The following is a 54266-nucleotide window of genomic DNA, read 5'->3' as shown; positions in this document are numbered from 1 at the left end:
AGCGGGCGGCCGGCCCGGAGACCGCCGGACCCGGCCGAGGGCCCGGCGATCTTGCGAGACCGGCGGGCTGCCGGGAGATCGCTGAGACCGGCGAAGGCTCAGAGGTTGCTGAGACCGGCGACGCTCAGAGGTTGCTGAGATCGGCGGGTATGCGGGCCTCGTGACCCTCGCGCAGGATGGTCGCCTCGATGAGGCCGTAGGGCCGGTCGGCCGCGAAGAACACCTCGTTGTCGTTCTTGAGACCGAAGGGTGCGAGGTCCACGAGGAAGTGGTGCTTGTTGGGAAGGGAGAAACGCACCTCGTCGATCTCCGGCCGGTGCTCGATGATCCGTGAGCCCATCTGGAACATGGTCTGCTGGAGGGAGAGCGAGTAGGTACTGGCGAAGGCGTCGAGCAAGTGCCGGCGCACCTCGCTCCACGAGGTGTCCCAGTCGGGTGCTTCGGCCCCGTCCTCGTGCCAGCCGAAGCGCCAGCGTCCGGACACGTCGGTGGCGAGGATGCGGTCGTGGGTCTCGGGCAGCGTCGTGTACTCGTCCTTGACGAAGCCCCAGAACTCGGAGTCGGTGGAGTTGAGGACGGTGAGGCCCTTGATCCCCGAGACGACCTCCCAGCGGCCGTCCTCGTGCGTGACCTGGGCCAGCCGGGTCCCGCCGCCCTTGCGGACGAAGGAGTGGGCGGGCCCCTCCCCCTCGCCGCCGATGCGGTCCCAGGCGTACTCCTCGACGCGGACCCGGGCCCGGTGGACGGACTCCTGGCTGCCGACGAAGTGCCGGGCCAGCAGGATGGCGAACTCCTCGGGTGAGGCGATGCCGTGTTCCTTGGCGAAGGCGTACACCGTGTTCTTGGTGGTGTCGGTGGGCAGGCAGTTGGCGTTCGAGCCCGAGTAGTGCACGTCGTCCATGGCGCCGGAGAGGGCGATGGACACGTTCAGGTCCTTGATGTGGTGGGTGTCGCCGGAGCGGACGACGCGCACCACGCGCACTTCGGCCTTCCCGTACTGGTTGGGGCCGAGCACGGCCGGTCCCGCGGGGCGGGCGGCGGCCGGGGCGGTGGAGTCGGTGGCCGGGGCGGTGGAGTCGGTGGCCGGGGCGGTGGAGTCGGTCATGTCGCTAGCTCCCTCGGTATACGGAGTAGCCGAACGGGCTGAGCAGCAGGGGCACGTGGTAGTGCTCGCCCGGGGCGACGGCGAAGACGAGGCTCACCTCGGGGAAGAACACAGCGGTCTCGCCCCCGCCCCCGGTGCTGTCCTGCCGCGTGCCGTCCGGCGCGGGGACGCCGCCGTCGGCGCCTGTCGTGGTGGCGCGCAGATAGGCGGCGGTGTCGAAGACGAGCCGCACCCGCGCGGTGTCCTCTGGCAGTTCGGGCAGGTCCTTGCAACGGCCGTCGGCGTCGGTGCGGGAGGCGCCGATCTCCGTCCACGCCCCGGACTGCCCGGAGCGGGCGTGGACGGTGACGGGGACGGCGGCGGCCGGGCGCCCGAGGCTCGTGTCGAGGACGTGGGTCGACACGGAAGGAGGCGTACGGCGGCCGGGGTGGTGACCGCTGGTCATGACGGGGTCCCTTCGTGGGGGCGGATCGGCCGGCGGGCCGGGCCGGACGGCCCTGCCACGGCCCCGGTCCCCGGCTGGCGTTCGGTGCTCGCTCCCGGCTCCGGAGCCGGTCCCGGTCCTGGTTCCGGAGCCGGTCCTGGTTCCGGAGCCGGTTCCCGTTCCAGTTCCGTCAGCAGTCGGTCGAGCCTGATGCGGTGGATCTTGGTGAGTTCGGCGCGGGCGATCTCCCGCTCCCGCCCGGGGGCGTTGCCGAGACGTCTCTCCAGTGCGGCGAGCATGTCCTCGGCGCTCGCCCCGGTGGCGCAGATCAGGAAGACGTGCCCGAACTTCTCCTGGTAGGCGAGGTTCAGTGTGAGCATCCGTTCCCGCAGCCGCTCCGGCGCGCCCGCCATGCCGCGCTGTTCGCGCGCGGAGGCCGGATCGCCCGGGGTGGGGCGGCCGATCGGCGGGTGACCGGCGAGGGCCTCGTCGAGGTCGGCGCCGTCGAGCACCGAGGTGGCGGTGTCGCCGGCCGCGAACAGTTCCCCGGCGTTCCGGTAGGGCCGTCCCGCGAGCAGCGCGGCCCCCCAGGACCGGCTCGCGCACACCTCACGCAGTACGGCGCTCGCGCGGGACGTGGAGAGGGAGTTGAACCGGTCGATCGGCACGGGGACCTCCGGGGCCTGGTGCGGTACGGCTGCGCATAGCTAAGACCCTCGATCCGGCCGCGTCAACACTTTGTTGAAGCCGCGCGGCGGCGGGAAACGAGGCCGATACCGGGCGGTAACGAGCGCGTCGCGGCCCGGCCGGGAGCACGTCGTAGCCGCCCGGCCGGGTGTCGGCGGCGCGTCCGCCCTGATCAGGACGTCGGCTCGGCAGCACCTTCACCGCGGGGCGCAGAGCGCTCCCGCTCGTATACGACTGCCGGTCAGGAGCGGTGGTGCGGGCGGGCCGTGTGACCTTTCCCGGCGTTCACACCGCTGTAGCCCCACTGTCAGTGCCCGCCCCTAGGCTGCACTCATGCCTCATACGCACAGGCCCGCCACTCCGCCCCGTTCCGCAGCAGTCGTCAACGCCGAGATCCGCGCCCTGTGGACGAGCGGCGGCCGGTTGTCGCAGGAGCGGCGCGAGGAGTACGAGGCCCTGCTCGCCGAGTGGTCGGCGGCGATACGCGCGGAGGTCGTCACGGCCGCCTGAGCGAACGTCGAGTGGGACGGACGGCTGAGCAAGCCGCGCGCGGGACGGACGGCTGAGCGAACCGCGCGCGGGGCAGACACCTGAGTCGCCGGTCAGATCACCCGGGGGCGCGTCGTCCGGCCTCCGTTGGCCGCCCCACGGCCGGTCATGGTTACCGTGCCGCGCCCCGGCCGCCCTCCGTACCCCGCGCACCCCGCGCGTCCGGCGCGCCCGGGCCCTCCCGGTCTTCCGCTCCCTGCGGGCCTCGCTCGCCCTTCGCGCGTTGTTCGTTGGCGTAGTTGATGTAGTTGTAGACGGTGAAGCGGCTGACGCCGAGCGCGCTCGCGACCGTTTCGACGCCGTGCCGGACGGTGAAGGCGCCGCGCCCCTCCAGCTGCCTCACGACGTCCTGTTTGGTTCTGCGGTCGAGCGCGGCGAGCGGCCCGTGGACCCGTTCGAGTCCGGCGAGTATCCGGTCCAGGGACTCGGCGAGCCGGGGCAGGCGTACGGCGAAGGCCTCCTCGCCCTCCCAGCTCAGCATCACGTCGTCCGGGCCGGCCGCCCGGGGCGCCAGGACCTGCGCGCCCAGCGCGTCGACGAGCGGCTTCACGGCGTCGAGCAGCGGGTGCCCGGGAAGTTCCGGGTGCTCCGGGTACTCCGTCGAGCCGCCGGGGCGCTCCGGGGGCGCGCTCACCGCCCGGTCTCCTCGTCGAGGACGCTGACCTGGAGGGACACCCGGGTCGCCCCGGCGTCCAGGGTCTCCTTGAGCAGACGGGCGACGGAGTCGAGTACCACGTCGGCCCGGCCGTCGGCGGTGTTGCCGAAGGGGCCGACGTCGACGGCGTCGAGGTCGGCGCCCCCGATCACCTGCCGGGCCACGAGCGCGTGTTGCGGCGTCTCGTCGAGGTCGAAGGGCTCGGTGGTGAACTCGACCCGCAATCGCACTGTGCCTCCCCGGCCGCGACCGTCGTCCGGCACCGGGGTCCGGCGCCGCACCCGACCCTAACCGAACAGGAATCGCTCACCCCCGGTCCGGGGTGATCTCCTCCACCGGCCTGGGGGCCGCGCGGGGCACGCCCCAGCGCTCGGCGGCGAGAGCGGCGGCGGCCCGCGCCCGGTCGCACGTTCCCCCGCCGGGACCGAGGAGCGCGGCCGCCTGCGCGGGCGGGGCGAGCAGGTGGGCGGGGCCGCCGGACGGGGCGACGAGGCCGGGAGCGAGCCGGGCCACCGCGCCGGCCCGGCCGGGCAGCGCCAGCGGGATGTCCCGGTACAGGCCGGCGTGGTGGGCGCTCGGCAGTGCGCAGTGCCTGCCCTCGGGGTCCACGAGGAGCAGGACGCGGCCCTGCGGGTCGAAGGCCCACACCCCGGTGGCACCACCTGCGGCCGGGGCGGTCCCCGGGACGACGCCGTGCCGTTCGAGCACCCCGGGAGCCGTGGCCGTGCCGTCCTCCAGCACCGCGGGGCCGCTCGCGTCGAGGCGGGCGCGGTAGGCGGCGAGCATCCGGGCGCCGTCCAGCGGCCCCATCCGTGCGGCGGCCTCGGCGGCGGACAACAGGTGGTAGGCGCCGAGTTCGGCCGGGGGCAGCACGATGCGGGCCAGCGCGCCCGGGCCCAGCACCCCGCCGTCCCACACGTACAGGGCCTCGCCGGGGAAGCAGCCGAACTCGGCGTACTCCTCGTGGTCCTCGCTGACCCATTCCACGACCAGCAGCCGGGAGGGCCGGACGACGAGCGCCAGTTCCTCCGCCACCTCGCGGGCGGCGCTCCGGGAGGGCCGCTCCCCTGCGTCCATCCCGCCACCGGGCAGCAACAGGTGCTCGCGGTAGCGGGGTTCGACGACCAGTACGCGTCCGTCCACATCGGTGAACAGGACGGCGGAACCGCCCCAGAAGGCGGCGCGGGAGCGGGCGTACTCCTCGGGGGCGAGGCGTACCGGCTCGGCGCGCAGGTCGTCGTCGCGCGTGGCGAACGTCATGAACAGCCTTTCTGAGAGGCGGCGGAGGACGGACCGGTGGAAAGCCTGCCCAACGGGACGCACGGGAATTCCGGGGCGAGGGTGGCGGATGTGGCGCAAGGTGGCGCGCCACGGGCGCGACGACTTGTCCGCGCGCGGGTCAGGGAGCAGGTGTGTCGTGGAACGCGCGGCGCCCACGAGGGCCAAGCAGTGCCCTGCCGCCCGGGGCCGGCGACCGGGCCGGATCGGGCCGGATCGGGCCGGATCGGGCCGGATCGGGCCGGATCGGGCCGGATCGGGCCGGATCGAGGTACCGGAGACCGATGCGCCGCTGCCGCCCGGCTCCCGGCCCCGACCACGACCACGACCACGACCACGAGCGTGGCCACGGCCACGGCCAGCGCCACCACCACAGCCATCGACCACAGTCACCGACCACACCGTTGGTATACCTCAAGACGTCAGTGCCACCCCAGGAGCAACGAAACCCCTGCCGCATTTCGGAATAAGTTCGGCTTATCACCCGAGAGCATGTCCGCCTGGTATGCCAAGTGCTAGTGTCACCTGCGTCCTTGGCAGCGTGTCGGCCGGTCGGCCGGAGCGGATTCGGCCGGGACGTCGTCTTCAGGAGGCTCCATGCGCACCCGATCCCCCGTGGCCTTCGGCAGGGCCGGTCGGTGAGCACTCCGGCGCCGGACACGGGCGGCTCGCACGTCGTGCACGCCGAACGCGTGATCCGGGACGGCGTGCTCTCCGGCGCGTACCCGCCAGGCGCCCGGCTGCGTGAGCGTGAACTGTCGCAGGCCCTCGGCTACTCCCGTATCCCGGTCCGCGAGGCGCTGACCCGGCTGGCCGCCGACGGGCTCGTGGAGCTCTCTCCCCGGCGCGGCGCCTCGGTACGTCGGCTGTCGTTGCGCGACGTGAACGAACTCTTCGATCTCCGCCTGAGCCTGGAGGTCTTCGCCGCGCGCCGGGCGGCTGAGGCGGACGCCTCCGGTCCGGCCGCGCGGCGGCTGCGGGAGCTGATGGAGTCCGCCGAGGACGCCACGCGTCGTGGGGCGGTCGAGGAGATCCCCGGCGCGAACACCGCTCTGCACGCCGGAATCGTCGCGATGACGGGTAACCACCTGCTGGAGACGGCGCTGCACCCCTCGCTGGGGCTCATGCAGTGGGTCTTCACCCTCACCGGGAACCTCGACCCCGCCGTGCAGTGCGCCGAGCACCGGGACCTGTGCGCCGCGATCCACTCCGGGAACGCCGAGCTGGCCGGCGCCGTCGCCTACGCCCATATCGAACGGGGTCGCGGCCCCTCGCTCGCGACCCTGGCCAGAATCCTCCCGGCGGAGTGACGGGGCACCCTCTCGGCTCCCCGTCCGCACCGCAGTCGTGCCGGATTCGCTCCGGACCCGGTGCCCGCCCCCGAACCCAGCCCAGCTCATAAGGAACGGAACAAGTCCGCATGCTCATCACCAACGTCCGCCCCTGGGGCGGCCCGTCGCAGGACATCGAGATCCGGGACGGTGCGATAGCCGCGCTGCACCCGCACGAGCCCGGCCGCGCGACAGCGGGCGCCTCCGTGGACGGCCGGGGCCGGCTCGCTCTGCCCTCCTTCTCCGACGTCCACTGCCACCTGGACTCCACCCGGATCGGGCTGCCCTTCCGCCCGCACACGGGGGCGCCCGGGGTCTGGGGCCTGACGATGAACGACCGGGCGCACTGGCGCGAGGACGAGTGGAGCGTCGCCGAACGGGCCACGTACACGCTGGGCCGGATGATCGAGCGCGGCACGACCCGGGTGCGCAGCTACGCGCAGATCGACGCCGACTGCGGCCTGGAGCGCTTCGAAGGCGTACTGGCCGCGAAGGAGGCGCACGCCGACCGCTGCGAGGTCGAGATCATGGCGTTCCCGCAGGCGGGGCTGTTGCGGGAGAAGGGGGTGCCGGAGCTGATGGACGAGGCGCTGTCCTCCGGCGCTGCGGTCGTCGGCGGGATCGATCCCTGCACCCTGGACCGTGACCCGGTGCGCCACCTCGACATCCTCTTCGACCTGGCCGAGCGTCACCAGGCGCCCATCGACGTCCACCTCCACGAGCCCGGCCACCTCGGCGTGTTCAGTGTCGACCTCATCCTGGAGCGGGTCCGTGCGCTCGGCATGGCCGGAAAGGTCACGCTGTCCCACGCCTACGAACTGGGCGCCGTGGACGAGGCCACGACGCGCCGGCTGATCGAGGAGTTCGCCGAGCTGGACATCGCGATGGCGACGATCGCTCCCGCGCAGCAGCTGCACGCCCTGCCGATGGCGGAGCTGACGCGGGCGGGCGTGCGGGTCGGTCTGGGCGAGGACGGGCAGCGCGACTTCTGGTCGCCCTACGGCAACGCGGACATGCTGGACCGCACCTGGCAGCTCGCCTTCACCAACCGGTACCGCAAGGACGAGCTGATCGAGCACTGCGTGGCCGTCGCCTCGCGTGGTGGTGCCTCGATCCTGGACCCGGAGCTGCCGAGGCTGAGTTCGGTGGCCGACCGCCCCGCCCTGGCCGTGGGGGACCGCGCCGATCTGTTGCTGGTGGAGGGCGAGACGGTCGCGTCCGCCGTGATGGACCGCAGCGACGACCGGACGGTGCTGCACGCCGGCCGCGTGGTCGCGGACGGGCTGCGGCTCGTCGGCTGAGAGCCGGCCGGTACGAAGCGGCCCCGTCCACCTCTCACGGGAGGCGGACGGGGCCGCTTCGTACCGGCGGAACCGCTTCGTGTGCCGGCGGAGGCTGCTTCATAGCTGCGGGCCGGTGGACCGTCTCAGGCGGCGGTGGCCGCCGCCTGCGCGGCGTCCGGCACGGTGCCGTCGTCCGCCACGAGGTGGCAGGCGACCTGTCGCCCGGCGGCGGGGCCGGTCCGCGATGCGGCCACCGTGCGCAGGACGGGCGCCTCGGCGCGGCAGCGGTCGGTGGCCAGGGGGCAGCGGGTGTGGAAGTGGCAGCCGGGCGGCGGATCCAGGGGGCTCGGCAGGTCCCCGCCGAGCACGATGCGGCTGCGACCGCGCTGTTCGGCCGGGTCCGGGACCGGCGCGGCCGACAACAGCGCCTGCGTGTACGGGTGCTTGGGCGCCGCGAACAGGTCGGCGGCAGGCGCCTGTTCGACGATGCGGCCGAGGTACATGACGGCGATGCGGTCGGCGAGGTACTCGACGGCGGCGAGGTCGTGCGTGATGAAGAGGCAGCCGAAGCCGCGCTCCTTCTGGAGGTCCGCCAGCAGGTTGAGGACGGATGCCTGGACCGAGACGTCGAGCGCGGAGGTCGGCTCGTCGGCCACGAGCAGGCTCGGGTTGACGGAGAGCGCGCGGGCGATGGAGACGCGCTGGCGCTGACCGCCGGAGAGTTCGTGGGGGCTGCGGTCGGCGAGTTCGGGGCGCAGGCCGACCTGCGCGAGGAGCGCGTCGACCCGGTCCGCCGCCTCCTGCCGGCTCGCCATCCCGTGCAGGCGCAGCGGTTCGGCGACGATCCGCCGGATCGTCATGCGCGGGTTGAGGGAGGAGGAGGGGTCCTGGAAGACGAGGTGGAAGTCCTTACGCAGGGGCCGCAGGGCGCGCGGGGACAGCGTCGTCACGTCGGTCCCGTTGATCCGTACGCTGCCGCCGGTCGGCTGGTCGAGGCGGACCACGCAGCGTCCGACCGTGGACTTGCCGCTGCCCGACTCACCGACGAGGCCTAGCACTTCACCGGGTTCGATGGTCAGGGTCACGCCGTCCACGGCGCGTACGGTGCCGCCGCCGGCCGCGGTGAAGTGGCGGGTGAGGTCCCGTACCGCGAGCACGGGTGCTTCGGTGAGGTGGGGACTGCCGGTCATCGCGCGGCTCCCTCGGAGGTGTCGGGGTGGTGGGGCCGGCGGGGGTTCGCGGGCCCTTCGGCCGCGGCCGTGACCGGGTGGTGGCACGCGACACGGTGGGTGGTGGACAGCTCTCGGGATGCGGGGCGGACGGTGAGGCAGTCGGCGCTCGCACGGGCGCAGCGAGGGGCGAATCCGCAGCCCTGCGGCTGCTCGCTCAGGTCGGGCACGAGGCCGGGGATTTCGTTGAGCCGGGCCCGGCCGCCCGCGGTGCGGCTGCCGGGGCGCAGGACGGCGCCGAGCAGCCCGCCCGTGTACGGGTGCCGGGGCGCGCCGAACAGCTCGTCCACCGGGGCCTGTTCGACGGGGCGTCCGGCGTACATGACGAGGACCCGGTCGGCGGTGTCCGCGACGACGCCGAGATCGTGGGTGATGAGCACGATTGCGGTGCCAAGGCGGTCGCGCAGGGAGCGGAGCACGTCGAGAATGCCGGCCTGGACGGTGACGTCGAGGGCGGTGGTGGGTTCGTCGGCGATCAGGACGGCCGGGTCGCAGGCGACCGCGATGGCGATCATGACGCGCTGGCGCATCCCGCCGGAGAGCTGGTGCGGGTACTCGTCGACGCGGGTGCGGGGGGCGGGGATGCCCACGAGGTCGAGGAGTTCGACGGCGCGCTCCCGGGCTTCCCGTCGCCTGAGCCCCTGGTGGCGGCTGAGCACCTCGGTGATCTGCCGGCCGATGGTGAGCACCGGGTTGAGCGAGGTCATCGGCTCCTGGAAGATCATCGAGAGGCGGCGGCCGCGCAGCGAGCGCAGTTCCCGCTCGGGCGCGCCGACCAGTTCACGTCCGTCGAGGCGAATCGATCCTCCGACGTGTGCGGTGGGCGGCAACAGGCCCATGACGGCCATCGAGGTGACGGACTTCCCGCAGCCCGACTCCCCCACGACGGCGAGCACTTCGCCGGGGGCCAAGTCGTAGGAGACGCCGTCGACGGCGTGCACGGTGCGGTCCGGTCCGCGGAAGGAGACCGTGAGGTCCCGGACGCTGAGGACGGCCTCGGCTCCGTTGGGGGCGGACCGGGAGGCGGTGGCCGTGTCGGTTCGGTTCACCGGGTACCTCCGCGGGGGTCGAGGATGTCGCGTACGCCGTCGCCGAGCAGGTTGAAGGCGAGGGTGGCAAGGACGATGACGAGGCCGGGGAAGACGGCCATCCAGGGCGCGTCGGCGATGAAGGGCTGGGCGCTGGAGAGCATCACGCCGAGGGAGGGCGAGGGCGGCTGGACGCCAAGGCCGAGGAAGCTGAGGACGGCCTCGCCGATGATGGCCGAGGGGATGCCCACGGTGGCCTGGACGATGAGCGCCGAGGTGGCGTTCGGCAGGATGTGCCGGAAGAGGATCACCCGGTCGTTGCCGCCGTTGGCGACGGCGGCGCCGACGTAGTCGAGGTGCTTGAGGCGCAGGGTCTCCGCGCGGGTGATGCGGATGATCGCCGGGATCTGCGAGATGCCGATGGCGATGGTGGCGTTCTCCAGCGAGGGGCCGAGGATCGCGGCGAGGCCGACGGCCAGCACGAGGAACGGGAAGGCGAGCAGGGTGTCGGTGAGCCGGGAGACCGCCGAGTCCGCGAAACGGCCGTAGTAGCCGGCGACCAGTCCGAGGGGGACGGCGACGACGAAGGCGAGAGCGACGGCGAGGACGCCGACCTGCATGGAGGCGGTGACTCCGACCAGGACGCGCGAGAGCTGGTCGCGTCCGAGGTCGTCGGTGCCCAGCCAGTGCGACCAGGACGGTTCGGCGAGTGCGGCGCCGAAATCTGGCCGGGCGGGATCGTAGGGGGCGAGCAAGGGCGCCAGGAGGGCCACGCACACGAACAGCGTGGCGAGGACGGCGCCGACGAGGGCGAGACGGTTGCGGCGCAGCCGGCGCAGTCCGGAGCACCAACGGCCACGCTCGGGGCCCGGCTTCGGCGCGAGCGCGGTGACGGCGGGGGCGGCCGGCGCCGGGGAGGGGGCGACGGTCATCGGGAACCTCCGAGCCGGATACGCGGGTCGACGACGGAGTAGAGGAAGTCGACCAGCAGGTTGATCAGGATGTAGGCGGCCGAGATGAAGAGCACCACGCCCTGGACCATCGCGTAGTCACGGGTGAAGACCGCGTCGATGGTGAGCTTGCCGAAGCCGGGCAGGACGAAGACCTGTTCGGTGACGACGGCGCCCGAGATGAGCTGGCCGAGTTGCAGGCCGAGCACGGTGACGACGGTGACGAGCGAGTTGCGCAGGGCGTGCCGGCCGATGACGGTGCGCGGGGCGAGTCCCTTGGCGCGGGCGGTGCGCGTGTAGTCGGAGGACAAGGAGTCGATCATCGCGGCTCTGGTCTGCCGCATGACGACGGCGGCGAGTCCGGAGCCCAGCACGATCGCGGGGAGGGTCAGGCGCCGCAGGTTCTCCAGCGGGTCGGTGCCGAAGGGCACGAAGCCGGAGGCGGCGAAGACGGGCACGGCGATGGCGAAGGCGAGGAGGAGGACGATACCGAGCCAGAAGGAGGGGATGGACATGCCGAGCAGGGCGATCCCGTTAGCCAGCCACTCCTCGGGCTTTCCGCGCCGCACGGCGGCCAGGACACCGGCGCCGATCCCGACGACGACGGCCAGGATCAGGGAGAGGGCCGCGAGTTCGAGGGTGATGGGCAGGGCCTGGGTGATCGAGTCGAGCACCGGCAGCCCGGTGCGGGCGGAGGTGCCGAAGTCGCCGGTGACGGCGTTGCTGACGTAACGCCAGTACTGCACGGCGATGTTGTCGTTCAGCCCGTACTCCTGGCGGATCGCGGCGAGCACCTCGGGTGAGGTCTGTTCGCCGGCGAGGGCCTGCGCGGTGTCGCCCGGCATGGCCCGCACGCCGAGGAACACGGCGATGCTGACAAGTCCCATGGTGATCAGCGACATGCCGATCCTGCGGCTGACGTAGGAGGTCAGCAGCTTGCGGAGATGGTTCACCGGCTCCCCTTCACGTATCCGGCTTCCTTGGCCTTGATCAGGCCGTCCCCGGAGAGCTTGATGCCGCTGACGTCCGTGGACGCGGAGACGTAGTTGACGGGGCGGTACAGGTAGATGACGCCGTGCAGCCGGTTGATCGCCTGGGTGAGCCGGCGGTAGATCTCGCGCCGTTTCGTGATGTCCGTCGTGCTGCGGCCTTCTACGATCAGCCGGTCGACGGTCGGGTCGGAGAGCTTTCCCTGGTTGTTGCTGCCGGCGGTGCCGACGAGACTGTCGATGTTGCCGGCCGGGTCGGGCTGCCCGCCCCAGCCGCCTGTCCTGGCCTGGAAATCCCCGGCCAGGGTGCGGGTCAGCCCGGTGGCGAACTCGGTGGGCCGCAGCCGTACATCGAAGCCGGCCTCGGCGGCCATGGCCTGGACGACCTGGCCGAGGCGGCTGTCGTCCGGAGTCGTGTTGATCATCAGTTCGAGTGGCACGGGCGTCCTCACCCCGGCCGCCTTGAGCAGCCGCTTGGCCTTGGGCAGGTCGCGCTCGGGGCAGGTGACCGACGAGCTGAGCGGGGTGCCCGGGGGCACCGGCCCGCAGGCGGGGGCGTACATGCCCTGGAAGACGAGCTTGTTGATCAGCTCGCGGTCCAGGGAGAGGTCGAAGGCCTCCCGGACCCGGACGTCGCGACCGAAGGGCGAGTCGACTCGGCCGGGCTTCTTGTCGATGCCGTGCACGTTGCCGACGTTCAGGGTGAGCGCCATGTAGCCGAGCGAAGGCGTGTTCAGGAGGTTGATCCCCTTCTCACCGAGGGAGCCGCGCACCTCCACCGGGCCCATCTGGTCACCGATCTGCACGTCCCCGGACCTGATGTTGGCCATTCGGATATTGCCGTCGGTGATCGTCTTGTAGGTCACGCCGTCGAGGTGGACCTTGTCCGCGTCGTAGTAGAGCGCGTCCTTGGTGAGTTCGATGCGGTCGCCGATGACGCGCTTGACGTACTTGAAGGGGCCCACGCACGAGGGGTGGCCGGCGAACTTCCTGCCGTAGGTCCCGATCGCCTTGGGCGACATGATCAGCCCAGCGGTGTTGGCGAGCCGCCCGAGGAGTGGGACGTCGGGGTGCTTGAGGTCGAGCCGCACCGTGTACTTGCCCGGGGTGGTGACCTTCTTCACCGAGTCGATCTCAGAGGCGCGCCCGGAGCCGCGCAGGTGCAGGTGGCGGTCGAGGGAGGTCTTGACGGCGCGCGCGTCCAGCGGGGTGCCGTCGCTGAAGGTGGCGTCCTTGCGGACGGCGAAGGTGAAGGTCTTCCCGCCGTTGGTGATCCGCGGCATCGAGGCGGCCAGTTGCGGGACGAACTTGTTGTCCTGGTCGACGTCGTAGAGCTGCTCGCACATGGACGCGAAGACGGTCCGGGCGACGAGGGTCGAGGTCAGGCTCGGGTCCAGCATGTCCGGATCGGACTTGAGGGCGATCGTGAGTGTGCCGCCGTCCCCGACGGGACGGGTGTCGGCGAGGCGCGGCTGGGCGACGGTCCCCTCGCCGGGCGGGGAGAGGGTGCTGCACGCGGTGGTGATCGCCAACAGGGCGACCGCCACGACAGTGGCCGGTATACGACGCACGGCGAAGGGTCCTCCTTCGGGACGGCAGGGGGAGGCGGCGGACCGGCGGCCGGTACGCGTTGAGGCGACACGGTATACCAAGCCACAGAAGCCCGCGCGGGACGTCCAGGTCATATTGCCCCAATTATTGGCTTACTTGGCAGCTCAAGGCGGGCATTGAGGCACAACTCCCCCGCGGCAACCTCCCACCCGAGACCGACTTGGTATACCGGACTGTTCACGAGGAGCCCGCCCCTCGCTGTCGACCACACGGAGAGCGGCCCGGGGAGATCGCGGAGCCCGGGCCCGGGGAGGCGCACATTGGCCGAGAGGTGACGGTCCGGCCCTGCCAGTGCCCCGTGCGGGGCGGTGGCGCGTCCACGTACCGGAACCGCGCGAGACCGCGGGAGGGCCGGGACTTCGGCCCCCGGGCATGGCCAACGACGTCCGCGCGCGGGGCGGGTGCGGGATGATGGAGGGGTCTGTCCCCGAGGTCTTGGAGTGCGTCATGGCCGCCGGAGTGTCCGTCCGCTGCCCGGTCTGCCGCAGCGTGGGCCGCTATGTGCCGCCCGCCCTGCCCTGCGCCTGCGGGCAGCCGGTGACCCCGGCGCTCGTGGACGGGGCGGAGGGCATCGTGCTGGAACACCGGACCTGGGCGGAGGACTGGATAGCGGTGCGCTGCCGCGCCTGTGACCGCACCGACCACTGGCCGTACCCCGAACTGGCCTGTTCCTGCGGCGTGTTGCTGCGCGTCGCGGTCGGGGCGGGCGAGCGGGGCGGTGGCCCGGTGCCTTCGCGTACGCCGTTCCGGCCGGTGCCCATCGCGGACGCCAGGGGCGCGGTGACGGCTGCCGCGCTGTATCTGGGCTGGCTCGGGTACGGCGAGATCCGTCGCGCCGAGGAGCCTCCCCCGCACGGTGTGGCGCTCGCTGCGAAGGGGCTGCTCGCCCACATCGAGCCGACGCCCCGGCAGGTGCGGGGCCGCGACGTGGAGTGCCTGTGGCTCGCGAGCCTGGCCGCCTCGGTCGCCCCGGTGGGCTTCACCCTGGGCGGGCCGAGCCCTGAAGCGGCGCAGAGCGCCGAGGAGTTGGGGGTGCCCCTGTTTCACCTGCAACGCTCCGGAGAGGCGCGCCCGTGCAATCCGCCCGCCGACCGGCTCGCGGCCTCGGGCGGGAAGTGACCGCCCCAGGGTGCCAGGGAGCAGCCTCGGCAAGTGACCTCCCCCAGCGATCCGCTGCGGCTCCGGCCACACCCGGACGGCGGGAACGAGGTGCTGTTCGTAGACTCCGCCCCATGCGCGTCCGCCCCGCCGAATCCGCCGACCTGCCCGTGCTCCAGGACCTCGAAGTCGAGGCGGGCCGGATGTTCCGCACGCTCGGCATGGACGCGGTCGCGGAGGACGAACCGGCGGACCTCGCCACGCTGGAGCGGTACCGGACGGCCGGCGGGGCGTGGGTGCTCGGCACGGAGCCCGGTGTGCGGGTGGCCGCGTATCTGCTGTCCGAGGTGGTGGACGGCGCCCTGCACGTCGAGCAGGTCTCCACCCACCCGAAGGCGGCGCGGCAAGGGGCCGGGGCCCGGCTCATCGAGCACGCCGCCGCACGGGCGCGGGAGGCGGGGCTCCCGGCGCTCACTCTGACGACGTTCCGGGAGGTCCCGTGGAACGCCCCGTACTACGCGCGGCTCGGCTTCCGCCCCGTCGCGGAGGACCGCCTCACGCCGGGGCTGCGGGCGATCCGCGCCCACGAGGCCGCGCTCGGGCTCGACCGGTGGCCGCGCCTGGTCATGCGCCGCCCCGTACCGGCCGGGGCGGACACCGCACCGCCGGGGCCCTGACCGCCGCCGACTCGTCTGCCGGTCAGGGCCCCGGGGCGGACGGGACCGGCTCAGCCGACCTCACCGACCGCCGGTCCCGCCCTCCGCGCGTCCCGCCGGCGTACCGGCGAACGCGCGGGTCCTTGAGGGGTGGTCACCACCCACCCCGCTGGTGAAGCCGCTCAGCGGGCAGCGTTCCGAGGCCGCCCCGGAACCCGCCTCACAGCACTTCGGAGCCCGTTTCGGAGCCCGTTTCAGGGCCTGCTTCAGGGCCTGCTTCAGAGCCAGGTGAAGCGCAGGCCCACGCCGTCGAGTGGTGCCTCGTGGCGACAGGTGTGCGCCGGATCGGTCAGTACGCAGTGCACGACACGCGGGACGTGGGTGTGGCACAGCCTCGCCACCGCGCTCCACACCACCTCGCTGACCTGCCCGCGCGCACCGCACACGGCGGGCGCGAGCGCCTCACCGCCCGGTTCAGCAGGCACCGGACGTCGGGGGCGTGTGGTGGGGGTGCCGTCCGATCTGCACGGTGCAGTCGGAGGCGGCGGACGGATCGGTGCGGCGGCCCGCGCCGGGCCCGTACCCCCAGGCCAGACGGAAGCGCCGCATCTCCTCGGCGCAGCGCTCGCACCCCGGGGCGGGGACCGGGACGCGGGGCACCTCACCGGACAGGTCGATGGGCCGCTCGCTGCCCCTCGCGCCCCTCATGCCGCATCCGGCGGGCGCACCCGGCCCGGACTCGCGGTCCACTCCCGGCCACCGCCGGGGGCCCGCAGGTAGAGCCGGCCGTGCAGGAAGTCCCGTACCACGCAGGGGACTTCACGCACCTCGTCGTAGACCAGCGAACCGATGCGCGGAACGGCCGGCGTCTGATCCTGCTGCCACTTCTCCCGAGCCTGCATTACCACCACCTCTTCCGAAGTTGATCACCACCGGTGATGCGACAACCACCGTCAGTGCGACCACCATGACACAGTTCGTGAATCGATTTCCAGGAAAAGTGCAGACTTGCAGAATGACCACTCCTACGAGTGAAGGACATGGAAAGCTATGGCCGACTGGCCAACAGCGCGTCAGACTGAGCAGCGTTGATGTGTCTCGAAGGGGGAAGAACTCATGGCCGCACCCACCGTGCGCACGCGGCAGCTCGCCGCCGAACTGCGCCAGATCCGTGACGGCCTGGGCCTCCGTATCGAGGACGTCGTGGCCCGTACCGGAGCCGCGCTCAACGGCTCCAAGATCAGCCGGATCGAGACCGGACGGGTCGGCGTCAAGATCGCCGATCTCGAAACCCTGCTCAAGGTGTATGAGATCCCGGAGGACTCCCCCGTCCACCAGCGGCTCATGCGCCTGGCCCGCAGCCGCAAGCAGCGCGGCTGGTGGCAGCCGTACAGCGACCAGATCTCCACGGCCTACGTCGACCTGATCACGCAGGAGGCGGAGGCGACGAGTCAGCGGACCTATCAGGACCGGCTGATTCCCGGCCTGTGCCAGACGGCCGCCTATGCGCGGGCGACCATCAAGGCGATCAACATGACCGATCCGGCGGAGAAGGTCGACACGCTCGTGGAGGTACGGATGGCGCGGCAGTCCGCGCTCACCCGGCCGGAGCCACTGGAGCTGTGGGCCATCATCCACGAGGCGGCACTCCGCCTGCGCATGGCGGACCCCACAATCATGCGTGACCAGTTGCAGCGTCTGCTGGATCTCACCGAACTTCCGCAGGTCTCGATACAGGTACTCCCCCTGGACGCCACCCCGCACCCCGGTCTGTCCGGAGCCTTCACCATGCTCGGCTTCGAACAGACCAAGGATCTGGATGTCGTGCTCGTAGAGAACTTGAAGACCGCTCTCTACGTGGAGAACCCTGCGGAAGTGTCCGTCTACGGCACTGCTTTCGAGCGTCTGCGCGCGGCAGCACGGCCGGTGGACGAATCAGCCGACCTCATCGCGTCACTTAAGGAACAACTCAGATGAACGCCATTCCGAACTCGGCCGTCAGCGGCCTGGTCTGGACGAAGTCCTCGTACAGCGGCGGCAACAACGACTGCGTCGAAACGGCCGCCGGGCAACTCGTCGGCCGCACGCCCGTCCGCGACAGCAAGAACCCGACCGGCCCCGCCCTCTGCTTCCCCGAACTCAGCTGGGACGTGTTCGTCGCGGCCGTGAAGGCCGACTCGCTCGCCTGACCGGGGCCCCGAACGGGAACCCGGCAGTACCCCGGCGGCGTCCCCGGCCCACAACCGGGGGCGCCGCCCTCGACGTTGACGACAAAGTTGATGACAAAGGAGAGCCATGGGAACCGCAACCAGCCTCACCTGGACGAAATCCTCGTACAGCGGCACCAACAGCGACTGCGTCGAGACAGCCGCCGGGCAACTCGCCAACCGCACACCCGTCCGCGACAGCAAGAACCCCACCGGCCCCGCCCTTTACTTCCCCGAACCCAGCTGGTCCGTGTTCCTCGCGGCCGTGAAGGCGGACTCGCTCACCTGACCGGGGCCCCCGAACGGGAACCCGGCAGCACCCCGGCGGCGTCCCCGGCCAACAACCGGGGGCGCCGCCCTCGACGTTGACGACAAAGTTGATGACAAAGGAGAGCCATGGGAACCGCAACCAGCCTCACCTGGACGAAATCCTCGTACAGCGGGGGCAACAGCAACTGCGTCGAGACAGCCGCCGGGCAACTCGTCGGCCGCACCCCCGTCCGCGACAGCAAGAACCCCACCGGCCCCGCCCTCTGCTTCCCCGAACCCAGCTGGGGCGCGTTCCTCGGAGCGGTGAAGGCGGGCACGGTCGGCTGACCAAGGCCCCGCCTTGCCCGGAAACTCCGCGACCTCGGCGTGGACGACGAGCATCCGCGTGGAGACGGCGGAAGCCGCGGATGACGGAAGGTCGCGGTGTCGGGACGGAGACTCCCTTGCCCCGGGTACCCCGGGCCGGTCGGGCCGGGACTCCGATCGCGGTGAAGGCACCCAGGCAACCAAACGGGTGCCTTCACAGCTCGGAGGTCAGGCGCGGTCCGCGCTGAAGCGCTCGTCCACGGATCGAGGCACATGCTCGCCGGGACACGGTCGCCGAGGCGGCCCTCCCACACTGAGTGCCTGACGTGCGCGGAGCAGCCCCGCGCGGTGCGGCCCCGACCGAGAGCCGATGTGGACACGCCGGTAGTGAGTAACGTCCCGCCCGCCGGGACGCGGCCGGCCAAGCGGCGTCTCCTGATCATCGAGGCGGCCACCAGGCTGTTCTCCGAAGTCGGCTACGCGGGCGTGTCGATGGCGGACATCGCCCGTGCGGTCAACGTCCAGCCCTCTTCGCTGTACCGCCACTTCCGCGGCTAGGACGAGCTGTTCGCGGCAGCCGCCAGGCAGAGCCTCGCACCGGCCCGCGCGGCGCTCGAAACACCGGGCGACTTCTATGCGCTGATGCGGGAACTCGCCGCGGCGGCCCTGGACAACCGGGCCGCCGGAGTGCTGTGGCTGCGCGAGGCCGGGTACGCGTCCTCGGAAGTACGCGAGGAACTGCACGAGGAGTTCACCGGGCTCCAGGAGTTGTTGCGAGAGCGTCTGCGTGCGAAGCGTCCCTCGCTGGAAGAGCCGCAGGCCGATCTGTTGGCGTCCAGTGCGCTGGCGGCTCTGGCGAGCGTCTCGTTTCACAGCCTCCACCTGTCGCCGAGGCGCTTCGTCGCGTTGTTGTACGAGGCCGTCCGGCGCATCTGCGACACCACGCCGCCCACCACGCGGGGAGAGGCGTCCGCTGCCGCCACGTTCACCGGGCGGGTGACGATGCGGCCCCGGCGGTAGTCGATCGTGGGGGCGGCGGCCCGGTTGATCACCGAACGGGGCGCGGCCTCCGTCACCGTAGAGGACATCGGGGAAGCGGCCGGAATCGCCGGTCCGAGCGTGTACAGCCACTTCGAGGGCAAGCAGGAGCTGCTGGCCGCAGTCCTCGACCGCGGCAACGAGTGGCTGTGGACGGAGACGACCCGCGTCTTCACCCACGCTCGCAGCGGCCAAGAGGCCCTCGACGGGCTGGTTTGCTCCTATCTGGTCCTGGCCGTCGAGCACGGCATGGCCTCCGTACTCATCGGGGACCTCGGTCAGTTCGCCGAACAGGACCGGGAACGCTTCCGTCAGGCGCAGGCCGACTACCTGCGTGAATGGTCGGCCCTGCTGTATTCCGGCCGCTCCCAGCAAGAGGAGACGGCGGCCCGGGTACGCGTCAACATGGCCGTCATGGCGATCAACCACGCGGTACGCGTGCCGCGTCTGCGCCGTCTTCCCGAGTTGGAGGAGACGCTGTTCCGTATCGCCCGGGCGGCCCTGGGGACGACTGCGGCTGCCTAAGGGTTGTCCCGTGATTGCTGGGCATCACCGGGGAGCGACGCGCAGGTCTCGGACGTACCAGTCAAACCGTGTGCCGTCCTTGCTGTACGACTGCTTGCCGGGGGCGAATCCTGCCCGCCGCGCGACTGCGGCGGATGCGGAATTCTCTGGGTCCACCTGGATCACCGCCTCCGCACCGCCCTCACTTGCCGCGTACTGGGACGCCAGGAGGACCGCGCGGGTAGCCAGGCCGCGGCCCCGCCAGGACGAATAGAGGCCGTAGGCGACGTTCACCTGGCCGGGGGCCAAGCCCTCTCCTGCGAACCGCAAGTCGATCGTCCCCGCGAGTGCCTCGCCGGTGGCGCCCACCCGGATGCCGAACGCGCGGAGAGGCCCGGCCGTGTCCCACTGTTCGCGGCAGTGCCGGAAGTACGCTTCGACGCCCTCGCGCGTGCCGGGGCCGCCGTTGAGCCAGCGGACAAGCAGCTCGTCCTCCCCCGTGAGGTGCGCCTCCACATCGTCCAGGCGCAGCGGCGACAGAGTGATGCTCCCGTCGGACAGCTTCACTTCATGCATCCGCCGATTCTTCACGCCGGCGTCGTGCAGCACCATCGGATTCCACAGGACGTCGTCCAGAGCTCCCCCGCCACAGGAGATGATCTTGATGTGGCTGGTGTGATCACGGCGTCGGAGCCGTCCTGGACAGCCCCGTTCACCGGGCTCAGCCCGCGCGCCTTCGGAAGCTGGTGACGGCGCTGCGGCGCCAGAGTGCGGACACGGTCCGCAAGGGCCGGCCGCGGAGCCTTCCGCTGGAGAACCGGGCACTGTTGGTCGCAGCCTACGGGCGAACGAACCTGACCACGCGGCAGCGCCATGCTCGACATCGCCCGCCTGCACAACCTCGCCCTCGCCGGATAGTTCAGCGGGCAGCACGGCAATCAACCATGCCCGAGGCAACCCGAAGATCATTTACGGGGCACCCCTTGGCGGCCATCGGCGCATGGCTGTGACCAGCACACATCAAGCGCGTCCAACACCGGCCCGCAGGCATGGAGGTGCTCTCACTCCACGGCAGCATTGAGGAGAATCTGCGCCAGCTCGCGCGGCTGGGAGAACATCGGCCAATGGCCGGTGGCCATCTTGACCAGCCGCCAGCGCTTGCTGTTCAGCAGCTCGGCCACATCCTCGTCGGGCTCGGCGCCGTCTGGCTCGGCCCCTGGCATCACGCACAGGATGTATGTCGCCGGAAGTTCACCGAGCGGCCCCGCCAGCACAGCGGGCTCGGTCAGCGTGGCACCTGGGTGAGGCGTCGAGCCACGCACGAGGCGTGCGATCTGCTCATCGGTGAGACCTTCGCCGTCGTAATGAGCGGCTGGGGCGAGCGGCCAGAACCCTCCGCTCTCGGCGATTGACGCCTCCACTGCCGCCCCGCCGTCCGGCCAGGCGGAGACAAACGACTTGCCGTCAGTCGGAACACTTGAGTCGACGAACACCACGCGGGCCAGTCGGTCACCGATCCGCTCCGCGGCCTGACCGACCGGGATGCCCGAGTAGCTGTGACCCACCAGGACCACGTCACGCAGACCCCGGCGTTCCACCTCGGCAACGATGTCCTGGACGTGTGTCGCTTGCCCCGCAGGTACACCCCGCTTGTCAGCAAGACCGGACAGCGTCAACGGACAGACGCCGTGGCCGGCCGCACGCAGATACGGCACCACCTCGCCCCACGCCCACGCCCCCAGCCGTGCACCTGCAACCAGCACGAAATTCACCATGCCCGCACCGTAGCGGGGCAGCCCGACGATCTCTCAGAAAATACTTTCGGTACACGCCCTGGGCCGGCCGTGCGGCCGGGGGCCCGGCCGGAGGCACGGATCAGGTGGCGGCCTCCGCCTCGGCCTCCGCCTAGCCTCGGCGAAGAAGTCGAGAAGGGCGAGGGCGCCGGTCACCGGCTGGTCGCTCAAGACCTGGTGCCCGCACTCTTCGAGCACGTTCAGCCGCGACCGGGGAATGCGCTCGGCCAGTTGACGGGCATTGGCGACGGAGACGAGCCGGTCCTGCGCGCCGTGGAGAACGAGGGTGGGACACGCGAGGGTGCGCAGCTCTTCGAGACGCTCCCAGCCGACGGTGGCGGCGAGTTGCTGGTTGTAGCCCTCCTCCGAGGTGTCGTGCTGGGCGCGGACACCGAGGTCGGCCTCCTGCTCGGCGGGGGTCGCGCGGGCGTAGGTCAGGGCGGCGAGGTGAGCGGTGCGCTCCGTGGGAGGCATCGTCCCGGCCCGGCTGATCGCCTCCAGGCCGGCCTGGTCCTGCGTCATGTGAGGCGAGCCCGCATGAGTGGAGACCAGAGTCAGGCTGGAGACGAGTTCCGGACGGGTGAGCGCGAACTGCTGGGCGATGAGGCCGCCCATGGACATGCCGAGCACGTGAGCGCTGCTCGCTTGCGCCGCGTCGAGAACGTCGGCGACAGCCCCGGCGAGCGTGTCCATGGTGAAGGAGCCCCGCGACGCGGGTACGTCCGGTGCCCAGGTTGTCCAGCGTCAGGACCCGGTGCCGACCGCTGAGCATGGGCACCAGACGGAACCACACGGCGGACGGGGAGCTGAGCCCGTTGACGAGAACGACGGGAGGCCCGTCTCCAGCGGCCTCCCACCAGACGTGGTGCGGGCCCGAGGCTGCGAACGGCCTGACCATCCTCCTTGGTACAGGCGTGGAACGGGGCGGACTCCCGGAGCCCGGATCGTCGCCGGGGGCCGGGGGCTGCCCGGTGGGACGGGGCGGGGTGCGGTCAGGCGCGGGTCATACCGCCGTCGACGTCGAGGACGACGCCGTTGCGCGTTGTTCGCGCTCCTCGCTCCCTTCCTCGCCGCCGATCTGCCGAAGTGAGCCGACGCGACGCCGGGGGATCACGGCCGGCGGCTGGGGCGTTCGTCCCAGCGGTGCGTTGTCCAGGACCGCCGGATCGGGCCGCGCACGGTGACGATCGTGTCGGCGGGGCCGAAGAGGGCATCAACGGCAGTGCCGCGACGCTCGTGGCACCGGGCGGGAGCGTCGCAACTCCATGATCACCGGGGCCTGCCCGTGTCCGTCACTCCGAGGAGGCGGCCTCCCGGATCAGCGGCTCGAACTCCCGCCGCACATAGGCGTCGAACGGCGCGGTCAGGGCACCGTCGATCACCCGTCGCACCCCGTGCCGCGCCGCGAACTCCTTGATGGCCGTGCGGCTGTCCGGCTCCACTCCCCCGCCGATGACCAGCACCCCGAACCTCTCTGCCGCGAGCAGCGTGCGGGCCTCCTCGTCGGTGCTCGCCCCCTGCGCCTCGAAGCCGTCCGCGCGCAGCGTGGCCAGCACCTGCGACACTCTGGCGGGCGTTCTTCCCAGCACCAGCGTTTGCATGGCCGTTCCTCCTCGGTACGCCGTCGACGTCTGCTCAGCCGAACCTAAGGGCTGTCCCGCAATTCCTGGCGGGCGCACGACGACAGCTACGGCACCTCGCCGCGTTGTCGAAACGCCCGAATACATCCAGTATGCGGGCGCTTCTCCGCCTTGCGATGCACCGCATCTGACGCCGTGCGCTGATCCACCAGGAATTGCGGGACAGCCCTTAGAAGCTCAACCCCGCTTGAGGTCAATCCCCGTCGGCTTCGTGACGTCGCTCGGCGCCCGCCCCGCTCATCCCTCCCGGCGCGACTTCCACAGCAGCCACATGAAGTAGGGCGCGCCGATCACGGCGGTGACGAGGCCGACCGGGATCTGCGCGGGCGCGATGACGGCCCGGCCGATCAGGTCGGCGACGACCACGAGGAGCGCGCCCAGGAGCGCGGAGACCGGCAGTACGCGGGAGTGGCGCTGCCCGACGAGGGCGCGCGCGGCGTGCGGGGCGACGAGGCCGACGAAGCCGATCACGCCGACCGCCGCGACCGAGGACGCCGTCAGCAGGACCGCGAGGGTCAGCAGCAGGAGGCGGGTCGTGCCGAGCCGGATGCCGAGCAGCCGCGGGGTGTCGGGGTCCAGGCCGATGAGGTCGAGTTCGCGGCGCCTGAACACCAGCAGCGGCAGCGCCACAGCCAGGACGACGAGCACCGGGACGACCTCGGGGAAACTGCGACCGTAGGTCGAACCGGACATCCACGTGAGCGCCTTGGTGCTGTTGAACGGGTCGGTGAGGGTGATGAGCAGGCTCACGAAGGCCGAGGTGCCGGTGGAGACACCGATGCCGATGAGGACCAGCCGGTTCTGCTCCAGTCCGTGCCGGGCGGCCAGTCCGAAGACGAGTACGGCCGCCGCCCCGGCCCCGGCGAGGGCCGCGCCGTTGACGAACCAGAAGCTGGCGAGCGGTACGGCGGTGATCGTGACGACGGCGCCGACGCCCGCGCCGCCGACGACGCCGAGGATGGCGGGTTCGGCGAGCGGGTTGCGGGACACGGCCTGCACGACGGTGCCCGCGACGGCGAGCGCCGCGCCGGCCAGGAGGGCAGCGGCGACCCGGGGCACGCGGGTGTCGAGCAGGTACGTCACGAACTGGCCGGACCGGCCGCTGAGCCAGTAGCCGACGTCGCCCAGGCGCAGCGTCGCGTCCCCGAGCAGGGTCGCGGCGATCACGGCGGCGACCAGCGCGACACTCACGACGACGAGCGTCACGACGTACGCGCGGCGGCCCCGCAGCTTCGCGAAGGCCGTGGAGCCGCCGGTGTCGCCCGCGTCGCGGGAGCGGTGGGCGAGGAGGACGAGGACGACGGCACCGAACACGGAGGTGACGATGCCGGTCGGGACCGCCGCCCCGCTCTGCGCGCCGAACAGCGCGCGCATCAGGACGTCCGCGCCGAGCAGGACGAGGACACCGGCGAGCGCGGAGGCCGGGACGAAGACGCGGTGGCGCAGCAGTCCGGGCGCCCAGCCGCCCAGGAGCCGGACGACGGCCGGGGCGCACAGGCCGACGAAGCCGATGGGCCCGGCGACGGTGACGGCGACGGCGGAGAGCAGCACGGCGAGGACGACGGCGATACCGCGCGTGACGCGCGGGTTGACGCCGACCGCTGCGGCGCCGTCGTCGCCGAGCGCGAGGATGTCGAGCCGCCGGCCGAGGGCGACGAGGGCGAGCAGGACGACGACGGCGACCGGCGCGAGCCGTGCGACGCCGCTCATCCCGGACTGCGCGAGGCTGCCGTTGCCCCAGGCGAAGAGCCCGGTGGTCTCCTGCGAGCGCAGGAGCAGCAGCATCTGGCTCAGCCCGCTGAACGCGAGGGTCAGCGCGGAGCCGGCGAGGACGAGGCGGATCGCGCCCGAACCGGCCCGCGACAGGCCGAGGACGACGGCGGCGGCGATCAGCCCGCCGAGGAAGGCGGTGCCCCCGGCGGGCAGCGCGGGCAGCGAGACGCCGAAGGCGGCGAAGGCGACGACCGCGAGGTAGGCGCCCGCGTTGACGGCGAGCGTGTCCGGCGAGGCCAGTACGTTGCGCGACACCGACTGGAGGGCCGCGCCGGCCGCGCCGAGGGCGCAGCCGACGAGGAGCCCCGCGCACAGCCGGGGCAGGCGGGAGGCGACCAGCACCGCCCCGGCCTGGTCGGAGCCGTCCCGGTCCGATCCGAGGGTGACGATCGTGCGCCACAGGGTGTGCAGGCTGACCGGTGCCGTGCCCTGGCTGATGTGCACGACGGACAGGGCGAGCAGCACGAGGAGGGCGGTGACGGCGAGCAGGGTCAGGCGGCCGCCGCGGCGCGGCCCGGGCACCACCGGGGTGGTGGCGTCCGGGGCCCGCCGGGGGGTCGCCGTGCCGGTCGCGGGGGCGGGCCGGGGGGTGCGGGTCGGGGTGCTCATGTTCAGTCGGTCAGCGCGTCCACGAGCGCGTCGACGTAGTCCTTGGCGGCGGCGGTGCCGCCGAACATCCAGACGCCGTCGGGCAGTCGGTAGACCTGCTTCTTCTTCACGAAGGGCAGCGACTTCCACACGGCGTTGTCCTTGAGCCCGTCGGCGAAGGGGTCCTTGCCGTCGACGGAGTTGAAGATGTACGCGAAGCGGGCGTCACCGATCTTGGTGAGGCCCTCGACATCGGTCGAGCCGAGGCCGTACGCCTTGTCGCCCTTGACCGTCCACGGGTCGACCAGGCCGAGTTCGGTGTTGAGGTCGGAGAGCAGCGAGCCCTTGGCGAAGGGGCGCACCGAGACCTGGTTGCCCTCCTTCCAGCCGTCCGCGAAGGCGAGCTTCTGGCCCTTGAGCCCGGCCTTGTCGAGCTTCTCGCGGCCGTCCTCGATCGCCTCGTGGAAGGACGCGGTCTCCGCCTCGGCCTCCTTCTCCTTGCCGGTGGCCTTGGCTATGAGGTCCATGGTGTCGAGCATCTGGTCGATCTGCCGGCTCGCGTCGGCGGCCTTCGTGACCAGGACGGGGGCGACCTTGGACAGCTGCTTGACGGCCGAGTCGGACAGGTCGGTGGTGGCGACGATCAGGTCCGGCTTGAGGGAGGCGACGGTGCCGAGGCTGGGCTCGCCGCGGGTGCCGATGTCCTTGGCGCCGCCGCGCAGCGGGGCCGCCTTGTCCCACGCGGTGTAGCCCTTGACGTCGGCGACGCCCACCGGGTCGACGCCCAGCGTGACGAGCGACTCGACGACGTTCCACTCGGTGCCCACCACCCGCTTGGCGGGGCCGTCGAGCTTCACCTTCTTGCCCGTGGCGTCGGTGACCGTGAGCGAGGAGCCGGCCTTCGACTCCTCCTTCGGCGCCTCGGTGCTGCCGCAGGCGGCGAGCGCGACCGCCGAGGCGACGGCGATCACGGGCCAGGCCAAACGCTTGCTGTTCATGAGGGTCTTCAGGGCCTTTCGGTGCGGAGGTGGTGTCTGCCCACCGCACGGGTGCGGGGGATGTCGGTGGCGGGGTCGTGGGCGACCTCGATACGGATGCCGTAGGTGTCGGTGAGCCGCTGGGCCTCGTACACCTCGGCGGGGGTGCCGGCGGCGACGACGCGGCCGGACTTCAGCAGGACGACCCGGTCGGCGACGGCGGCGGCCTGGTCGAGGTCGTGCAGGACGACCCCGACGGTCACGCCGTGCGTGTCGGCCAGGTCGCGGACCAGGTCGAGGATCTCGACCTGGTAGCGCAGGTCCAGGTAGGTGGTGGGCTCGTCGAGCAGGAGGACGTCGGTGTCCTGGGCGAGGCAGCAGGCGAACCAGACGCGCTGCAACTGGCCTCCGGACAGGTTCTCGACGCCCCGGTCGGCGAGTTCGGTGGTGTCCGTGACGGACAGGGCGTGCTCGACCAGGCGGGGGCCCTCGGGGTCGGTGCCGCGGAACCGGTGCCGGTAGGGGTGGCGGCCGAAGCCGACCACCTCGCGGACGCTGAGCCCGGCGGGCGCGGTACGGCTCTGTGCGAGCAGCGTGATCCTGCGGGCGAACTCGGTGCGGGAGAGGGCGAGCGCGTCGACCTCCCCGGTGTCCTCGGCGGACACCGTGACGCTGCCGGTGCGGGCCCGGTGCAGCCGGGCTATCGAGCGCAGCAGGGTGGACTTGCCGCTGCCGTTGGGACCGATGAGCGCGGTGACCTTGCCGCGCGGCAGGCGCAGGTCGGCCTCGTGCACGACGTCGGTGCCGTCGTAAGCCACCGTCATGCCGCGCGCGTCGAGGCCCGTCGCGGGCTCGGCGGCCTCGGGCCCGCAGCCCTGCGCCAGGTGCCCGGCGGCAGCGGTCACAGGCAGGGCCCGCCGCTCCGGGCCGTCTTCTCGGTCGAGTGCAGTCACGATCACGAGCTGAGGTTAACCTAACCTAAGTTAATAGGGGAATCCAGCCTCGCGATCGACTTTTTCGGCCGAAACGGCCGGGTATGAGCGCCCCTGCGCGGCGCGAAACGGCGCGGGCCGCCGGTCCCACGGAGGGACCGGCGGCCTGCTGTTCGGTGAGGGACGGGCGGGTCAGCGGTGGGTGCCGTACCTCGTCTCGAAACGGTGGAAGGCCGCCTCCTGGCGCCATTCGACGGTGGCCTTCGCGCTGGCGGCCAGCAGGTCGCGACACCTGGGCCCCGGCTCCGAGACCCCGGGCAGCGCTCCGCGGCACGCGGCGACCGGTGTCCATCCCTGCCGGGTGGGGTTGCCGGCCCACAGACTGGCGCCGGGCAGGAAGGCGTACTCCAGGGAGGCGCGGGCGAGGTCCTTCAGCTCGGGGTAGCCGAGGCCGTAGGTCCGGTGGGCGTAGGCGTACTCGTGACCGATGTCGATGCGCGAGACACCCGGGTCGTCGGTGGCGAGCACGACGGGGACCCCGAAACGCCGGTAGGTCGCGAAGGGATGGTCGTCCCCCTTGACGCCGAGGATCTGCGCGTTGCTGCTGAAGGGCACCTCGACGGCGATCTCCCGGGCGGCCATGGTGCGCGCGGTGCGCCGCCAGCCGTCCTCGTGGACGAGGTCCACCCCGTGCCCGATCCGCTCGGCCCCGGCGACGTTCACGGCCTCCTTGATGTGGAAGGAGAGGTCCTCCGGCTTGACGAGGCCGGGCCACAACTCGCCCGCGTGCAGCGTGACATGGGCCTTCGGGTACACACCGCGCAGATAGTGGAGCATCCGCATCTGGAGGCTGTAGTCGGCCAGCGCCCGCTCGCCGTCCTCGGGCTGCACGAGGTTGACGGCGACGAAACGGTGGTCGCGTTCGGCCAGCCGCATGCCGAGCGCCATCTGCGTGAAGACGCGCTCCGGGGCGCTGCCGCGCGAGACCTGGGCGACCCAGCGCACCGTCAGCCCGCAGGCGGGGCGGGCCTGCGCGCTGCCGCAGTGCTCGACGGCGCGGAACTCGGCGTCGGCCTCGTCCGACTCCCGGCCCGCCTCGGTCACGAGCCGGTCGAGGCGGCCCGCCGCGGTGAGCTTGCGGTGCAGCGCCGCGAGGTCCTGGTCCCAGCCGACCTCGGCGGCGAGCTTCTTCGCGCCGTCCGAGGCGGGGGTGACGAGGGTCTCCAGGTAGAACTGGTTCTGCGCGACGACGGTGTCGGCGACGTTGGCGAGCAGCTTCCCGCGATGACGCGAGGTGACCTCGCCGAACTTGCCGAAGGTGTCGAAGAAGTGGTCGTGCCCGTTGCCGTCGGCCGGGAAGTCCTGCATCGACCAGGACCGCACGATACGGTCCCGGAACCCCTTGTCCGTCCGCGCCTCTGCGGCCGGCCGGGTGCCGGGCCCGCACGGCGCCGCGAGGGCCGTGTACGTCGCCGTGTCGATGCACAGCCCGTCCTCGGCGGCCAGTTCGACGAGGTACTCCGTGGAGACGGCTCCGGACAGGTGGTTGTGCAGGTCGCCCCCCTTCGGCAGGGCGGCGAAGAAGCGGCTGAGCGAGCGGGGTTCGTCCCGGACGGCGTCGAGGTAGGCGCTCGCGCCCCTCTCCGCCGCCGTCGCCCCGCGCGCGCCGCCGTCGGCGGCGTGGGCGGCGTGGGCGGCAGGGGCAGGGACGAGCAAGGCGGACAGCGAGAGCAGGCCGGCGGCGAGGGACAGGCCCCGGCGTCCGGGGCCCGCGGTGCGGGGGAGTTGAGAATTCACGCGCCCATGATCAGCGGCAGTCACCGCCCCTTACCGCCCACTTCGGCAGAAGATCACCCGGTTGGCCGAGAAAAGCCACCCGCGGGCCACCAGGCCCTCACTCCGGACCCATGGGCACACGGCCCTCAACTCCGCTTTCGGTCAGACGGGTTGACCGAAAGTCCACCCTTGACCGAACACCGACAACACGCGGACGATGCCGTGTCCCGTCCCACTCCCCACGCCACCGGAGTCCCCATGCGCCGGAACACCACTCGTCCCCCGAAGTCCCCGCGCCGGGCCGCCCTCCCGCTCGCCGCGCTGGGCGGAGTCCTCGCCCTCCTGCTGGGACCGGCCGCCCAGGCGGGCGCCTCGGCCGAAGCGGTCGCCGCCGCCCCCGACATCGCGGTCGCCGACGTGAAGGCCGACCTCAAGGCCCTCCAGGACATCGCGACCGCCAACGGCGGCAACCGCGCCCACGGCCGGGCCGGCTACCGCGCCTCGCTCGACCTCCTCAAGGGCAGGCTGGACGCGGCCGGATTCACCACGACCGTCCAGCAGTTCACCTCGGGCGGGGCGACCGGCTACAACCTGATCGCCGACTGGCCGGGCGGCGACACCGGGAAGGTCCTGCTGACCGGGGCCCACCTCGACTCGGTCACCGCGGGCCCCGGCATCAACGACAACGGCTCCGGCTCCGCGGCCGTACTGGAGACCGCGCTCGCCGTGGCCCGCACCGGCTTCCACCCCGCCAAGCACCTGCGGTTCGCGTGGTGGGGCGCCGAGGAACTGGGCATGGTCGGCTCCAAGAACTACGTCAGCAAACTGACGACCGCCCAGCGCTCCACGATCTCCGGCTACCTGAACTTCGACATGGTCGGCTCCCCGAACCCCGGCTACTTCGTCTACGACGACGACCCGGCCATCGAGAAGACCTTCCAGCAGTACTTCACCGGCCTCGGCATCGTGACCGAGCCGGAGACGGAGGGCGACGGCCGCTCCGACCACGCCCCGTTCAAGAACGCGGGCATACCCGTGGGCGGCCTGTTCAGCGGGGCCGACTACATCAAGACCGCCCAACAGGCCGCCCAGTGGGGCGGAACGGCGGGCAAGGCCTTCGACGCCTGCTACCACCGCTCCTGCGACACGCTCACCAACATCGACGACACGGCACTCGACCGGCACAGCGACGCCGTCGCCTACGCCGTGTGGAACCTCGCGGGCTGAGACGGGGCGGTGCGGGTGCGGACGCCCCGGGCGCCCGCACCCGCGGCTACGGCACCCCGGGCTCCCCCGCCGAGGTCGCGGCGGTGCCCCGCGCCCCGTACCGCTCGCGCAGTTCGATCTTGCGGACCTTTCCCGAGACCGTCATCGGGAAGGAGTCGAGCACCCGCAGCAGGCTCGGGATCTTGTAGTGGGCGAGCCGGTCGCGGCAGAAGTCCTGGAGTTCGGCGAGGACCGGCGGGTCCCGCGGATCGCGCGGGACGACACAGGCCAGGACCTCCTCCCCGTACCGCTCGTGGGGGACGCCGACGACCTGCACGTCGGCGATCTTCGGGTGGGCGTACAGGAACTCCTCGATCTCCCGGGGGTAGATGTTCTCCCCGCCCCGGATCACCATGTCCTTGATCCGGCCGACGATCTCGACGTATCCGTCCTCCCGCATCACCGCGAGGTCCCCGGTGTGCATCCAGCGGCCCGCGTCGATCGCCTCTGCGGTGCGCTCGGGCTCCTCCCAGTAGCCGAGCATGACCGAGTAGCCCCGCGTGCACAGTTCACCCGTGCCGCCGCGCGGGAGGGTCACCCCGCTCACCGGGTCGACCACCTTGACCTCGATGTGCGGCAGCACCCGGCCGACCGTCGCGGTACGGCGTTCGAGGTCGTCGTCGCTCCGGGTCTGCACCGAGACCGGGGAGGTCTCCGTCATGCCGTAGCAGATGGACACCTCCGCCATGTGCATCTCGGCGACCACCCGCTTCATGACCTCCACGGGGCACGGCGAGCCGGCCATGATGCCGGTGCGCAGCGTCGACAGGTCGTAGGAGGCGAAGCCGGGCAGGTTCAGCTCCGCGATGAACATCGTGGGCACCCCGTACAGGGAGGTGCAGCGCTCCTGGACGACGGCCTCCAGCGTGGCCCGCGCGTCGAAGGAGGGCGCGGGAATCACCACGCAGGCGCCGTGCGAAGTGGCCCCGAGGTTTCCCATGACCATGCCGAAACAGTGGTAGAAGGGCACCGGCAGACACACCCGGTCGGCCTCGGTGTAGCCGACCGTCTCCCCCACCCAGTACCCGTTGTTGAGGATGTTGTGGTGGGAGAGCGTGGCCCCCTTCGGGAAGCCGGTGGTGCCCGAGGTGTACTGGATGTTCACCGGGTCGTCGCAGGACAGGGTGGCTTCCCTGGCGGCGAGTTCGTCCTCGGGCACCCCCGCCCCGGCGGCGGTCAGCGCGTCCCAGGAGGGCTCACCGATGTACACCACCTCGCGCAGTGCGGAGCACTCCGTACGCACCTCCTCGGCGAGCGCGCGATAGTCGGTGCCCTTGTGCCCGGTCGAGGCGACGAGCAGCCCGGTGCCGGACTGCCGCAGCACGTGGGCCAGTTCATGCGCGCGATAGGCCGGGTTGATGTTGACGAGGATCGCGCCGACGCGGGCGCTCGCATACTGGAGCAGCACCCATTCGGGGCAGTTGACGGCCCAGACACCGATCCGGTCGCCCTTCATGACCCCCCGGGCGAGCAGCCCGCGCGCCAGTTCCCCGACGGCCGCGCCGAACTCGGCGTAGGTCCAGCGCCGCCCGGAGGGCACGTCCACGAGGGCATCATGTGCGGGGAACTCCCTTACCACGCGGGCCAGATCGGCGCCGATGGTGTCGCCCAGCAGTGGCGTCCGGGCGGTGCCGTGCGCGTAGGACAGCGCGGGGCGCGCCGTGGCCTCGGCCGCGGTGGGGGCGCTCATCGGTAGTCCTCCTCGCGGTACTCGGCGTCCGAACCGGCGGCGGTCGCCTCGCGCAGCTCGATCCGGCGGATCTTCCCGGAGACCGTCTTGGGCAGCGGGCCGAACTCCAACCTGCGCAGCCGCTTGTAGGGGGCGAGGACCGCGCGGGAGTGCTCGAACAGCAGCTTCGCGGTGTCGGCGCCCGGCTCCCAGCCCTCGGCGAGGACGACGTACGCCTTCGGGACGTTGAGACGCAGGGAGTCGGGGGCGGGCACGACGGCGGCCTCGGCGACGGCCGGGTGCTCCAGCAGCGCGCTCTCCAGCTCGAACGGGCTGATCTTGTAGTCACTGGCCTTGAACACGTCGTCGGCGCGGCCGATGTACGTCAGGTAGCCCTCGGCGTCGCGCGCGCCGATGTCGCCGGTGCGGTAGAAGCCGCCCGCGGTCGCGGCGGAGGTGCGTTCCTGGTCGCCGTGGTAGCCGTTCATGAGGCCCGCCGGCCGCGCGGACAGGTCGAGGCTGATCTCGCCCTCGGCTGCGCCCGGCTCCCCGGTGACGGGGTCGAGCAGTTCGATGACGAATCCGGGGCTCGGGCGGCCCATCGAGCCGGACTTGACGGGCTGCCCCGGGGTGTTGGCCACGGCGACCGAGGTCTCGGTCTGCCCGAACCCGTCCCGGATGGTCACGCCCCAGGCCCGCTTGACGTGCTCGATGACCTCGGGGTTCAGCGGCTCGCCCGCCGCGACCACGGAACGCGGCGGGGTGCGCAGCGCGCTCAGGTCGGCCTGGATCAGCATGCGCCACACGGTGGGCGGGGCGCAGAAGCTCGTGACGCCCGCGCGGTCCATCTCGGTCATGAGGCGGCCCGCGTCGAACCGTGTGTAGTTGAAGAGGAAGACGGTCGCCTCGGCGTTCCACGGGGCGAAGAAGTTGGACCAGGCGTGCTTGGCCCAGCCCGGCGAGGAGATGTTGAGGTGCACGTCGCCCGGGCGCAGCCCGATCCAGTACATGGTGGACAAGTGGCCGACCGGATACGAGAGATGGGTGTGCTCGACCAGCTTGGGCCGGGCCGTCGTGCCGGACGTGAAGTACAGCATGAGCGTCTCGTCGCAGCGGGTCGGCCCGTCCGGGGTGAAGGCGGCGGGGGCGTCGGCCGCGTCGGCGTGGGAGAGCCAGTCGGGGCGGGGCGCGCCGACCGCGATCCGGGTGTAGTCGCCGGGCACCTCCTCGAACTTCGCGGTGTCCTCGGAGCGGACGATGACGTGCCGGGCCTCGCCGCGGTCCACCCGGTCGCGCAGGTCGAGGGCGCCGAGCAGGGGCGTGGCGGGGATGACGACGGCGCGCAGCTTCATCGCGGCGAGCATCAGCTCCCACAGCTCGGCCTGGTTGCCGAGCATCATGAGGATGCGGTCGCCGGGCCCGACACCGTGCCCGCGCAGCCAGTTGGCGGCCCGGGAGGAGCGGCGGGACATCTCGGCGTAGGAGATCTCGACGCTGCCGCCGTCCTCCTCCACGATGTGCAGGGCGGTGCGGTCGTTGCCCTCGGCGATCCGGTCGAACCAGTCGAGGGCCCAGTTGAACAGTTCGGGGCGCGGCCAGCGGAAGGTGTCGTAGGCGGTGCGGTAGTCCTCGCGGTGCGCCACGAGGAAGTCGCGCGCGGCCCGGAACTCGCGGGTGGCCGAGGGCTCCTGGGAAGCGGGGGCGCCGGTCGGGGACGCGTCGGAGGCAGGTGCCCCGGGCGCGGGCGCCGCCGAGCCGGGCGCCCCCGGAGCCCGCGCGTCGCCGCCGGGTCCGGCCGCCTCGCCTCGGGGCGCGGCGTCCCGGTCCGCGTGTCCTTCGGGGGGCGTTGCCGTCATGTGTCCTCCTGGTTGCCAGACCTCTCCCCACCATCGTGTACGCGTGACGTGGGTCTCACTACCCCTGTTCGGGGGTGGCGGCGTATTTTTCCTGGGCGCGGTGGCGGACGGAGGCACATATGGCGGCGGACACCCAGGTCGTGGGCCGGGCGGACCCGGGTGACGCGGGCGACATCCGCGCCGCCCTGCTGCGGCTGCGGCGCGCCACGGGACTGCCCGTGGCCTTCGGCGGCCCGCTGCGCGGCGGTCACCGGGTGCGGATCGGCGAGTTGAGCGGCACGGGTACGGCGGCGCTGGACGGCCTCGCGGTGTCGGCGGGCAACGGCCTGGGCGGGAAGGCGGTCGCCCTGAGCCGTCCGTGCACGGTCAGCGACTACCGCCGCGCGCGTTCCATCAGCCACGAGTACGACGTGGCGGTCGCGACGGAGGGCTTGCGCGCGGTGCTCGCGGTGCCCGTGGTCGTACGGCGCCGGGTGCGGGCCGTGCTGTACGGGGCGCTGCGCTCGGCCGAGCCGCTGGGCGACCGGACGCTGCACGCGGCGGTCGAGGCGGCCCGCGACGTCGAGCAGTCCCTCGTCGTGCGGGACGAGGTGCGTTCCCTGCTCGCTGCGGCCCGGGAACCGGTGGACTCGGCCGCAGCCTGGGAGGAGGTCCGCGAGGCGCACGGGGAGCTGCGGGCCCTCGCGCCGCGCCTGGACGAGGGGCCGCTGCGCGCGGAACTCCTCGCGGCCTGTGCGCGACTGGCGGGGGCGGGCACGCTGCGGGGCACCGGGGCCGGGACAGCGCTGGCCCCGCGCGAACTGGACGTCCTCGGCCGCGTGGCCGAGGGGGCGACGAACGCGCTGGCGGCGCGGCAGCTGGGGCTGCGCCCGGAAACCGTCAAGGCGTACCTGCGCTCCGCGATGCGCAAGCTGGGCGCGCACACCCGCGGCGAGGCGGTGGCGAGGGCCCGCCGCGCGGGCTTCCTGCCGTGAATTCGCGGTAGATCCACCGTCAGGGGACGCCGCGTCCGCGTCACTGCGGCGCGGGCTCGAAGCGGACGTCGGACACGGTGCCCTCCGCGTCCTGCGACGCCGACGCGAGTACCGCGTGCAGCCGGCTCGCCTCGGCGGCCGTCGCCTCGCGCGCCCCACGGTCGAGCGGCGTGAAGGCTCGCACGGTGACGGTGGCGCCGTCCGCTTCCCACACCCCGGCGACCCGCCCGTCGACAAGAAGCACGGGGAACGCCCGGTTGCCCTTCCACGTACGGCCCTTGTACGCGGGCGGCACGATCCGGGCGCGGTCGGCGTGCGAGAGCAGGACGTTGTCGAACTCGGGCAGCAGCCGGGGCGGCGCGGGAGTATCGGGGTCCGGACGGGGCGCGTCCGGCAGGTCGAACAGTTCAGTACCGCTCTGCGAACGGAACGCGAGCAGTTCGGGACGGAGTTGGTCGACGGCGGACCGCAGCCCCCGGAGCCCCGACCACTGCTGCACGTCCCTGACGGAGGCGGGCCCGAAGGCGGCGAGATACCGCCGTACGACGCTGTGCGCAGCGGCCCCCGCCTCCGGGGCCTCCCTGCCGAGCCAGTGATCGAGTGGTGTGAGCGCCACGCCACCGCTACGACCCCACAGCCCGCGCGGAGTGACCTGGACCAGGTGCTGAAGGCACCGCGCCGCGACCGAGAGGGCACGCGGATCGGCCTCGGGCCACAGGGGCGAGAGCGCGTCCCTCAACTGTGCGGGGGTGCGGGGCTCCTCCAGCATCAGCGCGCGGCTGACCGTGGTGAGCCGGTCGAGGTCGACCCCGGCGAGCCCCTTGCGGAAGTGGGTCAGTTCGCGGTGCCGGACGGGCAGGGTGAACGGGGCGAGGGCGAGGGCGTCGGCCGCCGTGTGCGTGTGCAGCGTCGACCGCATCGTGACCAGCCGCACGGCCTCCCGCCGCTCCATGGCCCCGGCCAGTTCCCCCGGCCCGAACCCGTCGAGCCGGGCGGCGAGCGCCCCGTACGGCGGTCTCACGTTCTGCGCCTGAAGCCCGAGCAGCCGGCTCAGCGCCTCGTCGACGGACAGCGGTGCCCGCTCCAGCAGATACTGCCGGGCGAGCAGGGCCCGGCCGAGGGCGCGGTCACTGAGGACGGGGGCGGCGGACGTCTTCATGACGGCACGGTAGGCGGCCTTGAGGACAGAAACGGTCCTCGGGGGCCGTGTCGGGGGGTACGGCACGCGGGGGCCGTACGGCACTCGGGGGCGAGTGGGTCGTCACGTCAGCCGGCGTGCGTACTGCGCCGGTGCCGCGTGGTACTGCCTTTTGGAAGCGCGGATGAAGTGGCTGCTGTCGGTGAACTGCCAGAGCGCGGCGGCCTCGGACACGCTGAGCCGCGATCCGGGGGCGGTGAGCGCCTCGGCCGCCGCTTCCAGGCGCCGGCGGCGGATGTGAAGCGCTGAACGACTCGTCCAGGCTCGCGAAGGCCCGTTGGAGGGTGCGGACGGACACGTGCAGTCGCGCGGCGATCGTGGCCGTCGCCAGGTCGGCGTCGGTGAGCCGGGCAGCGGCCAGGTCCTTGGCCGCCTGCGCCGGCGCCGGGGTGAAGACGGGCTCGCGGGCGTCGAAGTGGTCGAGGACCAGGCCCTTGGCCAGTTCGAGCAGGGCGTTGCGGGACGCGAGCGCGCCCGCGGCCCGAGGTCGCCCAGGGTCCGCTGCACCGTACTCGTGTGCGCCATGAGGATCCGTGCCGCGGGCGAGGTGGTCCGGCCGGTGCGCGGTCTCCCGGCGACCAGGGGCCGTAAAGCGTCGCCGGGGGAGATGAAGATGCGGGTGCCGATCTCGGGCGTGGTGTGGAAGTTCTTCTCCGTCACGCAGTGGTGCATGAAGCAGGTGCCCGCCGTGACATGCGCGTCACCACCCTGATCGTGCGGGTCCTGGAGGCCCACCGCGCCACGCAACCCGACGTACAACCTGACCTGGTCGTGCTCCAGGGCGCCGACCGCCTGGGTGCTCACGGGCGAGGACGCCCACATCTCGTTGACGGCGGTGTCCCGCAAGGTCACCGAGCGCATCGTCCCCTAGAAGCCGTCGACCGTGGAAGCGCTGAACTCCGGCAGCGGGTACATCAGCCCATACGGGGTTCCCGACGGGCTGCGTCCTGACCCTGCTGAATGCTTCGCGTCGGCGCTCTTGTCAGTGCCCCCTCCTAGGGTGGGGCGTGCGTCATCTGTTGTTGCTTCGTGGATCGAGAGGGGAAGTTGCTGTGGACGTGACGAGCGCCAAGGACGGCGGGCGGGCCGGGAGTGGGGCTGACGGGGGCGATGCGGAGGTGGGGGTGCTGCTCGACGTCCTGAGAGCCGAGCGGCGGCACGTCCTGGAGGCTCTCGACGGGCTGGACGAGGAGACGCTGCACCGTTCGGTGTTGCCCTCCGGGTGGAGTCCGCTCGGCCTGGTGCGGCATCTGGCGCTGGATGTGGAGCGGTTCTGGTTCCGGGGGGTCGTCGCCGGTGAGGAGGAAGTGGTCGCTCAGGTGCTGGCCTCCACCGCGGACGACAACGCCTGGCGGCTCGCGCCCGGGGACGACGGGCCGGGCGTCATCGGTCTCTACCGCGCGGAGTGCGCCTCGGCCGACGCGGTCGTCACGGCCCGCACCGCTCTCACGCCTCCCGCGTGGTGGCCGGACGATCAGTCCGGGCACAACCGGTTGCACACCTTGCGCGAGGTGTTGCTGCACGTCGTGACGGAGACCGCGTGTCACGCCGGGCACCTCGACGTCGTGCGGGAACTCGTCGACGGGCGGCAGTGGCTCGTGCTGACGGAATGACGGGGCGGGGTGGTGAGGCGGCTGGCAGGATGTGGGGCGTACGCCTCGCGAGGCGCCCGGGTCCAGGAAAGGTTTGCGCAATGGCGGTCATTCACCGTACGACACTGACTCCGACCAAGGTGGAACTGCTGGCCGGCTGGCTGCCCCGTCAGCCCTGGTTCCGGGGCTCCGGGCCGTTGGCGGCCACCCCGGTGAAGGCCGGCGGGTTCCGGCTCGACGACCCGGCCGGGGAGGTCGGCATCGAGTTCATGGCGGCGTCCGACGTCTCGGGGCCCGAACCCGTCACGTATCACGTGCCGTTCACGTACCGAGCGGCTCCGCTCGACGGGGCCGAGGCCGGTCTCATCGGCACCACCGAGCACGGCGTGCTCGGCAAGCGCTGGGTGTACGACGGGACGCACGACCCGGTGCTGGTCGCCCAGGTGCTCGCCCTGCTGCGAGGCGAGGCCGAGCCGCAGGCCCAGAGCCAGAGCGACACCCCGGACCCGACGGTGCTGGCCCGGCGCGCCGGCCGGGCCCCGGAGGCGCTCGCCCTGGGCGCCGGCGCGGAGATCGCCTCCGTCGTCTCGGGGCCCGAGGGCACCGACGTCCTGCTCACCGGCGGAGGCGAAGGTACTCCCGGTCTGGTGCTGCGCTTCCACCGTGTCCTGGCCGAGAACGAGTCGGAGAGTGTGACGCCGCCGGTCCTGGGCCACGTCGACGCCGGGTGGTCGGCGGCGGACGGTGCCGGGCGGCGGGGGCGGTTCGCGGAGCTGCGCGAGCGGGCGTAGCAGCCGTCGCCGGGCCGCGTCCAAGGCTCCGGTTCCACACTCCCACTTGCGCGCCCCCTGCCCCAGGTATCCCGGAACTCGACTCATGCTGGCGCGACTTCGGCTGCTCGTGTGAAGCTCTTCCTCATGAATCATGATCAGGTGGACGGCGTCGACGAGACCCCGGTGGGCGGGTCCCTCGCCGCGCGGCTGAGGACCGACCAGCCGCATTCGGCTCGGGTGTGGAACCACCTGCTCGGCGGGAAGGACAACTATCCCGTCGACAGCGAGACGGGCGACATGATCCTGCGGGCGTTCCCGGACATCGCCGGGATCGCCCGTGGACAGCGCCGTTTCCTGAAGCGGGCCGTGCGGTATCTCGCCGCCGAGGCCGGGGTGCGCCAGTTCCTCGACCTCGGCACCGGGCTGCCCACGGCGGACAACACGCACGAGGTGGCGCAGGGCGTGGCGCCCGGCTCGCGGATCGTGTACGTCGACAACGATCCGCTGGTCCTCGTCCACGCGCGGGCCCTGCTCACGAGCACGCCCGAGGGCGCCTGCGCCTACCTCGACGCCGATGTGCGCGAGCCCGGCCGCATCCTCGAAGGGGCCGCCCGGACACTGGACTTCACGCGGCCGATCGGGCTGACCATGCTCGGCATCATGGGGCAGTTGCCCGACGAGGACGATCCGGCTTCGCTCGTCGCGGAGCTGGTCGCGGCGCTGCCCCCGGGCAGTTACCTGGCGCTGTGCGACGGGACCGACACCAGCGAGACGCTCAACGCCGCGATAGCCGCGTACAACGCGAACTCGGCCAGCTCGTACCACCTGCGCTCCCCCGAGCGCATCGCCGCGTACTTCGACGGGCTGGACCTGGTCGAGCCCGGAGTGGTGCGCACCGGGGAGTGGCGCCCCGAGCCCGACGCGCGGGACCTGCTGCTCGAACAGGGCAACGCCGTGTGCGGGGTGGCCCGCAAGCCCTGACGCGCCGGCCCCGCTCGCCCCACCCGCGTGTTTCGCGCGCTGCTCATCCTGACGGAAACCGAGGCCACCACCGGCTAAGGATCTGGACCGCAGGCGGCCCGCGACCACGGCAGGCACCCGGGCGGCCTCACTGAGCCGGGACCGGCTGGGTGAGGTTCACCGGGTTGCCGTCGGGGTCCTTGATGTGGGCGACGCGCTGGCCCCACGGCATGTCGTGGGGGCCTCTGCTCACCGAGCCGCCCAGCGCCGTCACCCGGCCCAGCGTCTCGTCGACGTCGTCGACACCGATGCTGAGCAGCATCCGCGGTGCCGCCCCTGTCCCCGCGTCCGTCTTGGCCACCAGGCCGAGGTCGGTGTCGCCGATGCGCAGGCCGAGGTAGAAGGCCGGGCCTTCCTCCGGAATCCGGAAGATCTCCTCCGCGCCGAACAACTGCGTGTAGAAGCCGAGCAGGGTGTCCTGGTCGGCGGTCAGGATCACCGGCTGAATGGTGGACATGGCACTCCTGTCGTGAACGATGGGTCGCTCAGTAGACCGGTCGAGGGCGGCGAACTCATCGGCCGTCCGCCCTGCCGGACGCTCTACACCCCCCACCGTCGCTCACGACCAGGAGGAGCACCCGGAAAGAGCGTCACGCCATGCCGCCGGGCTGCTCCTTCACGTTGACGCAGCCGCAAAGAGCTTCTTGAGCCAATTCAGCACCACCTCGCAAGACCGAACGGGCCCGGCTCCAGGCCGTCCGGAGCCGTCCGGAGCCGCCGATCACCGCGGTCGTCTCCGCCTCGGTCGCCTGCCGCCGGCCGACGTCCATCGCACCGGCCAAGGGCAGTCGGCCGCTGCCACCCGTCAGAACCGGTGCGCGGAGGGCATCGCCTGGAACGACGACGTGCCGAGATCCTCCGGCCGCACCAGCGGGAACGCCGGCGGATCACCGACGTGGTGCAGTCATCGGACCAGCGAGGGCCGGGTGCCGTGGATGGGGCGGTGGGCGCCGGTCAGGGGGGCTCCGGTGCCGCCGTTGCGGACCGCCACGATCTCCGCCGCGATCGACAGGGCGGTCTCCTCCGGGGTGGAGGCCCCGAGGTCGAGGCCGATCGGTGAGCGCAGGCGGGCGAGTTCGGGTTCGGTCAGGCCCTCCGCGCGCAGGCGGCTCAGCCGGTCCAGGTGGGTGCGGCGCGAGCCCATCGCGCCGACGTAGGCGACCGGGAGGCGCAGCGCGATCCGCAGCAGCGGGACGTCGAACTTGGCGTCGTGCGTGAGGACGCACAGCACGGTGCGCTCGTCGGTCGCGGTCGCCGCGAGGTAGCGGTGCGGCCACTCGACGACCACCTCGTCGGCGCCGGGGAATCGTTCGGGGGTCGCGAAGACGGGGCGCGCGTCGCACACCGTGACGCGGTAGCCGAGGAAGGCGCCGGCCCGGACGAGGGCCGCCGCGTAGTCGATCGCCCCGAAGACGATCAGCCGGGGCGGGGGCACGCTGGACTCGACGAGCAGGGTCACGGGGCGTCCGCAGCGCGAGCCGTCCGCGCCGATGGTGACGCGGCCGGTGCGGCCCGCGGCGAGCAGCGCGGCCGCCTCGCGCCGCGCCGTACGGTCGAGGGCCCCGGGGCCGCCGAAGCCGCCGCCCGGCCGGTCCCCGGCGTCCACGGTGAGGGCCGCGCCGAGCAGTTCGGGCGGTCCGTCGACGACCCGGGCCAGCGCTGTCGTCCCGCCCCCGGCGGCCGTCTCCAGGACGCGGGCGTAGGGCTCCTGGCCGGGGCGCACCGGGGTGACGAGGACCTCGATGACGCCGCCGCAGGTGAGGCCGACCGCGAAGGCGTCCTCGTCGCTGTAGCCGAAGCGTTCGAGGACGGTGTGTCCGTCGCCGAGGGCCTGGCGGCACAGCTCGTAGACGGCGCCCTCGACGCAGCCGCCGGAGACCGAGCCGGTCACGGTGCCGTCCTCGTCCACGGCGAGCGCCGCCCCGGGCCGGCGCGGGGCGCTGCCGGTCACGGAGACGACGGTGGCGACGGCGAAGGCGCGCCCCTCCCGGGCCCAGCCGTGCAGTACGTCGGCGATGTCCAGCATTCTCGGTCTCCTCGGGGACGGGGACGGGGCGGCCTGCGGCCCTAGCGGACGCCGAGCCAGCTCTCGATCGGGTGCAGGGCGAAGTAGACGAGGAACACCGCCGTCAGTACCCACATGAAGGGGCCGGTCTCCCGGAAGCGGCCCTGTGCCGCCTTGATGGCCGTATAGGCGATCACTCCGGCGCCCACCCCGGCCGTGATGGAGTAGGTGAACGGCATGAGGACGACGGTGAGGAAGACGGGGACGGCGACGGAATGGTCGGTCCAGTCGACGTGCCGGGCGTTGCGCAGCATCATCGAGCCGATCACGACGAGCGCGGCGGCGGCCACCTGTCCCGGGACGATCTGCGCGAGCGGGGTGAAGAAGAGCCCGGCCGTGAACAGCAGGCCCGTCACGACGGAGGCGAGTCCGGTGCGGGCGCCCTCGCCGACGCCGGTCGCGGACTCGACGAAGACGGTCTGACCGGAGGCGCCGGCGATCCCGCCGATCGCCCCGCCCGCCCCGTCCACCAGGAGCGCCTTCGACAGTCCGGGCATGCGTCCCTGCTCGTCGGCGAGTCCGGCCTGGGTGCCGACGCCGATGATCGTGGCCATCGCGTCGAAGAATCCGGCGAGGACCAGGGTGAAGACGATGACGCCCACGGTGAGCCCGCCGATGTCGCCCCAGCCGCCGAACTCGACGTCGCCGAAGAGCCCGAAGTCCGGCATGGACACGGCGGAGCCGTTCAGCTCGGGCGGGGAGCCGCCCCACACCTTCGGGTCGAGACCGGCGACGGCGTTGACGAGCACCGCGAGGATCGTTCCCGCGACGACGCCGATGAGGATGGCGCCGGGTACGGAGCGGGCCTGGAGCATGAAGATCAGGAGCAGCGTCACGCAGAACAGCAGGACCGGCCAGCCCGACAGCTGACCGCCGGTGCCGAGTGTCACCGGGTCTCCCTTGCCGACGAAGCCCGCGTTGACCAGGCCGATGAGCGCGATGAACAGGCCGATGCCGATGGTGATGCCGTGTTTGAGGGCCTGCGGGATCGCGTTCATGACGAGTTCGCGCAGGCCCGTGACGACGAGCAGCACGATGACCGCCCCGTAGACGACGCACATGCCCATCGCCTGCGGCCACGTCATGTGCGGGGCGACCTGGGTGGCGAGCACCCCGGAGACGCTGAGCCCGGCGGCGAGGGCGAGCGGCACCTTGCCGACCAGGCCCATGAGGAGGGTGCTCACGGCAGCGGCGAGCGCGGTCGCGGTGATGAGCGCGGCGTGGTCGAGCCGGTGCCCGGCGGCGTCCGGCCCGCCGAGCAGCAGTGGGTTGAGCAGCAGGATGTAGCACATCGCCATGAACGTCGTCAGGCCGCCGCGTATCTCACGGGCGAGGGTCGAGCCCCGCTCGGAGATGTGGAAGTAGCGGTCGGGCCAGGACCGGCCGGCCGGCAAACGCGGGCCGGCGGGCGTCTCCTCGGCGGACGTCGTCGGCCGCACGGATTGCTGGGACATGGTGCCAACTCCCGGGGTGCGCGTGGGGACCCTCAGCCGTCCGACCGTCCGGGCACGGGCCGGGCACGGGAGGGTGCCCGCGTGCGGGGGGACGGGACGGGCCGCGGGTGGGGTGGATGTCTTCGGTGCGGAGGTGCCGGGTCGGGCGGGCGGGGGCGTCCGGGCGCAGGGCCGGGGCGGTGGGCGGCCACGTGCCGGTGTCCGCGTGTCCCGGCCGCCCGTCGGCCCCTTTCAGGACCCCGTTCGCCGCCCGTCGGCTCCTTTCAGGACCCCGTTCCGGTCAGGTGCTCGGGCCGGACCGGGACGCGGTTCAGTTCGAGGCCGGTGGCCGCGCGGATCGCGGCGAGTACGGCCGGGGTGGACGACAGGGTGGGTGCCTCGCCGATGCCGCGCAGCCCGTACGGGGCGTGCTCGTCGGCGAGTTCGAGGACGTCGACGGGGATGGTGGGTGTGTCGAGGATCGTCGGGATGAGGTAGTCGGTGAAGGAGGGGTTGCGCACTTTCGCGGTCACCGGGTCGACGAGGATCTCCTCCATGACCGCGATGCCGAGGCCCTGCGTCGTGCCGCCCTGGATCTGGCCCTGGACGGACAGCGGGTTGAGGGCCTTGCCGACGTCCTGCGCGCAGGCCAGTTCCACGACCTTGACGAGGCCGAGTTCGGTGTCCACCTCGACGACCGCGCGGTGCGCGGCGAAGGAGTACTGGACGTGGCCCCTGCCCTGGCCGGTGCGCGGGTCGAAGGGTTCGGTGGGCCGGTGGCGCCACTCCTTCTCGATGTCGATCACCTCCTCGCCCAGGACCTCGGCGAGACTCGCGAGCACCTCTCCGCCGTCGGTCACCACCTTGCCCTCCTCCAGGAGGAGTTCGGCGGTGGCCCAGGCCGGGTGGTAGGTGCCGAACCTGGCCCGTCCGAGGTCGAGCACCTTGGCGCGGACGGCCTCGCAGGTGTGCTTGACGGCGCCCCCGGTGACGTACGTCTGCCGCGAGGCGGAGGTGGATCCGGCCGAGCCGACCCGCGTGTCGGCGGGCTGGATCGTGACCTGGTTGACGCCGAGTTCGGTGCGGGCGATCTGGGCGTGCACGGTGACGCCGCCCTGTCCGACCTCGGCCATCGCGGTGTGCACGGTCGCGACGGCCTGCCCGGCGAGGTTCTCCAGGCGTACCCGGGCGGTCGAGTAGTCGTCGAAGCCCTCGGAGAAGCCGACGTTCTTGATGCCGACCGCGTAGCCGACGCCCCGTACGACGCTCTCGCCGTGCGTGGTGTTGGACAGTCCGCCGGGCAACTGCCGTACGTCGACGCCCTCGGTGGACTCCCACTGCCGCGGTGGCGGCAGCGGCCGGGCCTTGACGCGGCGCAGCAGTTCGGCGACCGGGGCCGGGGAGTCCACGACCTGGCCGGTGGGCAGTCGATCGCCCTGGGACATCGCGTTGAGGCGGCGGAACTCGACCGGGTCCATGTCGAGCGCGGCCGCGAGCTTGTCCATCTGCGCCTCGTAGGCGAAGCAGGCCTGAACGGCGCCGAAGCCGCGCATCGCCCCGCACGGCGGGTTGTTGGTGTAGAGCGCGATCGTCTCGATGTCGACGTCGTCCACGACGTAGGGGCCCACGCCGAGGGAGGCCGCGTTGCCGACGACGGCCGGGGAGGCGGAGGCGTAGGCCCCGCCGTCCAGCACGATGCGGCACTTGAGGTGGGTGAGTTTCCCGTCGCGGGTCGCGCCGTGCTCGTACCGGAGTTTCGCGGGGTGGCGGTGGACGTGGCCGAAGAAGGACTCGAAGCGGTTGTAGACCATCTTGACGGGTTTGCCGGTGCGCAGCGCGAGCAGGCAGCCGTGGATCTGCATCGACAGGTCCTCGCGGCCGCCGAAGGCGCCGCCCACCCCGGAGAGGGTCATCCGGATCTTCTCGGGCGGCAGCCCGAGGACCGGGGCCATCTGCCGCAGGTCGGAGTGGAGCCACTGGGTCGCGATGTAGAGGTCCACTCCGCCGTCCTCGGCGGGTACCGCGAGCCCCGCCTCGGGCCCGAGGAACGCCTGGTCCTGCATGCCGAAGACGTACTCGCCGCGCACGATCACGTCGGCGCGGGCGGCCGCCGCGCCGGCGTCGCCGCGCACGATGGGCTGGCGGTGCACGATGTTGGGGTGGGCGACGTGCCCGATGTGGTGGTCGTCGCGGTTCTCGTGGAGCAGCGGGGCGTCCGGGGCGGTCGCGCTCGACTCGTCGGTGACGACCGGGAGTTCGGCGTAGTCGACCCTGATCTTCGCGGCGGCGCGGCGCGCGGTCTCCGGGTGGTCGGCGGCGACGAGGGCGACGGGCTCGCCGTGGTGGCGGACCCGGCCGTGCGCGAGGACCGGGGTGTCCTGGATCTCCAGCCCGTAGTGCCTGACCTCGGTCGGCAGGTCCTCGTACGTGAGGACCGCGTACACGCCGGGCGTCGCGAGGGCCTGCGCCGTGTCGATCGAGCGGATCTCGGCGTGCGCGAGGGTCGAGCGCAGCGTGTGGCCCCACAGCATGTCCTCGTGCCACATGTCGGAGGCGTACGCGAACTCGCCGGTGACCTTGAGGACGCCGTCGGGCCGCAGGGTGGATTCGCCGACGCCGCCGCGCGTGCCGGTGCCCTGGTTCTGGGTCAGTCCGGTCGGGGTGCCGGACGGCGGGGCCTGGCGGGCGGCCGGGGCCTGGCGGGTGGCCGGGGCCTGGCGGGTGGCCGGGGCGGTGTCGGTCCGGTGTTCTGCGGGGCGCACTCAGATCGCCTCCTTCGCGGTCTCCTGGCGGGCGGCGGCCAGCCGTACGGCGTCGAGGATCTTCTCGTAGCCGGTGCAGCGGCACAGGTTGCCGGACAGCGCCTCGCGGATGTCCGCGTCCGTCGGCGAGGGGTTGTGCTCCAACATCTCGTCGGCGGCGACCAGCAGGCCCGGGGTGCAGAAGCCGCACTGGACGGCGCCCGCGTCCACGAACGCCTGCTGCACGGGCGAGAGCGGGGTGTTCGCCGGATCGTGCGGGCGCGCCTCCCAGCGGCGGGCCGCGTCGAGCGGCACCCCCTCGGGCGCCCGGCCGGTCTCCTCGGCCGTACGGCGCGCCGCGTGGTCCGCGAGCCCTTCGACGGTGACGATCTCGCGCCCCTCGGCCTGCCCCGCCGCGACCAGGCACGCGCACACCGGCACGCCGTCGAGCCGGACGGTGCACGAGCCGCACTCGCCCTGCTCGCACGCGTTCTTGGAGCCGGGCAGGCCCAGCCGCTCGCGCAGGACGTAGAGGAGGGACTCGCCCTCCCACACGTCGTCCGCCTCCTGCCGGCGCCCGTTGACGGTGAAGTTCACGCGCATGCCGTACCTCCCTGCCGGTGTCCGGTGCGGTGGGCCTCCCAGGCCCAGGTGAGTGTCCTGCGGGCCATCACGCCGACCGCGTGCCTGCGGTAGCTCGCGCTGCCCCGTACGTCGTCGATGGGGTTGCAGGCGGCCGAGCACAGTTGGGCGAACTCCTTGAGGGCGGCGGCGCCGGGGGCCCGGCCGCTGTCCCAGCACCCCTCCTCCTCCAGTACGGAGCCGAGGAACAGTTCGGCGTCCTTGGCGCGTACCGGGGTGGGGGCGGCGGAGCCGATGCCGGTGCGCACGGTGCGGGTGTCGGGGTGCAGGGCGAGGCCGAAGGCGCACACCGCGATGACCATGGCGTTGCGGGTGCCGACCTTGGAGAACTGCTGCGGTCCGCGCGCCTTCGGGACGCGGACGGCGCGGATCAGCTCGTCGGGGGCGAGCGCGTTGCGTTTCACGCCGGTGTAGAAGTCGTCGATCGGGATGAGCCGGGTGCCGCGCACGGAGGCCGCCTCGACCTCGGCGCCCGAGGCGAGCAGCGCGGGGTGGGCGTCGCCGGCCGGGGAGGCGGTGCCGAGGTTGCCGCCGACCCCGCCACGATTGCGGATCTGCGGGGAGGCCACGGTGTGCGAGGCGAGCGCGAGGCCGGGCAGCTGGGCCCGCAGGTCCGTCATGACGCGCGTGTACGGGACGCTCGCGCCGAGCCGTACGGTGTCCCCGTCCGCCTCCCACTCGGCGAGTTCGGCGATCCGGCCCAGGTCGAGCAGGTGCTCGGGCCTGCGGTGGTCGAAGTTGATCTCGACCATGACGTCGGTGCCGCCCGCGAGGGGTACGGCGCCCGGATGCTCCGCCTTCGCGGCGAGCGCCTCCTCCCAGTCGGCGGGGCGAAGGAAGTCCATGAAGGCTCTCTTCCGGTCGGGGCGAGCGGATCGGCGGACGGTCTTTCGCGCGGCGTACGGGGCTTCCCGTCGTACGCCGCGTCGTGCGGGTCGCTCCGGTCGTGCGGGCTGCCGGCGGGGCGGCGGGCTCCGGGAGGCGGGAGGGCTTCGGCGTGACCTGCGCCACGGTGGGTCCAGTGAAGCGGGCCGGGCACGGGCCCGGGCAGTCACGGAATCCATGAAGGAGTTGGCTGGCCAGCCCCGAGGTCTTGTAGATTCATATGAACGGCGGGGCCGGTTAACCTCGCTGTTTCCCCGGGGAAACCGCAGGCGACAGCGGTCGCGGTGACCTTGCCGGGGTGGGGCGGACCCATGGACATCTTTTCTAGACGGATCGGCGGCGAGGACATGCGGCTGCGCGCATTGCTGGAGACCGACGCGCTGGGGCTGCGGCTGCTCGGCGGGGCGGAGGAACTGGAGCGCACGGTGCGCGGGGTCATGACGACCGACCTGCGCGACCCGAGCCGCTACCTGTCGGGCGGGGAGCTGGTCCTGACCGGGCTCGCCTGGCGGCACGGCCCCGAGGACTCGGAGTCCTTCGCGCGCATCCTGTCCGAGGCCGGGGTCGTCGCGCTCGCGGCGGGCGAGGCGGAGCTGGGCCCGGTCCCCGAGGATCTGGTCGCGGCGTGCGCGCGCCACCGGCTGCCGCTGTTCTCGGTGAGCGAGCGGGTGGCGTTCGCGGCCATCACCGAGCACGTCGTGCGGCAGGTGTCCGGGGAGCGTGCCGGGGACCTCGCGGCGGTCGTCGACCGGCACCGCAGGCTCATGACGGCGGGACCGGCGGGCGGCGGACCGGGCGCCGTGCTCGACCTGCTCGGCAGCGACCTCGACCTGCGCGCCTGGGTCCTGTCGGCGACCGGCCGCGAGGTGGCCGGCTCGCAGCTCGCCGCCTCGGCCGGGCTGAGCCCCGAGGTGCGCGGCGCGCTCGCCGCCGGGCACCTCACGGCCGTACGGACCGGACGCCTGGGCGCGCACCGGCTCAGCGTCGACGGGACGGTGTACTCGCTGTTCCCGGTACGGCCCTCCGGCACCCTGCCCGACCCGGTGGCCGGTCCGGGACGGCGGCACGCCGAGCTGACCGAGTGGCTGCTGGCCGTGGCGGCGGACGCGGCGGACTGGCCGCAGGAGCGCGGGGAACTGCTGGAGGGGGTGACCCAGCTCATCGCGGTCGAACGGGACCGCAGGGAGGCGGCGCGCACCGTACGGCGGCGACTGGCCGGGGAGATCCTGGAGCTGGTGCAGAACGGCGCCCCGGCGGCCGAGACCGCCGCCCGGCTGCGGGTCGCCGCGCCGGTCCTGATGCCGGGCGCGGGGGCGGCCCCGCACTGGCAGGTGATCGTCGCCCAGGTGGAGTGGGCGGACGAAGAGGGCACGGACGGGCGGCCGGCCCAGGCTCTGCTGGAGGAGATCCTGAGCGGCCCGCAGGCCGCGGGCCAGGACGGCGGCGACCGGACGGCCGTCGCCCAGTTCGGGGCCGAGGCGGTCGCCCTCGTCCCGCTGCCCGCGGTCGCCGCCGAGCACGACGGCTCGGAGTCCGGCCTGCTCGCCCAGGCCCTCCTGGACGAGGTGAGCGGGCCGCTGGGCGCCGGGCTCGGCGAGGAGGGCCGGCTCACCCTCGGGCTGAGCGCCGCCGTGCACTCCGCCGAGGCGCTGCGCGGCGCCCTCGAAGAGGCCCGGCACGCCCGCCGGGTCGCCGCCGCACGCCCCGGGCCGGTCAATGCGGCCGGTCATCAGGAACTCGCCTCGCACGTCCTGCTGCTGCCCTTCGTCCCCGACGACGTGCGCCGTGCCTTCACCGCGCGGCTGCTCGACCCGCTGCGCGAGTACGACCGCCGTCACCGGGCCGAGCTGGTGCCGACCCTGGAGGCGTTCCTGGACAGCGACGGGTCCTGGACCCGTTGCGCGACCCGGCTGCATCTGCATGTGAACACCCTCCGCTACCGGGTCGGCAGGATCGAGCAACTCACCGGCAGGGACCTGTCGCGTCTGGAGGACAAGCTCGACTTCTTCCTCGCCCTGCGGATGAGCTGAGGGCCCGTCGCCGGGCCCCGGGCCCCGCACGCGTCGGATGTCGCGCCCGGGCGCCGGTCCCCGGGGCCACGGCCCGGGCGGCCGGAGCCGGGGGTTCCGCGCTCCCCGCGCAGGTGGGGGGCGCGGTGGCCGTCGGCCCTTGATTCCCCGGGCGGCACGGCCCGTCGCCCGTCTTGTGAAAACTTTCACCCGCCCCCTTGGCGCGACCGGCTATCCGTGCTGGGATTCGCCCAGAGCTCGCCGGCGCGCTTGAGGAGGGGAAGGTGGCGGACACCGCCATGCCTGATTCCGTATCGACGTCCACGCCCGGGGACCGGGCGGCGTCCGTGGAGAACTCGGTGTGGCGGCTGCGTGCGCGCGGCTGCTGGAGCGAGGCGGCGTCCCTGCTGGAGGACCTGCCGGGCCCCGAGCCCGCGTTGCGGCGCGCCGCCCTTCTTGTCGAACGCTGTCTCTACACGGGCGAGGGCTGGGAGCAGGCGGAGGACGGGCTGCGGACGGCGGAGGCGCTGGCCCGCGACGACGACGCGCGGGGCGCGGCCGCTTGTGAACGCGGGCACCTCGCCTACGCGGCGACGCTGCTCGGGGTCAGGGACCGGGCCGACGAGGCGAGCAGCGCGCTGGGCCGGGCGGCCGCCCTGCTGGCCCCGGGTTCGGCGCGCCGTCCGCTGCTCGACTTCCGGCGCGGACTGATCGCGGAGCATCTCGCGCAGGCCCCGCAGTCCGCGCGGGCCGCGTACCGCAGGGCGCACGCGGGGGCCACCGCCCATCACGACGTGCTGCTCCAGTCGTACACCTGGCACCATCTCGCGGAACTCGCGCTGCGCGACGGCGAACTGGCGGAGGCCCGGCACGGTTTCGCGCAGTGTCTGCGGCTGCGGGAGGACCTCGGGTACGTCGTGGGTGTCGCGGCGACGCTCGCCGCGCTCGCCGACACGGAGGGCGAGAGCGAGGCCGCGCGCCTGCGGGCGGAGGCGCGCCGCCTGTGGCTGCTGCTGGACAGGGTCCCCGCCGCGCTGGCCCCCCGTCTGGGGCTGCCCGCGCCCACGGCCGACCTCGCTTAGGAAACGGGGCCCGGCGGGCCGGGGCACGTCGGGGATCAGCGGCGGGCGAGCCGCGGCGGAGCGGGCGCGGGCCGGGGCCGCGCGCTCACTCCGCGGCGGCGAAGTGGCCGCGTACGAGGTCGCGTACGGCGCCGATGTCGCCCTCGACGAGGGCGTCCACGAGCGCGACGTGCTGCACCGCGTCGGCGACCAGCACCCCGCGTCCTCGTCCTGTCGGCCACTGCCCGCGCAGATGGAGATCGTCGGCGACCCGCACGAGGTGGTCGTTGCCGCAGAGGGTGAGCACCGCACGGTGGAAGGCCCGGTCGGCCTGGGCGTAGACGCCCCGGTCCCCGGCCTCGGCGGCCCGCAGGGTGGCCTCGGCGGGCGGGCGCAGCGCGGCGAGCCGCTCGGGGGCGGCGTCCCTGGCCAGCCGGGAGACCGTCGGCAGCTCGATCAGGAGCCGTATCTCGGACAGTTCGCTCAGGTCGCGCGGGGTACGGGAGACGACGCGGAAACCCCGGTTGGGCACGGTCTCCACGGCGCCCTCGGCGGCGAGTTGCTGCATCGCCTCACGGACGGGGGTGGCGGAGACACCGAAGCGGTCGCCGAGGACCGGGGCGGAGTAGACCTCGCCGGGCACGAGCTCACCGGCGTCGAGGGCCGAGCGCAGCGCGCTCAGGATCTGCCCGCGCACCGAGGAACGCCGCAGGGGCGTACGCGGGCCGGCCGGGCCGGGGCCGTCGGAGCCCTCCGGGTCCAACGGCCCCGCCGGGTCGTCCGCCGAGGGCCACCGCGCGTGCGGATGCTCCCCGCGGGCCGGACTGCCGTGGTCGTCCCCCGGATGCCGGGGCGGCGGCACACGCACGGACCGCTGCGGCGCCCGGGAGCGCTCCCGGCTCCCGCCGGACCACTCCGTGCCTTCGTCGCCGCACCACTCGGCCTTCTCACCGGACCGCTCCGGGCTCTCGCTCGCGGCGCCGGACGCCTCCGGTCGCGGCGGGCGGCCGGACGGTGCCTCTCGTCCACCTCGGTCGTGGTCCACTGCGGTCTCTCCTCGGGGGGCCTTGGGGGCGGCTCCTGGGGGCGCACAGATGTGCGCACCCCGTGAGCACGATAGGCGGCCGGGCCCCCGCTTCCCATCTGGATCACATCGGGTAAGGTAAGGCTTACCTGCAAACGAACCCGATTCGGTGGTCATCGGCATGCCCTTCCCCGCCCCGGCTCCGGCCCGCCTGCCCGCCCCCTCCGCGCCGCACGCCCCCTCCCCGCTCGCCGAGGCCTACGCGCGGCTCGCCGAGGTCTTCCCCGGGCTCCAGGTCACCGAGGCGCCGGCGGACGGAAGCCTTCCCGAGGGGCCGGGCTGGGTCGAGGTCGCGGCGCTCGCGGCCGGCGGAGCCGCCCTGGACGCCTTCCTCTCGTGGGACAGCGAGCAGGTCGAGCGGGACTACGGACAGCAGGCGCGCCCCGACGTCGTCGCGAGCTTCGGCTTCCACCGCTACGCCTGGCCGGCCTGCCTGCTGATCACCGTGCCGTGGTTCCTGGTGCGCCGGGTCCCGCGCGTCACCGTGGACCAGGTCTCCTTCCACCGCGCGCGGGGCCGCATGGTCCTGCGGCCGACGAGCTTCGCGTGCCTGCCCGACGATCCGGCCGCCGGCCACCCGCTCGCGATCGTGGTCCCGGACGAGGAGGCGCTGCGCGCCGAGGTGCGCGCGGCCGTGGCCGCCCACCTGCTGCCGCTCTTCGAGAGCTTCGGACCGCGGATGCGCCGTCGCGGCCGGGCGCTGTGGGGCACGGCGACCGACGAGATCGTCGAGAGCCTCTGGTACGTCGGGCATCTGCTCGGCGAGGAGCCGCGCGCCATGGCGGAGCTGGAGGCGCTGCTGCCCGGTTCCACCAAGCCGTACGTCGGGGACACCGGCTTCCGCGAGCTGACCGGCCCGAACGGCGAGCCGCTGCAGACCAGGGACCGCGCGAGCTGCTGCATGTTCTACACGCTGCGCCCCGAGGACACCTGCGTCACCTGCCCGCGCACCTGCGACACGGAGCGGGTCGAACGCCTCATGGCGGAGCGCGCGGCCCAGGGCTGACCACCCCGCCCCCTCGCTCGCCCGTTCCCACCTACCGGGTACTCCCCCGGCGTCCGGCCCCGCCTCGGCGGGGCTTTCACGCGTCCCCACGACACCGGCCGGAGCCCGGCGGCGGCACTGCCCCGCGCCCCTCCCGGCACCCCGTTCACAAACCGTCACATCGGCGCCCCCTGCGAACGGCGGCGGGGAGGGCCGGCCCAGGCGGGAAGCGGCAGGGCTTTACCCTTCCAACACCCCGTCCACACAGGCCCTTTCCAGCCGCGCCCGCCCCCACCCCCGCCTTCCGGAACCCGGCAGAAGCAGCACCCCGGGTGCCACGGCGTTCCCACTAGCAAGCATTTCCCGGAGATCCTCGCTTACGGGTAATCTGTCTCGCACTGAACTCCCGGTTTTCGCAGGAGAGTTCGAGCAGGTTGACGCCTTCCGGGGACAGGCTCCCCCTTCGTGGCGCCCTATTGCCCGGAAAACACCTGACGGCTTTTCGGAGTGCGCCACTATGGCACCGAAAGGCCCTACCGCGACGCAAGGGACCCCTGATGAGACTGACCGACATATCGCTGGACTGGCTGCTACCCGGCGCCGTACTGCTCCTGGGCATGCTGGTGGCGGTCGCGGTGCTCACGCGTGGCAAGCGGGCCGGGGCCAAGGCGGCAGCGGCCGAGGACACGTGGGAGCGCAGCGAGGAGCGGCGCAGGCGCAAGGAAGCGATCTACGGCAGCGCCTCGTACGTGCTGCTCTTCTGCTGTGCGGCGGTCGCCGCCGCGCTCTCCTTCCACGGGCTGGTCGGTTTCGGCCAGCAGAACCTGAACCTCAGCGGCGGCTGGGAGTACCTCGTGCCCTTCGGCCTGGACGGGGCGGCGATGTTCTGCTCCGTGCTCGCCGTGCGCGAGGCCAGCCACGGTGACGCGGCGCTCGGCTCACGCCTGCTGGTGTGGACCTTCGCCGGGGCCGCCGCCTGGTTCAACTGGGTGCACGCCCCCAGGGGCGCGGGCCACGCGGGCGCTCCGCAGTTCTTCTCCGGCATGTCCCTGTCGGCGGCGGTGCTGTTCGACCGGGCGCTGAAGCAGACCCGGCGGGCCGCACTGCGCGAGCAGGGCCTCGTGCCGCGTCCGCTGCCGCAGATCCGCATGGTCCGCTGGCTGCGGGCGCCGCGCGAGACCTTCGGCGCCTGGTCGCTCATGCTCCTTGAGGGCGTGCGCAGCCTGGACGAGGCGGTGGACGAGGTGCGGGACGACAAGCGGCAGAAGCAGCTGGAGCGTCAGCGCGACCGACAGCAGGCGCGTCTGAAGAAGGCTCAGCTGAAGGCCATCAGCCGGAGCGGCCGGGGCTGGGGCGGCAGGGGCGGCGGCCGTCAGGTCGACGTCCAGCAGGTCCAGCAGGCGATGGCCGCCGGCCAGGCCCAGATCGAGGCGGACCCCGCGATACCGGGGCAGGACCAGACCCCGGTGTCCGCCCGCCCTTCCCTCCAGGCCCTGTCGGCCACGCCCGCCAAGGCCGATGAGGGCGCTCCGAAAGGAGCGGACGTCGTCGACCTGACGGCGGAGGACGACACGCAGGCGCTGCCCCGGCTCGACTCGCTGGAGCGCAAGCTCAAGGAAATGGAGCGGCAGTTCGGCTGAGCGCGCCCCGCGCCCGGCCCGACGGCGGTGACCGACGGCGGTGCCCCCTTCCGGTGGTTCAGGAGGGCGGGGCACCGCCGTTCTCCGTGTCCCCGTCCGCTTCGGGCGCGCCTTCCGCCTCGCCGCGCCCGGCGGGGTCGTCGAGCTGGAACCACACGACCTTGCCGACGCCGAGCGCCCGCACGCCCCAGGAGTCGGCGAGGGACTGGACGAGGCCGAGGCCCCGGCCGCCCGTGTGCTCGTCGGGCACCGGCGTGCGGGGCCGGGGCCGGTGGCCCGTGAAGTCCCGCACCTCGACGCGTACGCCCTGCGGCCCGACCGTGGCGGTGACGACCGCGTCGTGCGCGGTGTGCACGAGGGCGTTGGTCACCAGCTCGCTGGTCAGCAGCTCGGCCGTGTCGGCGCACGCGGAGCGGTCCGTGTCGTCGAGCAGGGCGCGCAGCGCGTGCCGCACCTCGGAGACGGCCCGCAGGTCGGCCCGCGCCAGCCTCCGGGTGAGCCGGCGCCCGCGCGGTGCCCGCCGCGCCGCGCGCCGGTCCGTCCCGCGCCGAGGCGCGGTACCGGAACCACCGCCCGTATGCCTCTCCATGACCGGCTCCACCCCCGTGACAGGTCGCCCTGCCGACTCGGACACCTCGGTACCTCGTGCGGCACCTCGGTGTCGTCCGCGTGCGCACCCGCTGTCGTACGCACTCG

54 protein-coding genes and 3 pseudogenes are annotated in these 54266 nt (G+C 72.8%); 23 read left to right on the top strand and 34 right to left on the bottom strand.

Features of this window, described 5'->3' with window-relative positions:
- Positions 1–124: 124 nt before the first annotated feature.
- The 3 genes from pucL to uraD are packed head-to-tail and all read right to left on the bottom strand — an operon-like array spanning position 125 to position 2197.
- Positions 125–1105: a factor-independent urate hydroxylase gene (pucL, locus tag AB0J21_RS16660; RefSeq protein ID WP_363146673.1), complete on the bottom strand. Its 981-nt coding sequence runs from the start codon at positions 1103–1105 to the stop codon at positions 125–127.
- Positions 1106–1109: 4 nt separating this feature from the next.
- Positions 1110–1550 (bottom strand): hydroxyisourate hydrolase, encoded by a 441-nt coding sequence (gene uraH, locus AB0J21_RS16655; protein WP_363146672.1) that lies wholly within the window; start codon positions 1548–1550, stop codon positions 1110–1112.
- A complete protein-coding gene (gene uraD / locus AB0J21_RS16650; RefSeq protein ID WP_363146671.1) occupies positions 1547–2197 on the bottom strand; it encodes a 2-oxo-4-hydroxy-4-carboxy-5-ureidoimidazoline decarboxylase in 651 nt (216 codons plus the stop codon). Before uraD ends, uraH begins: the two co-directional genes overlap by 4 nt.
- Positions 2198–2549: 352 nt before the next feature.
- Here uraD and AB0J21_RS16645 point away from each other — a divergent pair, with 352 nt between their 5' ends.
- A complete protein-coding gene (locus tag AB0J21_RS16645; RefSeq protein WP_363146669.1) occupies positions 2550–2726 on the top strand; it encodes a hypothetical protein in 177 nt (58 codons plus the stop codon).
- 247 nt (positions 2727–2973) lie between these two features.
- Here AB0J21_RS16645 and AB0J21_RS16640 read toward each other — a convergent pair.
- The 3 genes and pseudogenes from AB0J21_RS16640 to AB0J21_RS16630 all read right to left on the bottom strand — a co-directional run.
- A pseudogene (locus AB0J21_RS16640) lies at positions 2974–3327 on the bottom strand (helix-turn-helix domain-containing protein); the annotation flags it as partial.
- A gap of 68 nt (positions 3328–3395) precedes the next feature.
- Positions 3396–3650 carry a hypothetical protein gene (locus tag AB0J21_RS16635; protein WP_363146668.1) on the bottom strand — a complete coding sequence of 85 codons (255 nt, stop codon included), beginning with the start codon at positions 3648–3650 and terminating at the stop codon, positions 3396–3398.
- Between the two features lie 76 nt (positions 3651–3726).
- Positions 3727–4680, bottom strand: coding sequence for an NUDIX domain-containing protein (locus tag AB0J21_RS16630; RefSeq protein WP_363146667.1), 954 nt, complete (start codon positions 4678–4680; stop codon positions 3727–3729).
- A gap of 656 nt (positions 4681–5336) precedes the next feature.
- Here AB0J21_RS16630 and AB0J21_RS16625 point away from each other — a divergent pair.
- Positions 5337–6008 carry a GntR family transcriptional regulator gene (locus AB0J21_RS16625; protein ID WP_363146666.1) on the top strand — a complete coding sequence of 224 codons (672 nt, stop codon included), beginning with the start codon at positions 5337–5339 and terminating at the stop codon, positions 6006–6008.
- A 110-nt stretch (positions 6009–6118) separates the two neighbouring features.
- A complete protein-coding gene (locus tag AB0J21_RS16620; protein WP_363146665.1) occupies positions 6119–7330 on the top strand; it encodes an amidohydrolase family protein in 1212 nt (403 codons plus the stop codon).
- Positions 7331–7455: 125 nt separating this feature from the next.
- On the opposite strand, the gene AB0J21_RS16615 is transcribed toward AB0J21_RS16620, so the two are convergent.
- From AB0J21_RS16615 to AB0J21_RS16595, 5 genes are read right to left on the bottom strand one after another with little or no spacing between them, the layout of a single operon-like run.
- A complete protein-coding gene (locus AB0J21_RS16615; RefSeq protein ID WP_363146664.1) occupies positions 7456–8502 on the bottom strand; it encodes an oligopeptide/dipeptide ABC transporter ATP-binding protein in 1047 nt (348 codons plus the stop codon).
- Positions 8499–9590 carry an ABC transporter ATP-binding protein gene (locus AB0J21_RS16610; RefSeq protein WP_363146663.1) on the bottom strand — a complete coding sequence of 364 codons (1092 nt, stop codon included), beginning with the start codon at positions 9588–9590 and terminating at the stop codon, positions 8499–8501. Before AB0J21_RS16610 ends, AB0J21_RS16615 begins: the two co-directional genes overlap by 4 nt.
- Positions 9587–10501: an ABC transporter permease gene (locus AB0J21_RS16605; protein WP_363146662.1), complete on the bottom strand. Its 915-nt coding sequence runs from the start codon at positions 10499–10501 to the stop codon at positions 9587–9589. Before AB0J21_RS16605 ends, AB0J21_RS16610 begins: the two co-directional genes overlap by 4 nt.
- Positions 10498–11472: an ABC transporter permease gene (locus AB0J21_RS16600; protein ID WP_363146661.1), complete on the bottom strand. Its 975-nt coding sequence runs from the start codon at positions 11470–11472 to the stop codon at positions 10498–10500. The genes AB0J21_RS16605 and AB0J21_RS16600 overlap by 4 nt, the downstream gene beginning before the upstream one ends.
- Positions 11469–13079 carry an ABC transporter substrate-binding protein gene (locus tag AB0J21_RS16595; protein WP_363146660.1) on the bottom strand — a complete coding sequence of 537 codons (1611 nt, stop codon included), beginning with the start codon at positions 13077–13079 and terminating at the stop codon, positions 11469–11471. The genes AB0J21_RS16600 and AB0J21_RS16595 overlap by 4 nt, the downstream gene beginning before the upstream one ends.
- A gap of 487 nt (positions 13080–13566) precedes the next feature.
- Here AB0J21_RS16595 and AB0J21_RS16590 point away from each other — a divergent pair, with 487 nt between their 5' ends.
- Complete coding sequence (locus AB0J21_RS16590) at positions 13567–14238, top strand: hypothetical protein (RefSeq protein ID WP_363146659.1); 672 nt, start codon at positions 13567–13569, stop codon at positions 14236–14238.
- 113 nt (positions 14239–14351) lie between these two features.
- Complete coding sequence (locus AB0J21_RS16585) at positions 14352–14894, top strand: GNAT family N-acetyltransferase (RefSeq protein WP_363146658.1); 543 nt, start codon at positions 14352–14354, stop codon at positions 14892–14894.
- Positions 14895–15151: 257 nt separating this feature from the next.
- Here AB0J21_RS16585 and AB0J21_RS16580 read toward each other — a convergent pair whose 3' ends face one another.
- From AB0J21_RS16580 to AB0J21_RS16570, 3 genes are read right to left on the bottom strand one after another with little or no spacing between them, the layout of a single operon-like run.
- Entirely contained in the window at positions 15152–15358 is a 207-nt protein-coding gene (locus AB0J21_RS16580; RefSeq protein WP_363146657.1) for a hypothetical protein, read from the bottom strand.
- Positions 15348–15581 (bottom strand): hypothetical protein, encoded by a 234-nt coding sequence (locus AB0J21_RS16575; RefSeq protein ID WP_363146656.1) that lies wholly within the window; start codon positions 15579–15581, stop codon positions 15348–15350. Before AB0J21_RS16575 ends, AB0J21_RS16580 begins: the two co-directional genes overlap by 11 nt.
- On the bottom strand, positions 15578–15775 hold the full coding sequence (locus AB0J21_RS16570; protein WP_363146655.1) for a hypothetical protein: 198 nt from the start codon (positions 15773–15775) through the stop codon (positions 15578–15580). Before AB0J21_RS16570 ends, AB0J21_RS16575 begins: the two co-directional genes overlap by 4 nt.
- 214 nt (positions 15776–15989) lie before the next feature.
- On the opposite strand from AB0J21_RS16570, the gene AB0J21_RS16565 reads away from it, so the two are divergent.
- The 7 genes from AB0J21_RS16565 to AB0J21_RS16535 all read left to right on the top strand — a co-directional run bounded on the left by AB0J21_RS16565 (position 15990) and on the right by AB0J21_RS16535 (position 19219).
- The gene (locus tag AB0J21_RS16565) at positions 15990–16850 is read left to right on the top strand and encodes a helix-turn-helix transcriptional regulator (protein ID WP_363146654.1); all 861 of its coding nucleotides are present in this window, start codon (positions 15990–15992) and stop codon (positions 16848–16850) included.
- Positions 16847–17062, top strand: coding sequence for a DUF397 domain-containing protein (locus tag AB0J21_RS16560; protein ID WP_363146653.1), 216 nt, complete (start codon positions 16847–16849; stop codon positions 17060–17062). Before AB0J21_RS16565 ends, AB0J21_RS16560 begins: the two co-directional genes overlap by 4 nt.
- Positions 17063–17168: 106 nt before the next feature.
- Positions 17169–17369 carry a DUF397 domain-containing protein gene (locus AB0J21_RS16555; protein ID WP_363146652.1) on the top strand — a complete coding sequence of 67 codons (201 nt, stop codon included), beginning with the start codon at positions 17169–17171 and terminating at the stop codon, positions 17367–17369.
- 107 nt (positions 17370–17476) lie between these two features.
- The gene (locus AB0J21_RS16550; RefSeq protein ID WP_363146651.1) at positions 17477–17677 is read left to right on the top strand and encodes a DUF397 domain-containing protein; all 201 of its coding nucleotides are present in this window, start codon (positions 17477–17479) and stop codon (positions 17675–17677) included.
- A gap of 366 nt (positions 17678–18043) precedes the next feature.
- Positions 18044–18214: a helix-turn-helix domain-containing protein gene (locus tag AB0J21_RS16545; protein ID WP_363146650.1), complete on the top strand. Its 171-nt coding sequence runs from the start codon at positions 18044–18046 to the stop codon at positions 18212–18214.
- Between the two features lie 84 nt (positions 18215–18298).
- Positions 18299–18676: a hypothetical protein gene (locus AB0J21_RS16540; protein WP_363146649.1), complete on the top strand. Its 378-nt coding sequence runs from the start codon at positions 18299–18301 to the stop codon at positions 18674–18676.
- A 6-nt stretch (positions 18677–18682) separates the two neighbouring features.
- A complete protein-coding gene (locus AB0J21_RS16535; RefSeq protein ID WP_363146648.1) occupies positions 18683–19219 on the top strand; it encodes a helix-turn-helix domain-containing protein in 537 nt (178 codons plus the stop codon).
- A 24-nt stretch (positions 19220–19243) separates the two neighbouring features.
- Here the strand turns inward: AB0J21_RS16535 and AB0J21_RS16530 are convergent, their stop codons facing one another.
- Positions 19244–19810, bottom strand: a complete 567-nt coding sequence (locus tag AB0J21_RS16530) for a GNAT family N-acetyltransferase (RefSeq protein WP_363146647.1) — start codon at positions 19808–19810, stop codon at positions 19244–19246.
- A 54-nt stretch (positions 19811–19864) separates the two neighbouring features.
- Between AB0J21_RS16530 and AB0J21_RS16525 the strand changes: the two are divergent.
- Positions 19865–20067 (top strand): annotated as a pseudogene (locus AB0J21_RS16525) (IS5/IS1182 family transposase); the annotation flags it as partial.
- A gap of 192 nt (positions 20068–20259) precedes the next feature.
- Here the strand turns inward: AB0J21_RS16525 and AB0J21_RS16520 are convergent.
- From AB0J21_RS16520 to AB0J21_RS16490, 7 genes and pseudogenes are all read right to left on the bottom strand, one after another.
- Entirely contained in the window at positions 20260–20973 is a 714-nt protein-coding gene (locus AB0J21_RS16520) for an alpha/beta hydrolase (RefSeq protein ID WP_363146646.1), read from the bottom strand.
- Between the two features lie 33 nt (positions 20974–21006).
- A pseudogene (locus AB0J21_RS16515) lies at positions 21007–21717 on the bottom strand (alpha/beta fold hydrolase); the annotation flags it as partial.
- A gap of 566 nt (positions 21718–22283) precedes the next feature.
- Positions 22284–22592, bottom strand: coding sequence for a hypothetical protein (locus AB0J21_RS16510; RefSeq protein WP_363146645.1), 309 nt, complete (start codon positions 22590–22592; stop codon positions 22284–22286).
- Between the two features lie 276 nt (positions 22593–22868).
- Positions 22869–25013, bottom strand: a complete 2145-nt coding sequence (locus AB0J21_RS16505; RefSeq protein ID WP_363146644.1) for an iron ABC transporter permease — start codon at positions 25011–25013, stop codon at positions 22869–22871.
- A gap of 2 nt (positions 25014–25015) precedes the next feature.
- Entirely contained in the window at positions 25016–25990 is a 975-nt protein-coding gene (locus tag AB0J21_RS16500) for an iron-siderophore ABC transporter substrate-binding protein (RefSeq protein WP_363146643.1), read from the bottom strand.
- A gap of 8 nt (positions 25991–25998) precedes the next feature.
- Positions 25999–26793, bottom strand: coding sequence for an ABC transporter ATP-binding protein (locus AB0J21_RS16495; RefSeq protein WP_363146739.1), 795 nt, complete (start codon positions 26791–26793; stop codon positions 25999–26001).
- 300 nt (positions 26794–27093) lie between these two features.
- Complete coding sequence (locus tag AB0J21_RS16490; RefSeq protein ID WP_363146642.1) at positions 27094–28698, bottom strand: adenosine deaminase; 1605 nt, start codon at positions 28696–28698, stop codon at positions 27094–27096.
- Positions 28699–28935: 237 nt separating this feature from the next.
- Between AB0J21_RS16490 and AB0J21_RS16485 the strand changes: the two genes are divergently transcribed.
- Positions 28936–29904, top strand: coding sequence for a M28 family metallopeptidase (locus tag AB0J21_RS16485; RefSeq protein ID WP_363146641.1), 969 nt, complete (start codon positions 28936–28938; stop codon positions 29902–29904).
- 46 nt (positions 29905–29950) lie between these two features.
- Here AB0J21_RS16485 and AB0J21_RS16480 read toward each other — a convergent pair whose 3' ends face one another.
- Entirely contained in the window at positions 29951–31633 is a 1683-nt protein-coding gene (locus tag AB0J21_RS16480; RefSeq protein ID WP_363146640.1) for an AMP-binding protein, read from the bottom strand.
- Positions 31630–33468 carry an AMP-binding protein gene (locus AB0J21_RS16475; protein ID WP_363146639.1) on the bottom strand — a complete coding sequence of 613 codons (1839 nt, stop codon included), beginning with the start codon at positions 33466–33468 and terminating at the stop codon, positions 31630–31632. Before AB0J21_RS16475 ends, AB0J21_RS16480 begins: the two co-directional genes overlap by 4 nt.
- Positions 33469–33587: 119 nt before the next feature.
- Between AB0J21_RS16475 and AB0J21_RS16470 the strand changes: the two genes are divergently transcribed.
- Positions 33588–34442, top strand: coding sequence for a LuxR C-terminal-related transcriptional regulator (locus AB0J21_RS16470; RefSeq protein WP_363146638.1), 855 nt, complete (start codon positions 33588–33590; stop codon positions 34440–34442).
- Between the two features lie 40 nt (positions 34443–34482).
- Here the strand turns inward: AB0J21_RS16470 and AB0J21_RS16465 are convergent, their stop codons facing one another.
- Entirely contained in the window at positions 34483–35601 is a 1119-nt protein-coding gene (locus AB0J21_RS16465; RefSeq protein WP_363146637.1) for a winged helix DNA-binding domain-containing protein, read from the bottom strand.
- 102 nt (positions 35602–35703) lie between these two features.
- Positions 35704–35862: a helix-turn-helix domain-containing protein gene (locus tag AB0J21_RS16460; protein WP_363146738.1), complete on the bottom strand. Its 159-nt coding sequence runs from the start codon at positions 35860–35862 to the stop codon at positions 35704–35706.
- 76 nt (positions 35863–35938) lie between these two features.
- Here AB0J21_RS16460 and AB0J21_RS16455 point away from each other — a divergent pair, with 76 nt between their 5' ends.
- From AB0J21_RS16455 to AB0J21_RS16440, 4 genes are all read left to right on the top strand, one after another.
- Positions 35939–36352: a hypothetical protein gene (locus AB0J21_RS16455; RefSeq protein WP_363146744.1), complete on the top strand. Its 414-nt coding sequence runs from the start codon at positions 35939–35941 to the stop codon at positions 36350–36352.
- A 346-nt stretch (positions 36353–36698) separates the two neighbouring features.
- Positions 36699–37253, top strand: coding sequence for a DinB family protein (locus AB0J21_RS16450; RefSeq protein WP_363146737.1), 555 nt, complete (start codon positions 36699–36701; stop codon positions 37251–37253).
- Positions 37254–37333: 80 nt separating this feature from the next.
- Entirely contained in the window at positions 37334–38023 is a 690-nt protein-coding gene (locus AB0J21_RS16445) for a 1,4-alpha-glucan branching protein (RefSeq protein ID WP_363146636.1), read from the top strand.
- Positions 38024–38149: 126 nt separating this feature from the next.
- Positions 38150–38986, top strand: coding sequence for an SAM-dependent methyltransferase (locus AB0J21_RS16440; protein WP_363146635.1), 837 nt, complete (start codon positions 38150–38152; stop codon positions 38984–38986).
- A gap of 127 nt (positions 38987–39113) precedes the next feature.
- Here AB0J21_RS16440 and AB0J21_RS16435 read toward each other — a convergent pair whose 3' ends face one another.
- The 6 genes from AB0J21_RS16435 to AB0J21_RS16410 all read right to left on the bottom strand — a co-directional run bounded on the left by AB0J21_RS16435 (position 39114) and on the right by AB0J21_RS16410 (position 46751).
- A complete protein-coding gene (locus tag AB0J21_RS16435) occupies positions 39114–39482 on the bottom strand; it encodes a VOC family protein (protein ID WP_363146634.1) in 369 nt (122 codons plus the stop codon).
- Between the two features lie 447 nt (positions 39483–39929).
- Entirely contained in the window at positions 39930–41051 is a 1122-nt protein-coding gene (locus AB0J21_RS16430) for an XdhC/CoxI family protein (protein WP_363146633.1), read from the bottom strand.
- A 41-nt stretch (positions 41052–41092) separates the two neighbouring features.
- The gene (locus tag AB0J21_RS16425) at positions 41093–42544 is read right to left on the bottom strand and encodes an NCS2 family permease (RefSeq protein ID WP_363146632.1); all 1452 of its coding nucleotides are present in this window, start codon (positions 42542–42544) and stop codon (positions 41093–41095) included.
- 263 nt (positions 42545–42807) lie between these two features.
- Complete coding sequence (gene pucD / locus AB0J21_RS16420; protein WP_363146736.1) at positions 42808–45174, bottom strand: xanthine dehydrogenase subunit D; 2367 nt, start codon at positions 45172–45174, stop codon at positions 42808–42810.
- A 111-nt stretch (positions 45175–45285) separates the two neighbouring features.
- Complete coding sequence (locus AB0J21_RS16415; RefSeq protein ID WP_363146631.1) at positions 45286–45867, bottom strand: (2Fe-2S)-binding protein; 582 nt, start codon at positions 45865–45867, stop codon at positions 45286–45288.
- Positions 45858–46751, bottom strand: coding sequence for a xanthine dehydrogenase family protein subunit M (locus AB0J21_RS16410; protein ID WP_363146630.1), 894 nt, complete (start codon positions 46749–46751; stop codon positions 45858–45860). Before AB0J21_RS16410 ends, AB0J21_RS16415 begins: the two co-directional genes overlap by 10 nt.
- A gap of 387 nt (positions 46752–47138) precedes the next feature.
- On the opposite strand from AB0J21_RS16410, the gene AB0J21_RS16405 reads away from it, so the two are divergent.
- On the top strand, positions 47139–48821 hold the full coding sequence (locus AB0J21_RS16405; protein ID WP_363146735.1) for a PucR family transcriptional regulator ligand-binding domain-containing protein: 1683 nt from the start codon (positions 47139–47141) through the stop codon (positions 48819–48821).
- 278 nt (positions 48822–49099) lie between these two features.
- Positions 49100–49882 (top strand): hypothetical protein, encoded by a 783-nt coding sequence (locus AB0J21_RS16400; RefSeq protein ID WP_363146629.1) that lies wholly within the window; start codon positions 49100–49102, stop codon positions 49880–49882.
- Positions 49883–49967: 85 nt separating this feature from the next.
- Here the strand turns inward: AB0J21_RS16400 and AB0J21_RS16395 are convergent, their stop codons facing one another.
- A complete protein-coding gene (locus AB0J21_RS16395; protein WP_363146628.1) occupies positions 49968–50906 on the bottom strand; it encodes an FCD domain-containing protein in 939 nt (312 codons plus the stop codon).
- 160 nt (positions 50907–51066) lie between these two features.
- Here AB0J21_RS16395 and AB0J21_RS16390 point away from each other — a divergent pair, with 160 nt between their 5' ends.
- Together AB0J21_RS16390 and AB0J21_RS16385 are read left to right on the top strand one after the other, a co-directional pair.
- Positions 51067–51951: a (2Fe-2S)-binding protein gene (locus tag AB0J21_RS16390; RefSeq protein WP_363146627.1), complete on the top strand. Its 885-nt coding sequence runs from the start codon at positions 51067–51069 to the stop codon at positions 51949–51951.
- A 536-nt stretch (positions 51952–52487) separates the two neighbouring features.
- Positions 52488–53570, top strand: coding sequence for a DUF2637 domain-containing protein (locus AB0J21_RS16385; protein WP_363146626.1), 1083 nt, complete (start codon positions 52488–52490; stop codon positions 53568–53570).
- Positions 53571–53628: 58 nt separating this feature from the next.
- On the opposite strand, the gene AB0J21_RS16380 is transcribed toward AB0J21_RS16385, so the two are convergent.
- The gene (locus AB0J21_RS16380; RefSeq protein ID WP_363146625.1) at positions 53629–54159 is read right to left on the bottom strand and encodes an ATP-binding protein; all 531 of its coding nucleotides are present in this window, start codon (positions 54157–54159) and stop codon (positions 53629–53631) included.
- Positions 54160–54266: the final 107 nt, after the last annotated feature.

It is taken from the genome of Streptomyces sp. NPDC049954, from assembly GCF_040656295.1.
Lineage (GTDB): Bacteria > Actinomycetota > Actinomycetes > Streptomycetales > Streptomycetaceae > Streptomyces.
Note: the sequence above shows the minus strand (reverse complement) of the source record. Positions and strands in the feature narration are given on the sequence as shown.

What these genes read in the sequence shown, in the direction of transcription:
- pucL (WP_363146673.1), bottom strand. Translation starts at nt 1,105, where the DNA reads ATGACCGACTCCACCGCCCCGGCCACCGACTCCACCGCCCCGGCCACC.
- uraH (WP_363146672.1), bottom strand. Translation starts at nt 1,550, where the DNA reads ATGACCAGCGGTCACCACCCCGGCCGCCGTACGCCTCCTTCCGTGTCG.
- AB0J21_RS16645 (WP_363146669.1), top strand. Translation starts at nt 2,550, where the DNA reads ATGCCTCATACGCACAGGCCCGCCACTCCGCCCCGTTCCGCAGCAGTC.
- AB0J21_RS16630 (WP_363146667.1), bottom strand. Translation starts at nt 4,680, where the DNA reads ATGACGTTCGCCACGCGCGACGACGACCTGCGCGCCGAGCCGGTACGC.
- AB0J21_RS16620 (WP_363146665.1), top strand. Translation starts at nt 6,119, where the DNA reads ATGCTCATCACCAACGTCCGCCCCTGGGGCGGCCCGTCGCAGGACATC.
- AB0J21_RS16615 (WP_363146664.1), bottom strand. Translation starts at nt 8,502, where the DNA reads ATGACCGGCAGTCCCCACCTCACCGAAGCACCCGTGCTCGCGGTACGG.
- AB0J21_RS16605 (WP_363146662.1), bottom strand. Translation starts at nt 10,501, where the DNA reads ATGACCGTCGCCCCCTCCCCGGCGCCGGCCGCCCCCGCCGTCACCGCG.
- AB0J21_RS16590 (WP_363146659.1), top strand. Translation starts at nt 13,567, where the DNA reads ATGGCCGCCGGAGTGTCCGTCCGCTGCCCGGTCTGCCGCAGCGTGGGC.
- AB0J21_RS16585 (WP_363146658.1), top strand. Translation starts at nt 14,352, where the DNA reads ATGCGCGTCCGCCCCGCCGAATCCGCCGACCTGCCCGTGCTCCAGGAC.
- AB0J21_RS16575 (WP_363146656.1), bottom strand. Translation starts at nt 15,581, where the DNA reads ATGAGGGGCGCGAGGGGCAGCGAGCGGCCCATCGACCTGTCCGGTGAG.
- AB0J21_RS16570 (WP_363146655.1), bottom strand. Translation starts at nt 15,775, where the DNA reads ATGCAGGCTCGGGAGAAGTGGCAGCAGGATCAGACGCCGGCCGTTCCG.
- AB0J21_RS16565 (WP_363146654.1), top strand. Translation starts at nt 15,990, where the DNA reads ATGGCCGCACCCACCGTGCGCACGCGGCAGCTCGCCGCCGAACTGCGC.
- AB0J21_RS16560 (WP_363146653.1), top strand. Translation starts at nt 16,847, where the DNA reads ATGAACGCCATTCCGAACTCGGCCGTCAGCGGCCTGGTCTGGACGAAG.
- AB0J21_RS16555 (WP_363146652.1), top strand. Translation starts at nt 17,169, where the DNA reads ATGGGAACCGCAACCAGCCTCACCTGGACGAAATCCTCGTACAGCGGC.
- AB0J21_RS16550 (WP_363146651.1), top strand. Translation starts at nt 17,477, where the DNA reads ATGGGAACCGCAACCAGCCTCACCTGGACGAAATCCTCGTACAGCGGG.
- AB0J21_RS16540 (WP_363146649.1), top strand. Translation starts at nt 18,299, where the DNA reads ATGCGGGAACTCGCCGCGGCGGCCCTGGACAACCGGGCCGCCGGAGTG.
- AB0J21_RS16530 (WP_363146647.1), bottom strand. Translation starts at nt 19,810, where the DNA reads ATGGTGCTGCACGACGCCGGCGTGAAGAATCGGCGGATGCATGAAGTG.
- AB0J21_RS16520 (WP_363146646.1), bottom strand. Translation starts at nt 20,973, where the DNA reads ATGGTGAATTTCGTGCTGGTTGCAGGTGCACGGCTGGGGGCGTGGGCG.
- AB0J21_RS16510 (WP_363146645.1), bottom strand. Translation starts at nt 22,592, where the DNA reads ATGCAAACGCTGGTGCTGGGAAGAACGCCCGCCAGAGTGTCGCAGGTG.
- AB0J21_RS16505 (WP_363146644.1), bottom strand. Translation starts at nt 25,013, where the DNA reads ATGAGCACCCCGACCCGCACCCCCCGGCCCGCCCCCGCGACCGGCACG.
- AB0J21_RS16500 (WP_363146643.1), bottom strand. Translation starts at nt 25,990, where the DNA reads ATGAACAGCAAGCGTTTGGCCTGGCCCGTGATCGCCGTCGCCTCGGCG.
- AB0J21_RS16495 (WP_363146739.1), bottom strand. Translation starts at nt 26,793, where the DNA reads ATGACGGTGGCTTACGACGGCACCGACGTCGTGCACGAGGCCGACCTG.
- AB0J21_RS16485 (WP_363146641.1), top strand. Translation starts at nt 28,936, where the DNA reads ATGCGCCGGAACACCACTCGTCCCCCGAAGTCCCCGCGCCGGGCCGCC.
- AB0J21_RS16480 (WP_363146640.1), bottom strand. Translation starts at nt 31,633, where the DNA reads ATGAGCGCCCCCACCGCGGCCGAGGCCACGGCGCGCCCCGCGCTGTCC.
- AB0J21_RS16475 (WP_363146639.1), bottom strand. Translation starts at nt 33,468, where the DNA reads ATGACGGCAACGCCCCCCGAAGGACACGCGGACCGGGACGCCGCGCCC.
- AB0J21_RS16470 (WP_363146638.1), top strand. Translation starts at nt 33,588, where the DNA reads ATGGCGGCGGACACCCAGGTCGTGGGCCGGGCGGACCCGGGTGACGCG.
- AB0J21_RS16465 (WP_363146637.1), bottom strand. Translation starts at nt 35,601, where the DNA reads ATGAAGACGTCCGCCGCCCCCGTCCTCAGTGACCGCGCCCTCGGCCGG.
- AB0J21_RS16445 (WP_363146636.1), top strand. Translation starts at nt 37,334, where the DNA reads ATGGCGGTCATTCACCGTACGACACTGACTCCGACCAAGGTGGAACTG.
- AB0J21_RS16440 (WP_363146635.1), top strand. Translation starts at nt 38,150, where the DNA reads ATGAATCATGATCAGGTGGACGGCGTCGACGAGACCCCGGTGGGCGGG.
- AB0J21_RS16435 (WP_363146634.1), bottom strand. Translation starts at nt 39,482, where the DNA reads ATGTCCACCATTCAGCCGGTGATCCTGACCGCCGACCAGGACACCCTG.
- AB0J21_RS16430 (WP_363146633.1), bottom strand. Translation starts at nt 41,051, where the DNA reads ATGCTGGACATCGCCGACGTACTGCACGGCTGGGCCCGGGAGGGGCGC.
- AB0J21_RS16425 (WP_363146632.1), bottom strand. Translation starts at nt 42,544, where the DNA reads ATGTCCCAGCAATCCGTGCGGCCGACGACGTCCGCCGAGGAGACGCCC.
- AB0J21_RS16415 (WP_363146631.1), bottom strand. Translation starts at nt 45,867, where the DNA reads ATGCGCGTGAACTTCACCGTCAACGGGCGCCGGCAGGAGGCGGACGAC.
- AB0J21_RS16410 (WP_363146630.1), bottom strand. Translation starts at nt 46,751, where the DNA reads ATGGACTTCCTTCGCCCCGCCGACTGGGAGGAGGCGCTCGCCGCGAAG.
- AB0J21_RS16405 (WP_363146735.1), top strand. Translation starts at nt 47,139, where the DNA reads ATGCGGCTGCGCGCATTGCTGGAGACCGACGCGCTGGGGCTGCGGCTG.
- AB0J21_RS16400 (WP_363146629.1), top strand. Translation starts at nt 49,100, where the DNA reads ATGCCTGATTCCGTATCGACGTCCACGCCCGGGGACCGGGCGGCGTCC.
- AB0J21_RS16390 (WP_363146627.1), top strand. Translation starts at nt 51,067, where the DNA reads ATGCCCTTCCCCGCCCCGGCTCCGGCCCGCCTGCCCGCCCCCTCCGCG.
- AB0J21_RS16385 (WP_363146626.1), top strand. Translation starts at nt 52,488, where the DNA reads ATGAGACTGACCGACATATCGCTGGACTGGCTGCTACCCGGCGCCGTA.
- AB0J21_RS16380 (WP_363146625.1), bottom strand. Translation starts at nt 54,159, where the DNA reads ATGGAGAGGCATACGGGCGGTGGTTCCGGTACCGCGCCTCGGCGCGGG.